Below are 41,373 nucleotides of genomic sequence, written 5' to 3'. Positions count from 1 at the left end.
TTCCATTAATATTTCATTCATTATAACAGGTTAATAAACAAAAAACCCCAGCTAGGGACTTTTTGTTATTTGTCCACTAACTGGGGTATAGTTCATTCAACAGAGGGCAAATCTTTTACTTCCGACTATTGTTTGATTTTTTCTTTCAGATGTCTGCGCAGGATCTTGCCGGTTGTGTTTTTCGGCAATTCTTCCATAAAAGAAATGGAAGAAGGGATTTTATATTTTGCCAGATGCTCTTTGCAATAGGCTATTAATTCCTCTTCTGTTAAGCTTTCATCCTTTGATACAACAAAGGCGGCAACCGCTTCTCCTGTATCGGGATCCGGCACCCCGACAACCGCTGCTTCAGCCACTTTCGGATGACTGTATAGCACTTCTTCTACTTCGCGGGGGTATACGTTATAACCTCCCACCAGTATTAAATCTTTTTTACGGTCAACGATATAAAAATAGCCGTCTTCATCCACCCGTGCCATATCTCCGGTATATAGCCATCCGTCCTTTAAAGTAGCAGCTGTCTCCTCCGGCATTTTATAGTAACCTTTCATCACATTTGGACCCCTGACGATCAGTTCTCCTACTTCTCCGACAGGAACCTCTTCTCCATTTTCATCTACAACTTTATTTTCCACATGGATGATACTGGTACCAATTGAACCGGCTTTCCGTGGCCGATCAAGAGGATTAAAACAAGTAACCGGTGATGATTCTGACAGGCCGTAGCCTTCAGAGATCTGGCAGTTGAACTTCTTTTCAAAGTTTTCCAGAAGGGCTACGGGCATGGATGCTCCACCCGAAACACATAAGCGAATCGATTCAAAATCAGATGATTTCCCCTCTGGATACTGTAACAAATAATTGTACATCGTCGGCACCCCGGCAAAGACTGTTGCCTGTTGTTCCCTTGTTAATTTAAAAATCGTTTCAGGTGAAAATTTCGGTACCACCAGAACCGTCCCGCCGCTCATTAATGGAGCGTTTAACGCAACTGTTAAGCAGAATACGTGGAACATTGGAAGGGTTGCAATTACCCTGTCATCAGGCGTAATACCAAGATATGTACCCACATCTTTCGCGTTTGAATAAAGGTTTTTATGGGTCAGCATAGCTCCCTTCGGTTTTCCAGTTGTGCCAGATGTATACAAAATAACGGCAACATCATCATCATCCAGATAAGGACGTTCAAAATCGAGTTCCCCTTCCTGTACGAGCTGTGTAAACGATTTCAATTTCGGCGAAAGGGATGAATGACCGAATGGTACTTCTGGGTTTGTTTCTGCAATAATATAATGCTCCACTTTCGGTAAATCTTCGGCCATTTTTTCAAACTTTTCCAGCAACATATCCAGGGTGATAATTCCTTTTACATCTCCATTGTTGATAATATACGACAACTCATCGGGTGTGTAAATCGGATTAATCGGTATGACAGTTACTCCCAGACGAAGTGCTCCATATAAGCCAATGACAAAATGAGGGGTATTTCCCACGACTAAGGCGATATGGTCCCCTTTTTGAAATCCCAATTTTTTCAGGCTTGATGCGAATTTCGTTACCGCTCCCTCCAGTTCCTGATAAGACGTTTCTTTCCCCTGAAAATAGAGTGCAGTTTTTGTTAAATTTTTCTTTGCAGTTACGGTTAGCTGATCACTTAAATTCATGTCATGCCCTCCCCCAGTTAAAAAAGTGTTATGAATGAACACTCATTCATATTATGATATTAAAAAATTTTCTAAATTTATTATAAAATACAGAAAACACCAGGACAAGGCTGCTGATCAAAAAGTTTGACGAATGAGAGAAGAAACACGGTTAAATATACCTGTGGTATCTAAGAGAAACAAAATCTTCTCCTTCTTTATTCGCGTATCCCGGCTTTTCGTATTGAAAAGAAAACCCTTTTGCTTCATAAAAAGGAATCCCCTTTTGATTACCCTTTTGAACCGAAACCCACTGTTCGGTGGCACCCCAGTTTTTTTGCTGTTCTGTAATGGCAGCTAACAGTCTGGTGCCAATTCCCTCGTTTCTTCGTTTCGGGTCCATGTATAGAACAAAAATTTCCCCGGATGTGTCTCCAATCATCCCCCCTCCCCCGGCGCCTATGACCTCCTCGTCTTCAAGGGCAACAAAATAACCTCCCCAGTTCCTGTCAGTATGGGTAACTTCCTTTAGAATCCGCTGTTGGTTATAAAACTCCTTTACAATTCTCTCAATATACTCTGCCGGCAATAAACCGCTGTAAGTACTCCAGTAACCCTCTGTACATACTCTGGCGATTCTTTTGACGTGATCTTTACTCGCTTTTATTATATCTACCAACTTGATTCCCTCCTGTTCACAAAGAGTAGTAGCACTGGCAAGAGGTTCGAATAAAAAATAGCAGAACCTGACTGCCGTGCCGGCTCTGCTACCTTTAGTACTTGAATGGTTTCTGGTTTAATAAACCATCCGAATAAACTCATCTCTGGAAACTTTTCCAAAGTAATGCTTCAGATCTACATCTTTTAAAGCTTTTTCAATGGACATGCGGTCATACCGTGTCCCTGTTAATCTGTGTTCGATATCTTTGACATCGCCAACACCAAAGAAATCACCATAAATTTTGCAGTCCTCAATGATCCCTTTTTTGACATTCATGCGGACATCAATGGAACCGACCCCTTCAAAACGCTTGGAGTGTTCAATATCAAAGGATGGAGACTTCCCATAATTCCAGTCCCAGTTCTGATAGCGGTCTTTGGAGATTTGATGAATCTCCGTCCAGTCTTTGTCCGTCAATTGGTAGCGGGGAACTTTTTCAGCCGAATCCACATCAAAAATATAGCGAAGCAAGAGGTCTTTAAATTCTTCCATCGAAATTTTTTCCTCAAGAAATTCTGAAATATTTGCCACACGGCTGCGAATCGATTTAATGCCCTTTGATCGGATTTTGTCGGATTTTACTCTGAGGCTTTTCACGACATTTTCAATCTCTGAATCAAGCATGAGTGTGCCGTGGCTGAACATCCGGCCCCGTGTGGCAAATTGAGCATTTCCGGAAATTTTCCTGCCTTCAACGACAATGTCATTGCGCCCGGAAAGTTCAGCCTTCACCCCTAATTTATGCAAAGCTTCAACTACCGGACGTGTAAACTTTTCAAAATCACTGAAACTATTTCCGTCATCTTTTGTAATAAAGCTGAAATTGAGATTCCCTAGATCATGATAAACTGCTCCGCCGCCGGACAAACGGCGGACGACATGGATATGGTTCTCTTCAACATAATCCGTATTGATTTCTTCAATGGTATTCTGATTTTTCCCGATAATGATAGACGGTTCATTGACATAAAATAATAAATATGTACGATCCTCCTCGATATTTAAATTCTTTAGTGCATATTCTTCAATCGCCAGGTTCATTCTGGGGTCGGTAATTCCCTCATTATCGATAAAATACATCATCGTTTCTTCCTCCTTTTCAATTCTTGCAAATCTAGTTCTACTCTCCGAACCACACGAGCCTTTCTTCTGCCAGTTTCGTTTTCCCTGAAAACACTTCCTGTGCTTCCTGTTTCAATTGACTCACGTTTCCAAAATGGGGCAGATGGGTAAGCCAGAGTTCTTTTACACCTGCCTCTTCAGCCAACCGGCCACATTCAATGCTGTTCATATGACCGGCACCTCTGCCATCCATCCCTTTATAAAAACTGCTCTCAGCGATTAGTAAGTCCGCGTTTGCAGAAAAAGAAGTGAGTTCCGGAAAATAACTCGTATCCGCAGTGTATACAACCGTCTGCTTCCCATCGCTGATCCTCATGGCATAACACGGCGCCGGGTGTCTGGTTTTAATAAAATCAAACTGAAAAGGCCCGAGTTGAAGACCCCGATCCGGATCATATGCCTCTTTCCTTGTATAGTGATGGGTCAACCGGTCAAATGATTCCTGATCATCCTCATGTCCATAGATTGGCAATACCAGATTCGAATGATGAAGTTGATGATGAATGAGAAAGGCATATTGCAGAGGACCGACATCGGCAATATGGTCATGATGATAATGAGATAAAATCACAGCGTCTAAATCGGCAGGTTTAATAACATTTTGCAGTCTGGACAAAACACCACTCCCACAGTCAATGAGACAGAAAAATCCATCTTTTTCCAGTAAATACCCGGAAGTCGCTCCGTTTGCCTCCGGATAGGCTCCCCAGAAACCGATGACCGTTAGCTTCATGACACCACCTCTCAAACAAAAAACAATTGTTATAAAACAGATAGTTGCAATAAATAAATTGTTATAATACAATATATGTGTAAACCATTTTACGGGGGGATTTGAAGTGATAAAGAGTGTGCTGGAATTTTTCCGTAACCTGCCTCAAAAAAAGTGTTCCAAGTGTGGCAAAGACATTCAGGAACAGGCAGATTGCTACGGCAACCTTTGCTATGACTGTGATCATCCAGCCCGCTAGGCTGGAACCATCTTTACCTTGTGATATGTGGTTGGAAAACTCCTTCTATTGATGAGCAGTATAATACTGCTCTATTTTTTTGTACTAATACAGCCTTCAAATCCCCTCAGTTTATACAATAACACAAAAAATGGCATGATAGAACGATTTTATTTTCTCTACCAGTTCAACCTTTTTTCTTCCAGCAAGTGAACCAGGGCATGTTTTTCCCGAAAAATTTGCGAAGTTGTCCGAATCCCAAGTCTTTGAATAAGGGGAAGAGGCGGACACCAGCCCTGAAAGGCATGTTGCATCAGAAATACGGAAGCCGTTCCTGTTAGAATTAGCCACTTTTTATGATGAATAGTTGCGAGTATCGTTGACAGAAGAACCACTGCTGCAAAATTGGCCTCAAGTACTCGCTCTGTATCCCATTCCTTTTCCAGTTCTTTGATTCGGTTTTCGATTTCCAGTTCATTTTTCGAACGGTAGGTTTCCATAACCTGTTCAATTTCTTCAGATACTTTTTCAAGAATTGCGGAGCTGGAATTTCGTTCTACTCTTTGAAAAGTCGGAGGGAACATTTTTTTAAGCATCCTTTCCTTTCACCTCTATTTGTATTCTTTTTCTTATATTGTCCACATCTTTGATTCATAATCTTCATGTGCGCATAAATTTTGATTGGAGAAGATAAAATGCCAGGCATAATTGCAGCTCAAAAACCATTAAAAGCTTAAAGAGCTTACTAAAGAGCTACCCGCCTACTGGTGGCTGATGAGGTCAGAGGGGATAAGTGCTGAAGCCGGATCAGCATAAAGTGATCTATCCATGGAATTCGTTCATTTCCCTTAACCAAATGAAAAACAGACAACTGCCTTTACCAGCAATTGTCTGTTTTTCATTTGGTTATTTCTTGTTCAGAAAATCAAGAACGTACCCAGCCGCTTGCTCTCCCTGGTCGATACAATCAGGCACCCCGAGCCCTTCATAGGAACTGCCCGACAGGAATATTCCAGGTAAATAGGTTTTCATATTTTCCTTTACGGTGTTAACTCGTTGCTTATGTCCCACCGTATACTGGGGCATGGCATCTTTCCAGCGCGTAATCACCCGGAACGCCGGTCTTGCCGTAATATTCATGGTTTTATTTAAATCCTTCAGCACGATGTTTTCCATTTCTTCATCCGGAAGATCCACAACCTCTTCATCGCCTGGTCGCCCTACATAACAGCGTAATAATGCATGTCCATCAGGAGTGGTGTGTGGCCACTTTTTATGGGTCCAGGTGCATGCAGTAATTCGATAATCACTGTTTCTTGAAACCACGAATCCTGTTCCGTCAATATCCTTTTTAATATCTTTATCATCAAAAGCCATGGCCACATTAGCTACGGATGTTGCGGGCTGTTCTTTAAACATGTGCATAAAATCATACTGGCTGAAAATTTTCTGAGCATGATTGTGCGGTACAGCCAGGATAATGCTGTCTGCATAGAGCCTGTCCCCACCTTTCAGGAAGACATGATAGCCATCTGCCCCTTTCTCAATATGGTCAACAGGGGTTTCTTTATGAACAGAGCCTGGGCCCAACTGGCGCTCCAGGGCTTCAACCATGGTTTCCAGTCCACTTTTGAGGGTCAGAAACATCCCCTGTTTTTTACCGCTGCCACTCTTTTGTTTTGAAACCGTCTTTTTTAATCCTTTTACTAAGCTCCGATGTTTTTGTTCCAGGTGGTAAAAATTCGGGAACGTAGCCATCAAACTTAATTGATCAATGTCCCCGGCATAAATTCCTGATAATAAAGGCTCTATTAAATTTTCTACCACCTCATCTCCCAGACGGCGACGAAAAAACGCTCCTAGAGATTGATCCTCTTTTGGCTCTCCTTTAGGCAAAATAAAGTCCAGTCCGGCTCTTAATTTTCCTCTGACAGAAAATAGACTGGACACCAGAAAGGGGGTTACCTCTGTAGGGATGCCCATAAACGCTCCTTTAGGCATTTCATGGAGACGGCTGTTTGCTAGAATATAGGATTTTCCTGTAGCATTCCGAACAAGCTGATCCTCAAGTCCCAGTTCCCGGGCAAGACGGGAAGCACTCTGTTTTCGGGCTAAAAAGGAATCAGGTCCCCGTTCGATCACAAACCCGTCTTTCCGTTCTGTCTGGATTTTGCCCCCCAGTTTAGGACCTGCTTCCAGCAGCTTGATTTGAATGGGGAGGTTTTCCTGCTGAATGGTTTTCTGCAAATAATAGGCTGCTGTTAAGCCGGTAATCCCACCGCCAATTACCACAACCTGTTTTGTTTTACTCATTGCTGATCCCTGCTTTTGCTTCTCTTAGGACTACCCGGGCAAGGGTGTCAATAAACTTCGGATGCACGTTTGGCATCTGCGGACGATAATAACTGGCACCCAGTTCATCACATACGACTTTACACTCATAGTCGTTATCATATAACACCTCGAGATGATCAGACACAAAACCCACCGGTGCATAAACAAAGGTGCGATAGCCTTTTTGTTCGAAGAGATCTCTGGTTAAATCCTGAACATCAGGTCCCAGCCATGGGTCAGGAGTATTGCCTTCACTCTGCCAGGCGATTTCATAGTTTTCAATGCCTGCTCTCGTTGCAATTAAATCAGCAGTTTCCTTCAATTGTTCTGGATAAGGGTCATTATACTGCAAAATTTTTTCGGGTAAACTATGGGCTGAGACGATGAGTACTGCCTGTTTACGTTCGTCCTGAGTCATGGTTTCGTAGACTTTCTTTATTTGATCAGCCCAGTATTCAATAAATCCTGGCTCATCATACCAGCTATCAACAGAATAAATTACCGGTCTTCCATGTTTTTCTGCTTCCTTTTTCGCTCTGCCATTATAAGATTTCACGCTGAACGTAGAATAATGGGGAGCAAGCACCAGACTGACGGCTTCCTCAATCCCGTCCTGTGCCATTTGTTCAACAGCATCTTCAATAAAAGGGTCGATATGTTTTAATCCGAGGTACATGTTAAACTCTACTTCATCCTGAATTTCATTTAACCGTTTTTCCAGGGATTCCGCCTGCTCCTTTGTGATTCGTGCGAGAGGCGAGATTCCGCCGATTGCTTCATATCTGCTCCGGAGGTCTTCCAGCATTTCCTCTGTAGGCTTTCGGCCATGGCGGATATGGGTGTAATACCGCTCTATATCTTCTTCCTTATAAGGAGTTCCATATGCCATGACTAAAAGCCCCATTGTTTTCTTTCCCATACTAAACACCTCTTTTTTTTTTACGATTGTTTCGTATAGTCATGAATAAATGCGGTCAGGCGTTTTAATGTTTCCGGTTTGATTTCTGGAAAAATCCCGTGTCCAAGGTTGAAGACATAGCCCGGCTGTTTCATTCCCTCATCCAGAATCGCTTTTACGCGCTTTTCAATTACAGGCCAGTCAGCTAATAAAACAGCAGGATCTAAATTTCCCTGCAATGTTTTCTGAATTCCCATGTTCCGTGCTTTTGGAATAGACGTTCTCCAGTCAATGCCAATGACATCAACCGGCAGATCATTCCACTCTCCCAGCAGGTGACCGGTGTTGACACCAAACATGATCGTGAAAGCCGGTTCATCTTTTAATGCTGTAAAAATACGGTTCATCACTGGCTTAATGTACATGCGGTAATCTTCTGCACTTACCGCTCCAATCCAGGAATCAAATACCTGAACGGCACTGGCACCTGCTTTGATCTGGGCTTTCAAATAGCGAATGATCATATCACCAAGCCTGTCCATCAGAGCCTGCCACAATTTGGGTTCTCCATACATCATGGCCTTCGTTTTATTATAATTTTTCGATGGACCGCCTTCGACCATATAACTGGCAAGGGTAAACGGTGCACCGCTAAAACCTATCAGAGGAACATTCAGCTGTTCCTTCGTTAACATTTCAATCGTTTTCAATACATAAGGCAAATCATTTTCCGGGTCCAGTTCCCCGAGGCGTTCCACATCTTCCATGGTACGGATCGGATGATCAATAACTGGACCGATTCCAGCTTTAATTTCTACATCTACCCCAATCGGCACCAGGGGGGACATGATATCCTTATACAAAATGGCTGCATCTACCCCATACTGTTCTACAGGGAGTCTGGTGACATACGCACACAGCTCTGGATTATGCGTGATTTCAAAAAGGGAATATTTTTCTTTCAATTTTCGGTATTCAGGCTGAGACCGTCCGGCCTGGCGCATATACCAGACAGGTACATAGGGTGTCTCTTCGCCTTGAAACGCTTTTAACATCGTATCATTAAACGTTGTCATGTAAGTCTCACCTTTCATTCCATCGCACATATTCTTTACCAATAACACTATAAACGAAAACAGACGGTATGTATAGAAAAGAGTCAAGATTTTCACGAAATTGTCTTATTATCTGTGGTCGGAAGAGCCATGGTCCCCCACAGACAAAAAATTTGAATCTCTCATATGAATGTCCGGTAAAATAGATGTAAACATTATATCCTTACTCATTATAGACCATTCAGGTCTGACCGCAAAATCATCTTTTTATCAGGAAAGGAGTCATGCTAATGAATGTGCATATGACATACGGAACTGTTTCGTATTTATCCTCCATCCGTCAAAAACATCCCGAAAAACCAATTCTGATCCTTCAGGATGGAGAGAAGGGTCTTGCCTATTACGAAGGGGATGACAGTTCAGTGTTTACAGAAGGACATGAATATGAAACCGTCGATGATACAGGGGAAATGCAAGAAAGCGGTTTTGTGATCATGAATCATATTCCGGTCACCGATGAAGGACGGCCCATCTTTGAAGATCGTTTTAAAAACCGGGCAGGGAAGATTGAAAGCATGCCGGGGTTTCAGGCTATACGCGTTTTACGGCCAAAACAGGGCAATACATATATTTTGCTCACTCAATGGAAGGATCAAAAAAGCTTTGAGAACTGGAAAACATCCCAGTCATTTCAAAAAGCCCATCAACATTCACGCAACAGCAAGGGACCTTCTTTTAGCGCCGGGCCATCCTATGTTACCTCCTATGTGATGGTTGAACCCACTGATGTTTAATGGGAAGGACAGCCCGACGATGATGAATAGGTAAAGAGGCTGGGAAAAAACCAGCCGTTACAGAAATGAGCTGGGATATATGTGATCAGATCAACAAGCATCAAATTTGAGTCTGTCACAATCCTGCACACAGAGGGATTGATTGTCCCGGCTTCTTCTGCTCCTGTACAAATTCTATTTCCCGATTCAGACTGGCTATGAATCCCGTTTAGCCCAGCACCTCTGTTTCCAAAAACAGACGGAACACGTCTTCTTCATTTTCACCTTCCATCCGTGCCGCTTCTTCTCCGTTTTCAAAATGAATCAATGTCGGTGTACCATTAATCCCATATTCATCCCAGGCCTCTTCAAATTCAAGGACATTCAGTTTTTTCAAATCAATGTCATATTCTTCCGCAAGGGGCACTAATATCGGAGTGACACGCTGACAGTGAGGACAGGTAGGACTGTAAAAATAGACCGTGACATCTTCTCCATTACTCAGCTTTGCTTCCAGTTCATCAGGCAATATCTGATTCTGATATAACGGGTCATCCAGCTGTTCGATCGTTTTAGGATGCAAGGTTTCCTTACCATAAGGGTTGCCTTCTGAAGCTTCTTTATTTTGCATCTGCACAACAACAATTAAAATGGCAAATAAAGCAACAATCACTGCACCAAATATCAATATCTTTTTCAAGGGATTTCAACTCCTTTTACCTTTTAATGAAAGCAAATGAGCGGTGACAATAATAGTAAACGCCATCAATGACAGAAAAGGAATGGTGATAAATCCGAAATAGTTAATATATTCTGTGGTACATGGCACCACTCCGCAAAAGCTGTCTGTGTCTGTTACATCCAATTTCTGTGTCATGTAATGATAGGCTGCAATTGGGATACCGAGCACTGCCAAAATCAAGCCGGGAATCGCAATCTGTGCATTTTTTTTGACGATGGCCGTCCCGTAAATGATCACGAGCGGATACATTAGAATACGCTGGATCCAGCATAATTTGCAGGGAATAAAATGCATAATTTCTGAAAAAAACAAGCTTCCCAGAGTAGCGATCAATGCCTGTCCCCAGGCAATCATGAAAAAGGTTTCCATCCGTTTATTCAACATATGACAGTCTCCTTACTCTCATATAAACACTCACTGAACAAAAAAATCAGTCAACTTTGATTGTACCCATTGACTGATGAGAAGGCAAATGATTTTGCCCTATGTGTTTATCCATTTTATGACTGATCCCGCATGATTCCGTTCCGATGAGCATAAACCGCCGCCTGGGTTCTGTCCTGAACCCCCAGTTTACTTAAAATGTTGCTGACATGGGTTTTGACCGTTTTAATACCTATAAAAAGATGTTCACTGATTTCCTGATTGGTCATGCCATTTCCAATGCAGATCAGTACTTCCAGTTCCCTTTCTGTTAATGATTCATGGGGTTTCTTCTCTTGAAGCCGAAAGCGGTTCATCATTTTGCCGGCCACCTTAGGTTCAATTACATTCTCCCCTCTGGCCGCTTTTTTGATGGCTTCAGCTATTTCTTCTGCGGATGAAGTTTTCAACATATAGCTGAATGCCCCGGCTTCAAGAGCAGGAAATACTTTTTCATCATCGTAGTAGCTGGTTAGAATAATGATTTTACACTCTGGATGGAAGGACAGTATTTTTTTGGTCGCTTCGATCCCATCCCCATCTTCCATCATTAAATCCAGCAATACCACATCCGGCCTTGCCTCGCGAACCACTTCAACCCCTTTTCTGCCGCTTGATGCCTCCCCGGCAATTTCGAGGTGATCTTCTGTTTGCAAATAGGTGATCACACCTTTACGCACCACATCATGGTCATCGATTACAACCACTTTAATTTTATTCCCCATGCTCATCACCTTCTAGTGGAATTTTAATATTAATATATGTACCTTCGCCCACTTTGGAGCGTATGGCAAAGCTTCCTCCCAGTTCCTGCGTCCTTTCCTTCATGGACTTTAATCCATAAGAGGTCTTATTCTCCAGCTGTTCATTTACCTTAAATCCCTTTCCGTCATCATGAATATATAATGACACTTCATTACTTCTGCGTTTCACAGCAATATGCACATGCTCCGCACTGGAATGGCGAAGAATGTTCGAAAGCGCTTCCTGAACAATCCGAAATAAATGTTCTTCCTTTGACCGGGATAATCCAAGTTCTTCCCCGATCTCCAGCTTAAATTGAATCTGACATTTCTGTTTTAATTCATCAACTAATTTTGTCAATCCGGACTGAAGGGTTTCGCCTGATAGATGGACCGGTCTTAAATGCAGTAATAATGCCCGCATTTCGGTCTGGGCCTGGAGAGCAATCTGTGCAATCTCCTCCATCTGCTCCCTGGCTGTTTCAGGATTTTTTTCTAATAGTTTTACCGTCGCCTGGGACATCATGGTTAACGCAAATAGCTGCTGGCTGACTGCATCGTGAAGATCCCTTGCCAGACGTTGCCTCTCTTCCATGGTCGCTGCCTGGCGTGCTTTTTTGGCATAATCCGATTTTTCCTCAGCCATTCGCTGCAGGGAGCGAACTTGATCCTGAAGTTTTTGCGCAAGTTCACCTAACTTGTCACTGATGAGATCGATTTCATCTTCCCGTCTTTCCCCGTAGATTTTGGCATTATATCGTCCCTGGCTCAGCGCCGAAATCAAAATCGATATCCCTGTAAGGCGGTCTTTAATATCGCTTGAATATTTATAACTGATATACACAGAAATCGGGGTCATAATGCCGGCCATAAGCAATATATTGAGATAAATGGCTGGAAGCGTTAACCAATCCGGCTGAAAAACGGAAAAGACAAAAAACAAGGTAAGTGCGATAATCAGCAATGAAAAATAGATCGTATGAAGATGCGCCCGAATAAAATGAAACCGAATGCTATTAATCTTTTTCAACATAAGCAAAACCCCTATAATTGATTCACTTGAATATCGCCTACTTGATAATGCATATAAATGGTCAACTTTCTTGAAGCTTTATCATAATCGGGGGTCTGATAAACCAATTTTCGGTTTAAACCGTCCGCTTTCTGATCGAAAATCTGAATATCTCCCACATTTGTCCTGGCTTCTATGCGAAATGCCAGATCTTCCGGTATCAGCATCCGTACATCGCCCACCCAGCCGCGTAATGAAATAACCGTTTCCTTATCCGGAATATAGGCTTTAGTAAAATCAAAATCAATATCCCCTACACCTGTCCAGAGGTCCATCGGCTCCACAACCCAGTTTGCATCTGTAAAATTGTAATCTCCGATAAATGACTTATATTTCGATGAATCTTTAATGGCTTCTTTTTCTTTTTCAGGATTCACATGCTTTTTGACCTGCTCTTTGATTTCCTCTGGGTCCAGGTCAATGGTAACCTGTCTGCCTTTTTTACTCGTTATGATCCTCTGTTTTTTTCTTTTTTTGTTTTTAAAAAACAGATTGACACCGATATAGATAAACAAAAGGGGCCATAGCCTCCAAACGTCACCGAGACGAAAATCTAGCATATTGAAGTTTCCCATCCAGATCAACGAACCATAGATAAGAAAAAAAGAACCTACTTCCCAGCTGCCGTCCGACCTGGGCTTGAAATCATTAATAAAAATGTTCCATCCTAAAAGCACAATAAATATCGGCCAACTTTTTAAAATAGCATCAGACAGATCTATTTCCAGGGAAATGATATTGAGGTTAGACAGGATTAACAATATCCCAGTACCAACCAGCAGTAATGCAATCAGACCTCTGAATATGCTGTTTATTTTCATTTTGTTCACCCTTTTTATAACCTTCTATTAAAGATTTGACACTTTCCGTCAATTTCCTTCTCCCTGCACATTCTCACTATATCCGAATCGAGGAATTATATTGAATAGCAAAACAGAACCCATCGAAGCAAAAGTTCCTCCTATCAAGATGATGCTCCAAATACTTGTCCTTCCTCCTGTTTGTCTGACAGCATGATTAATTTTATCATAATGGAAACAGCTATTTCCCATAACAAGCCTGAGAAGGTTTTGTCCTCAGTCTCCAGACGGAGATCATGGCATGACATCCAAAAACCTGCATAGATGATCGTTTAATCCGTTGAAGTTAAGGGTAATGTATTAAAGAAAAATATTTGGGAAAGGGTGATCAACATTGGACGAAAGCATGAAAAAACTGGTTGATGGACTAAACGAAGACCTGGCCAATGAATACGCAGCTGTCATTATGTATACGTATAATGCTGCAGTTGTTTCCGGATTGTACCGGCAGGTGTTAAAACCATTTTTTGAAGGTGAAATTGCTGATGAGAACGCACATGCCCTTTATCTAGCTGAAAAAATTAAAACCCTGGGGGGAACTCCTACCACGAGACCAAAAGATGTTCAGCAGTTAAATGACGTGAAAGAAATGCTGGAGGCTGCCCTCCATGCTGAAAAAGATACGATTCGCCGGTATGAGGAACGGAAAAAACAGGCTGAGGAACTTGGGTTAACAGAACTAGTCGTGAAACTGGAAGATATGATTGCAGATGAAACCCACCACAAAGAAGAAATGGAACGTCTCCTGTCTGATCCCAGACTTCAATAACCTCTGTCAGGCTAAAGTGATGAGATCAATCATCCAGAGGGGTTTACCTGAAATCGGGTAAACCCTTTTTTAATGGCTAAAATAACGGCCAAACAACATATACATAGGGATACAGACACGATTCATGTTACCTGTTATAATGATTCCAGACAGGAAGAAGGAGGATGAGAAATGTGGGACAACGTGAACCGGACCATTGATTCTTTATATGACGAAATGGTTGAAAATCGGCGCTATCTTCACCAGCACCCAGAATTGTCTTTTCAGGAAAAGAACACATCTGCATTTATTGCCAAAAAATATGATGAATGGGGGATTCCGTACCAAAAGAATATCGGAGGATACGGAATTGTTGCAACCCTTAAAGGAGGAAAGCCCGGGAAAACCGTTGCATTGCGTGCTGATTTCGATGCCCTTCCCATCCAGGAGGAAAATGATGTACCTTATAAGTCAACGGTCCCGGGGGTCATGCATGCTTGCGGTCATGATGGGCATACAGCTGCCCTTTTAGGTCTCGCAAAAGCCATGCTTCCCTATCAGGAGGAACTTCCGGGCAAGGTCGTATTCCTTCATCAGCCGGCAGAGGAATATGCTCCGGGGGGAGCAAAACCCATGATTGAAAATGGTGCCCTCGATGGAGTGGATGCAGTTTTTGGTACCCATTTATGGATCAATGCACCTGTGGGAGTGTTGCAAACGTCAAAAGGCGCCTTTATGGCTGGTGCCGACCGTTTTGAGATTACCATACAAGGTAAGGGAGGGCATGGTGCCATCCCCCATGAAACAAAAGACGCCATTCTCATCGGTTCTCAGCTGGTAACCATGCTTCAGCAAATCGTCAGCCGCCGCATCGATCCGCTGAAAACAGCTGTTGTCAGCGTAGGCACCTTTGAAGCCGGCCAGGCTTTCAACATTATTGCCGATACGGCAAAGATTACCGGTACAGTACGGGTATTCGAGCCTGAGCTTCAGGATTTGATTATTCAAGAAATGGAAAAAATCATTCAAAGTGTTTGTCTTCCCCATGAAGCTGAATATGATTTCCATTACGCTAAAGGATATCCACCTCTCATCAATCATCCCGGGGAAGCAGATATCATCCTAACCGATTGCAAACAGGTGGAGGGCATCGTAAAAACGGAAGAAATCGAACCTGTCATGGCTGGAGAAGATTTCGCCTATTATTTAATGGAACGTCCCGGCGCTTTTTATTTTACAGGTGCACAAAAAGAAGGGCACGTTTATCCTCATCATCATCCGAAGTTTGACTTTGATGAGCGTGCCCTTCCATTAGCAGCTAAAACGCTGCTTCATGCTTATCGGACTTATCAGGAAAGAAACCGGCATAACTAGGGATCGAATAGGCGGAGGCGGTACATATTCATCGCTGTCTCCGCCAGTTCATTTAACAGTTTCGAGTTGGCCCAGGCCCCAACCACTGCCCCAAAGCCCGGGATCAGCTGCAGCATTTTGATCAAGTCAATCGTGTCTCTGTATTCCAGCTGAAGGGTTTTCCAGTCCACATCTTTCCACACCGTCACTTCCTTTTCCCAGTTTCGCAGGGTCTTGAACACGTGTTTTCTTTTCTCGTCACTGGAAAACGCAAGCATAAACACATGCAGTAGATACATTTTTTCTTCATATTGATCAACGTCGTATCCATATATACGCGCTGTATCAAACAAAAATTTCATTTTGATGCTTAACAGCATGGGAAAATCTGCCATTCCGAGCAAAATCCCCCCTGCTCCGGTTCCGGCGCCTTCAATGGCTGCTGTCCGTCTATATTGAATCTTCCGCCTGGTGATTTCCTCCTCCCGTCGCTTTAAATCCCATTCCGGGTCAACGTGTAAAGGATAAATATACGAAGAACCCGTCAAAGACAATTCAATCATTTTCCTTATACTCTCTGTAATGACATCATGGACTTGATCCGGGATTTTTTGATTGATTTTCGTCTGAATTTTTTTTGATGTTTTTTGGATCAGGGAAGAATTTCTCTGAATCTTCTTTTCCCACCGCAATGCTTCCCGTAAAACTTCCTGTTCATAATTCGGCATGAATGCGCTCCCTCTTTCTCCCATTTCACACTTTATACGTTATATAAAAATGAATGGTTTCAGCGATTATTCAGTGACGAACCCATGTGTCTCTTTTTCCAGTAAGTAAATGAAACCGTAATGGAAAGCCCGCTGAGCACAAGAAAAATCAACAGATGCTGAATCCCTTCCGCAAAATAAAGCACAATGCTCAACATCATTCCTTTTAAGGACTGGAGTTTCAAAATCATTTTAAACAGGGCCTGTTGTCTTATAGATTCATCAATTGGATATAAATCAAGCCAGATCACGGTCCGGTGATGATGCCACAAGGTCAGAAGCTGAAATCCGCTTATATACATGAATAACAGCCCAAAGACATATTTTAGCCAGAGATTTTCCACCCAGAGCATAAAAAAGATGGCCAAAAGCAGCAATCGGATGTACAAGCCAATATAATCACTGCTTCGGATCAATGTCATTCCATATAAATAAGAAAAGGTACTGTCCTGTTTATGGGGGATGTATTTGGTCAGAGCAGAAACGAGAAAAGTACGTTTATTTACTTTTGGTCTGACATGTGGAACATCGGTAAATAGGTTGGCCAGACGGTAAAAACTCTGCATTCTTGCCTGTTCTTTTTCAATGAGCAAATCCCATAAAATGATCTTTTGTCTTCCGGCAAAATAATAATCGAACAGCAATATTCCGAAAAACATAACGGTAGTCATGCTCACATACCAGAAGGCATCCTTCTGAAAAAAGAAAAAGATGGTCATCACTGTAAGAAAAAAACGAATCCCATGATCAATGTAACGGGTCATGGAGTCCCTCAGCTTCAGCATCCACCATGAAGCAATCATATTCCACCCCTTATAGACCAGCAGCAGCAAAAACAAGTAGAACAACGTAGAACTGCCCCGCTCCGTATAAACCGCCAGATACAGTGGACTGAAAGCCGCCAGTACGAATACGAGAACATAGATTTGAATAATGAAACTGTAAATCATACTGTTGCGGAAATATATTCTTAACTTTTGCTCCACTGGCAGTAAAAATACGAGATCGGCTTCTTGTAACAATGTACGGACCGGACTATATGTCGTCACAGCGCCCAGGACAATAGCCATGATCCAGTCTGCTGGAAAATTGGCCGGGATATCCTGAAGCCATTGCTGATAATAATAGGCAAATACGGCAATAAAAAAAAGCATAGCAAAGGCCAGGTGATCGTTAAACATAAATCGCAAATAGCGGCTTGTTTCTTTTATATGAGCATTGAGCCGTTTTTTCCATAATTCGCCTGGATTAAACATGAACATCTTCCTTTGTCAGCTGGATATAAATATCATCTAGAGTCGCCCGTGGCATCGAAAATTGTTCCCGTAATTGTTCCAGAGTCCCCTCTGCTCTTACCCGGCCTTCATGAAGAATGACTAACCGATCACAATACCGTTCAGCTGTAGCCAGGATATGGGTCGACATTAAAACGCCAGCTCCCTGGTGTTTCATGTCCTCCATTCGTTCCAGATACGAACGGATTCCCAGCGGATCAAGCCCTACAAAGGGTTCATCCACAATATAAAGCGGCGGCTGTACCAAAAATGCACACATAATCATGACCTTCTGCCGCATCCCCTTTGAAAAATGAACGGGAAACCACTTCAGTTTTTTCTCCAGACGAAATTCCTTTAATAAAGGCCCAAGCCTTTTTTCAAAAACTTCTTCAGGAACATCATAGGCCATGGCAGTCAACTTTAAATGTTCATAAAGGGTTAGCTCTTCGTACAATACAGGCATCTCCGGTATGTAGGTAAACTGTTTCCGATAGTCATCCGGCTGATCGGCAAATGAGATGCCATTAATGGTAATGGAACCTTTTTTTGGTTGCATTAATCCGATAATATGTTTAAGGGTTGTACTTTTTCCTGCACCGTTTAGCCCAATTAATCCAACAATTTCTTCCGGTTTCACCTGGAAAGATATATCATGAAGAACATTGGTTTTCGTATATCCGCCTGTTACATGGTTCATCTCCAATAACTGGTCCATTTCATTCCCCTCTTTCTCCTTTCATCATCTAAATTTTAACATTTATTTTCTTAAAAACAAACGGAGATTTTGTGTATAAATCGTTCTCTATGGGTACACAATAATTCATGAAGGAAACGGGATGGTACAGGTTGACAAAAAAATAACCGATGCAGGTTAAATGTTTGAAATGGGGTGTCTGTGAAAGACAACTTTTCCCCGCTTGTTCTCTAATGCAATAAGTGGATCGTTAACATTCGCATATGCGTTGGTTCAAACATGAATTCAACGTTTCCCCATCTCAGTGCAATTTGACATTCCCGTTTTCCTTCGGGCAGAGTACGAATGATTTCGTACTCTGCTTTTTTTCCTTTACAATCCAGTTGTTTCCTATATACAATGAAATAAACATCTTTTCAGGGAGGGTATTAGATGAGCGATTGTATCTTCTGTAAGATCATTGAAGGTGAAATTCCATCAGCTAAAGTTTACGAAGATGAAGATGTATTGGCGTTTCTCGACATCAGTCAGGTCACGAAAGGTCATACACTGATCATCCCCAGGAAACATTGTAGAAACATTTATGAAACAGATCCTGAAGTGGCTGAGGCAGTATTTTCAAGGGTTCCTAAAATCGCAAACGCCATCAGAAAAGCATACAGTCCCCGTGGAATAAACATTTTAAATAATAATGAAGAATTTGCCGGTCAAACCGTTTTTCATTTACATATCCATCTGATTCCTCGTTATGATGAACAGGATGGTTTTGGCGCAAAGTGGGTTACCCATAATCACGACTATAATCCTGAAGACCTGCAGCAAATTGCTGCACATATCGCAGCACATGTCAAAAACTAAAGGCATAACGTTTTTGAAAAATTCTTGAACAAATCATTAGATTTGTTATAATAAGTTTATACTTCCGCAATCGGCAATAGAGAGCACGGTTGGGAAGTAAATCCAGTTTGAGTTTAGCTCAGTAGAGGAGAGATGAGTCAATGAATATTCGTATTTTAGCTGTATTGTCGCTGCTTGTCGGGATTGGAGCCGTTCTGCATGCGGTAGTTCCACCAGTATTATTTGGGATGAAACCGGATATGCTTCTGTCTATGATGTTTTTAGGTATCCTGTTATTCCCTAAAGTGCCATATGTTTTGCTCTTATCCCTTGTTACCGGATTGATTTCAGCACTGACAACTGGATTTCCAGGCGGACAAATTGCAAATATGATCGATAAACCGGTTACTGCTTTCATATTTTTGAGTTTATATTTACTATTCAGAAAAGGAATAAAAAGTCAATATCTTGCACCGGTTTTAACAGCTGTTGGCACGATGACTAGCGGCGCCGTGTTTTTGTCTGTAGGGCTTTTTATAATCGGTCTTGCAGAAGGCAGTTTTGCTGCACTGTTTACAGGCATCGTCCTGCCTGCAACAGCAATGAATACCGTCTTAATCGTGATTGTTTATCCGGTCGTTCAGGCGATTGTAAAAAGAAGCCCCATTATGACCCAATCTTAATGGAATGAAATCGGTGTTGAGCATAAATACTATAACAAATACCCTTGCGGCATTCGCAGGGGTTTTTTTGCCTTCACATACTAAACAATTCATGGAATACCCGCTATAATGAAGATAGAAGCAGAAAGGAGAATAAAGATGGCGAAAGGAAAATCACTGGCAATTGGATTTGTATTCGGCAGTCTGATTGGTGCAACTACAGCTCTTCTTACTGCCCCCTCATCAGGGGAGGATCTTCGCCGCAGGGCAAGGGAGCAAAGCGAAAAATTAAAGGAAACCCTTTTTGAGCTCAAAGAGCAGAGCATGGAATTGACAAAACAATTATCGAAAACTTCAAAGGAAGGAGCAGCACTTTTAAAGGATTTAACGGATGACGTCAAACAGTCGGTCGAAAACTGGAAAGAAACCATCGAACCCCATCAGGAAAATATCCAGGAGCATTTACAAAAAATTGAGGAAAGTCTGAAAGAACTGGAAGAAAAAATGAATAATAAAAAATAAAGCAACCAGGTAGATCCGAAGTTTCACTGGATGACCCCTGTGCTGGCGGTTACCTTCCTGTTGAACAGGAGAGAAAGAGCTTCTGTACGTCAAACACTGCATTACAGGGAGACTGTTCAGAAAAATGGACAGGTCTGCTAAAGGCAAACATGAAAAAGCGGCCGATTCGGCCGCTTTTTGTTATTCAACCCCTTCGAGCCATTCCTGTACTTTTTCTTGATTGTTTTCAATCCAGGCTTTGGCTGCATCTTCAGGTGATGTTCCGTTTTGGATTTCAAGCATCACGCTTTCCATGTCTGAAGCTGTCCAGTTAAATTGATCGAGGATCTGATAGGCTTCAGGCATATCTTCTTCCAGCCCTTTGCGCACCATGGTTGCAATGTACTCTTCTCCGCCAAATACGCCCTCTGGATCTTCGAGATATTTCAGGTCATATTTCGCGAACTGCCAGTGTGGTGTCCATCCCGTTACAACAATCGGCTTTTCATCTTCAATTGCTTCTCCTAAAACCGTTGCCATGGCTCCGCTGGAAGAGGTCTGTACTTCCCATCCATCCAGGCCATAAACGTCAACTGCTTCCTGGGACGCCTTTACAACCCCGGAACCCTCTTCAATACCAGTGATTTTTTGATTCATCGCATCAGCATATTCTGAATCTTTCAAGTCGGCGATGGAATCAATGTTCATGTAAGAAGGAACGACAAGGCCAATTTTAGCGCCTTCCAGGTTTTTCCCAAGGTCCACTAAATCATCTTTGTATTCCTCGTACAGGTCACCATGTGTTCCTGGAAGCCAGGCTGCTACCATGGCATCTGCATCACCATTTGCGATGGACTGCCACATAAACGTATTGTCAAGCGGGGTTACCTTCACTTCATATCCTTGCTGGCGAAGAACTTCTGCAATCACATTGGTTGAAGCAATTTCAGAATCCCACTCTACGTAAACCAGCTCAATTTCTTTAGTCTCTTCTGCAGCATTATTTCCATCTGTTCCGTTTTCTTCATTGGTTCCATTATCACCACCAGAACCACAGCCTGCAATAATAAGTGACAGCAATAAAATAACTGCCATTCCTGGATGTTTAAAGGTAAACTTAAACATAACGATCAATCTCTCCCCTTTAAAAATTTTTATAGTGAACTTTTCGCAATGAAAAGTTACAAACACCTTTAAGCATTTTCTCCCTTTTGACGATTTAAATTTTGTGTGAACCTATCAATAATGATTGCCAGAATTACAATTCCCATACCTGCTACAAAACCTGTCCCTACATCAGCACGCTGAAGAGAACGGATGACTTCCCGACCAAGTCCCGGTGCACCAATCATTGATGCAATCACGACCATAGACAGCGATAACATAACGGTCTGGTTGATTCCGGCCATGATCGTTTTCTTGGCCATAGGAAGCTCCACTTTAAACAGGCGCTGATAAAATGTGCTTCCGAAGGCCTCTGATGCTTCCACCAGTTCCACAGACACCTGGCGAATGCCCAGATTGGTTAAACGAATTGTTGGAGGCATTGCAAATATTAAGGAAGCAAATACACCAGGAAGCATTCCGATACTGAAAAAAGCGGCAGTTGGAATCAAATAGACAAAAGCAGGCATCGTCTGCATCAAATCCAGTATAGGAGTAACCATATTTTGAACAATATTGCTTTTTGACATGACAATTCCTACTGGTATACCGATGATGACGGCGAAAAAGCTTGAAACCACAACCAGCGTAAAGGTATCCATTAACTGCGGCCACAGCTCCTGATTATAGATAAAAATGAGTCCAATGACGGAAAAAGTGGCCAGCCCGAACCTTTTGCCGGTCAGGAAAAATGCCAGCACAGCCACTATGATCATCACAATCAGTGGCGGTATTTGCTGTAAAAGACCGCTGACATCCTCTAAAAAAGGACCAAAATGTTCTTTTACTGGTTCAAAGAAAAAGGAAAATGTCTCCTCGATCCAATCCGTAAAATCACTGACCGGATTGGCAATTGGAATTTTGGGTATTCTGTCTAATATATTTAACACCTGGTCAAGCATTTTCCAGATTCACCTCACTGCCGGCCAGTGCTGCAATCACTGACCCTCTAATAATAATGCCACGAAGTTTTCCACCTTCGACTACTGCAACTGGTACAGGAGAATCGTGGATCAAATTGAAAATCTCCTGCATGGACGTATCCAGTGAAACCTGTGGTACATCAGTACTTAAAATCTCAGTTAAATCTTTAATCCCTTTCTTTTTTGCATCAAGGGCCGCATCTGCTGTTATATATCCTTTTAAGTTACGCTGGCGGTCAACCACATAGATGCTGGATAGCCCCTCTTCCCGCATCCGTTCAAGGGCAACACCCGGACCATGTTTTTCTATATTGATTGTCTCCGGACGCTTCATGATGTGTTCAGCCGTTAAAACTTTCGAACGATCCACATCCTCGACAAATTTCTCAACATATTCATTGGCCGGGTTTACCAGAATTTCTTCAGGTGTTCCAATTTGAACAATCGATCCATCTTTCATCAGGGCAATCCGGTCACCAATCCGCAGGGCCTCATCAAGGTCATGGGTAATAAACAGAATGGTTTTTTTCATGCGTTCCTGAAGATCCAGAAGTTCATCCTGCATTTCTTTGCGGATAAGCGGGTCCAGAGCTGAAAATGCCTCGTCCATCAAGAGCACTTCTGGGTCATTGGCCAGTGCACGGGCCAATCCGACCCGTTGCTGCATTCCTCCGGACAATTGGGATGGGTATTGATCGATGTATCCGCCGAGCCCAACAAGTTCAAGGGCATCTTTTGCTTTTTTCTTTCGCTCTTCCTTATCCATCCCTTGAATTTCCAGACCATATTCTGCATTTTCTAATACGGTTCGGAATGGGAATAAGGCAAATCGCTGAAAAACCATACTTAATTTTTCCCTGCGAATCTGTCTTAATTCCTCTTTGCTCATTTTCGACAAATTTTTTCCATCCACAAAGATATTACCCGATGTCGGTTCAATTAACCGGTTAATCAGGCGAATAAGGGTTGATTTACCACTTCCGGACAATCCCATAATGACGAAAATTTCCCCCTCATTGACTTCGAAGGTCGCCCGATTAACCCCAACTGTATTTCCGGTCTTTTTTAAAATTTCATCTTTGGAATAACCTTCTTCGAGAAGCTTTAACGCTTCTTTTGGTCTTTTTCCAAATACTTTGGTTAATTTCTCTACCTTAATAACCGGCACAAAATCCACCTCTCTATTCTTAAAAGCTCCTGCCAGAGCTTTTATAATTTCGTTGTTCCCGCTTATCTTTTGCAATGCCTTTATAACTATATCTGTTTTAAACATAAATCACAAACTGAAAAAACCTTTGAAATAGAATATATTTTTTGTACAGTTAAAACTGTACGAACTTAAGATATGCTATTCTTTAAAATGCTTGGATTTCCTTTTGAATCCTCCCCTTATTCCCGTTTCCATTTCATTCGCTGTTTTAGTAACCTTTAGTTAGCAATTGTTTTGAAGGAGGCCGCTGCCACATGCCAGCTAAAAACCAGAAAACTATCGATCAACTATTAACCCAGGCCATTACTGAATTTTCGAAAACCCTGGAACTGTTTGGTTTAACCCCAACAGAAGCAAGACTATTTGTTACCCTTTATATTCAAAACAGGCCGATGACTCTGGATGAAATGAGTGAAGCACTCGGAAAAAGCAAAACGGCTATGAGCAATGGCATACGCAGTTTGCTCGATTTAAATCTGGTAGAACGAGTGTGGAAAAAAGGGGTCCGGAAAGATTTATATCAGGCTGAGGATCAGCTGTTTCGAAAATTTATGGTCTCCTATACACAGAAGTGGCTCGACTCCGTTGACAGTCAAAAACAGACACTCCAGCAAATTGAAAATGAACTCAATGAATCAATCCCATCAACCGAAAATCAAGATTTTCACCAATTATCTGCCCGCATCCAGAACATCATCCGTTTCCATCAACTGCTGGAAGATTCATTTCACCGTATCAATCCGAATTAGCAACTCCTATGTTACAAAAAAATCCCCGGAAATCCGGGGATTTTTATGAACGTATTTCCTGGCGCATAAAAATCAGGTAAGAGATGGCAAAGCATACAAGAGCAGCTGCCAGAATCCCCATCACCTGGGGCCAGATCATCGTTAAACTCTGGATCAAATCCAGCGGTGACGGTACATACCCCACCATCTGCTCCATTGAAATGGGGCCAAGGGGACGAAAAGACGGTGTTAAAAGAACCATGGTGATCTCTGAAAACAGATAGTTCGGAGATATTCTCATTAATGACGTGAGCAACTCCTGGTTTTGCTGCTGATTTTCAACGGTCTGGAATAACTGATCAGGCATAGATGCATTGACGATCAGGTTAACAATGATGGTGTAAAACACCGTAAAAAATAACCATACAGCAATTCCTGCCAGTGCTGATGTTGCCGCCTGCTTAAACCGTATTGAAAACAAAATGGATAAACTCAGCCAGAAGGATATATAGATCATGATCATAACCAGGTAAGCTGTTACCCTGATAAATTCTCCAAAGCTCGGTGGAATTCCCATAAACATTAATCCCAGACCGATCACCAGAAACCCCAGGAAAAAGATAAAAACGGAAATAATAATCAAAGCAGCCAAAAATTTGGCCAGAATGATCGAATCCCTTGGGATTGGCTGGGACATCATCCGGATGAGGGTATTTTTATTACGCTCACTGTTAATCGCATCAAATCCCATGCCAATTCCCAGCAACGGGCCCAGGAAACTGACAAAGGTGATAAAGGGATACAGGGTTCCTTCCTCATCGGTAATGGTCAGCATCTGTAAATAGAGGAACCACTGATCTGCATCTTCAATGGACGATGCTGCATCCCGGATCGTAGATAATGCGGTATATAAAGAGCCCAGAGTCGTCAGTAAAATAATGCCCATCAATATGTTAAAACGAAAACTTTTCATGTGATCCGTCATTTCTTTTCTTACCAGAGTCCACAGAGGGTGATTGACAGCCTCCACAACTCTTTGTTCCAGCCTATGAAGATCCAAGGGTTTCACCTCCCTGGAAATATCGCTGATAAATCTCATTCAGCCCATAGGAAACCTTTTCTAGTGAAAATAAACGGTATCCTTTTTCTATAATGAACCGTGCCAGTTCTCCGTTGTCCGCCTGTTTAAGATCAATGATATATGTTCCGTCTGACTGGGGTACAACAGACTGAACACCGGGAATTTTATTCAGTTCTTCCTCAGGATTCTGGCTGGTTGTACCTATTTCTACTTTATATTGTACAGAATAATCATCAAACAACTGTTTTTGCAAAGATTCCATGTCACCCTGAGCGAGCAGTTTACCCTTCACAAATAGGCCCACCCGGTCACAGATCTGCTGAACTTGATGAAGCTGGTGGGAAGACAGCAGAACAGTTAATTTCTTTTCCTTGCTCAACGTGCGGATCATTTTTAAAAATTCCTGAATTCCTTTTGGGTCGATTCCGAGGGTAGGCTCATCCAGAATGACTACTTCCGGGTCTTTCATCAGAACATCAGCAAGCCCCAGGCGCTGCCGCATTCCACGGGAATATTCCCCCGCCTTTTTATTGGCGGCATCCTCAAGACCCACCTGTTTTAACAGGGACAGAGCCCTCTCCTTAGCCATATCCTCTTTTAATCCGTTTAGTCTCGCTGTTAATAAAAGATTTTCTAATCCTGTCATATCTTCGTAAAATCCAACATCATCCGGCAAAAAACCGACCCGTTTTTTTACCTCAATCGGCCTTGTGGTTGCATGAATTCCACCTACATACACTTCTCCTTCAGTTGGTTCAGTCAGACCCAGGAGCATATGAATGGTAGTGGACTTCCCTGCACCGTTCGGTCCCAGGAGGCCAAAAATCTCCCCTTTTTTGATTTTAAGATTTAATCGGTCGACTGCTTTCACTTCTTTATACTGTTTGGATACATTTTTGAGTTCAATCATCGTTGTCACCGTTATCTCCTCCCATACTTGCGGACGAGGAAGATCATCCCGGCTATGACCACACCGATCATCAATACTCCAACCCATCCCCAGAGCATTGAAGTTTTTACACTGATTCTAAAGCTGGCGTCCGAAGATATTTCAGGAGATCCTGCTGACATTTCTACTACATAGTCTCCGGCAATAGCATTGTCGCTGGCCGTTACCCTGGCTTTTACAGTTGCTGATTCCCCGGGTTCAAGACTAGTGATATTGGCGGGTTCAAATTCTACATTCCACTCGGGAGGGGTATTGCTGCTCAATGAAATATCCGTTAAACTGCTTGTTCCTGTATTTTTTACTTCAAGTTCGATCACTTTGTCTCCGCCAGGGGTTATATCACTGCTTAAACGGCCGTCCGGCGTGGTCAACTCCATTTCATACGTTCCGGTCACCACTGCCTCAAGGTTGACTTCTGCTTCAGTGCTTCCGGATGAAGCCATTATTGGGATTTCATACTCTCCCTGTTTAACTTCCTCAGAAGGCGTAATTTCAACAGCCATTTGTTCCCTTTGATTGGAATCAACGGTTATACTCGTGACCTTTTTTCCGTCTGTTTCAAATTCTACATTCCATCCCCTTGGTGCATTTGCACGGAGCGAGTAGTGCTGTTCCTCCGCTGTACGATTATAGATCTCCAGGTCATAGCGAAATGTTGAATCAGCATCCCCTTCCATATTCGGCTGATCTGTCGTTAATTCTGTTTTGAACACCCCCTGCTCATTCACATCGATCGTCACTGGAAGGGAAGTCACAACACCTGCCTGGTCTTCCGTTACGATGTCAAACGTATATGAACCCTTTTCTACCTGCAGTGGAACTTCGACATCGATGGTTATACTCTCTGAACTACCTGGTTCAACCGCTAAACGATTAATGGCATATCCATCTTTTGTCACACTATACGACCAGTTTTCAGGCATGTCTTCCAGACGAATCTCAAGATTCTTGATTTCGGTTGATTGATTGTTGATGGTTACGTTGTAGTTCATTGTTTCTCCCGGGGTCAAGGAAATTCCCGTATGGGGTGTAAAAATGGAGATCCCCGCTGCCGCATTCATCGGCTGCGGCGAAAGTATGATGAACAATAATAGGAAAGAAAATAAATAAGGAAGACGTTTTTTAGTATACATGTTGATTCCTCCTCATTTCACCTTTTTCTTTTAAATACGAAAGAAGGGGCAAGCTGGATTTAAAAAAATCTTTTTCTAACACAGATCAGGCATATGCACTTGTCAAAACTCTTTCATGCTGGTATATCAATAAATAGGGCATTGTTAAAATTACGGCAGGATTGCAACTCCATAGCCAAAGGAGTGAAAAGCATGTCATATCAATCAGATGAGCAGCTGATTGAGGGGATGAAGAAAGGATCAATAGAGGATTTTCACCTTTTTTATGAAAGGCATATGGTATTTACATACAAAATCGTCTATTCCCTTCTTAAGAACCGAGAAGAGGCTCAGGATATCTGCCATGACCTGTTTATTGAATTTTTCACAAAAGCCCATACCTATAACCCTGAAAAGGGAAGTGTAAAGGCGTGGATAGCTGTCAAAGCTAAAACCAGGACGATCGATTATATTCGCAGGAACAAAAAAATACTGCTCAAACAGAATATGATTTACAGCAATGATGTTGCACCTGAATCTGTTGAGGATGTAGCGGTCACCCGCATGGAAAGCATGAAGATGAAAAACCTGTTAAAACAGTTGCCCGAAAAGCAGCAGGAAGCCATCATTTATAACTATTTTCAATCGATGACGCATCAGGAGATTGCCGATAAGCTCGGCAGGCCCCTTGGGACGGTCAAATCTCTGATTCGGTATGGATTGCAGAACTTAAAGAAAAGTTATTTTCGTGAATCCTCTAACAGGCGGAGGGGACGATATGACTAAACATCTTTCAGAGGAAACCATTATTGATTTCATTGAAAAAGAATTAAACGAACAAAAAGCCAATCAAGTTTATGCTCATCTTCAGTCCTGTGAATCCTGTAAAGAGGCATTTGATTACTGGAAGGATCTGTTGAATGCTGATCTTGTTGTGCCTGACTCGCATAAAGATCAATTATGGAGAAAAATACATTCTACATTGTTGAAAAAACATACCCGTTCCTATACCTGGATTCATCGAGGCTTAACAGCGGCAGTCGTCAGCGTGCTATTTTTCGTAATCGGGTATTCCATTGGACACCAGAATCTCCAGAAGACGCCTTCTAATTCTGCCAGAACCGAACAGGGTACCTTTGTGATTGATCAGGAAACTGAAATTTACGATTTGATCAAAACAAACACAGGAAGCAATCATGGTTATGCCTGGTATAATCCGGTCAATAAAGAAATGATTGTTTACATCCAGGACTCAACCCGCCATTCAAATCAACCTTATTACCTGGAAATCCACACCAACCATGCGACAATTAATTCGAAGCCTGTATTGCCTGAAAACGGAAAGGTTCAATTATATATTAAAGATCGTCAACTGGAGCAATTTTACCGGATAATTTTAAAACGAATGACCGAGGAACATCAGGAATCCTATGATTTCCGTTTTATTCCTGCAACAAATCACACTTTGTCCCCATAAAAGTTTCATAAAAGCTTTATTCCTGAATAGTTTACTGGCATAATAATAAAAAAGAGTTATTGATGAGGAGTCGATCTATGTGAAGAAAAGCAGTGAAGAATTTTCTATGAAAGAAGCGATTCTCTACAGCCATAAAATGGCCCAGCTCAGTAAAGCTTTGTGGAAGGCCATCGAAAAAGACTGGCAGAACTGGATTAAGCCCTTTGACCTTAACATTAACGAACATAGCATTTTATGGATTGCCTATCATCTCAAAGGATCAAGCATTTCTGAAATTTCCAAATTTGGTATGATGCATGTTTCTACAGCATTTAACTTTTCAAAAAAACTTGAAGAACGCGGACTCCTGACATTTTCTAAAAAAGAAACGGACAAACGGAATACGTATGTGGAATTGACCGAATCAGGCAAGGAACTGCTCCTGGAAACCATGAAATCCTTTAATCTTGATAATAACCGAATTGTAAACGGTTCCATTCCTCTTTTAAATTTGTATGGAAAATTTCCAGAATTTTTAGACTTGCGAGCGGTCGTCAGGGAAATATACGGAGATGAATATATGGAAATATTTCATCGCTCCATAGAAGGGATTGAACAGGCTTATGAGGACTAATTTTCTTCCCTTTCTAAAATAGCCAGAAATTCCCCCATTAATTCCGGGAAAACTTGTTCTGTTTTCATCGCCTGAATGGTTTCGTTGGGGTCTAATTTTTCATGAAGCATCCCCGCAAACTGTACAAGCAGTGACGTAAAGTCCAGCATCCCTTCTTTTTTTTGCGAGCGGTATTTTTCATTTAGGTCCCGTACCATGTCAATAAGCTCCCTGTATTCAGAAGGCGATAGCCCCCTTTGAATAATAAGTCTGGTAAAGGGATAATGACCCCAGTCCATTACATTCATTAGTAATTCCATTTGAAATTTTACCGTTTCAAAGGATTTACATTTCTTCTCCATCCCGCAACCCTCTTTAAAATAAAATAAATTTTACAAATACCTATTGATTTATTTTTTAAAACAGCGTATCATTCCAGAGTAGTTTTATATAAAAACCTGTTATTGCTACAAAGACTATCGGACAGATTTGCTGGAAAAACTTCTTCTCTATATCAATAGATTGTACTATATTTCTGCTAAAAAAGATAAATATGAAGAAAAGCTCGTTGCACTCGTTTACCCTGCTCTGGACCTGCGGCTACTGCCTGTTCATAAGGTGTTCCAAAGCAGCCAGAAGGATGGGTGCCGGCAGCTGGTCGGAAAAAGAGGAACCGAACGTTTGACAATTCGACGAGCACTTAAGTCTGACAACACAAAAGGGGGAGCTCCGGATGAACTGCTGGAAAACTGTGAACATTCAAAGGGATGTTGGGCAGGGAAGAGTATATTTGTTATCTTTGATTTCTGGTATGCTTGCATTTATTTTTTTATTTCTGCCATATTCGATTCTTCATCTCGAAGCAGCGATTAAAGATCCTGGCATATGGCTTATTGCATTAATTATGCTAACACTGCCATTCCTGCATAAAATTGCACATATCGCTTCGCTTGGACTTTTAAATAAACGGATAAAAATCAAATGGGAACGAAAATACTGGCTGATTCCTTTTTTTTCTTATCAGATGTTGACGTCGCTATCTAAAAAGACATCGATTATAATCTGGCTTGCACCTACGATATTCATTACTGTTCCGTGCCTGATTCTGGCCGTTGTTTTTCCGGCTTATTACCCGTATCTGCTCATTTTTGCAGCAGTGAATATCGGCTTATCCTTTTCAGATTTTATTTATATCAAACAATTTTTGCAGGCGCCCAAAAAATGTATAATTGAAAATGCCAGGGACGGTTATGATATACTAATCAAAGACTAGCACCCTCTCAATTGGGTGCTATTTCCCTATTTTTTGAATACAAATGATACTGTTCAATTTTCAGTTTTTTTGGTACAGTAAATGGTACAGGTACATAAGGAGGTTTCTGTTGTGGCAGTACTTTTTGTCCCATTTGCCCTATTCATTTTATTCATATTTAATGCCATGACTTACCGTTTTTGCACGAAAGCAGAGATGTCCAATGAAAGACAAATCAAAGTGTTCCGGACTATCAATGTATCGATCACTATCCTTTTGATTTCCTCATATCTCGAAGTGTTGTACACATAATCCGGGTGTCATGTTCCTAATCAAGAGCAGGACACCTGTTACTTCTTTATATGTTCCAGAAAGGAAATCGATTTATTTTTTCGTCATGTTCCATATTGGGTAGACCATAATGAATGGTGTTGAAAGCAGAAATGTCAGGAACCATTGTTTTATGTTATATTAGAGAAGTCCTTTCCTTAAAACGTAAAAACCAATTAGGAGTGATAAAAGATATGAAAAAATTCATCTTAGCAGTGACTGTTGTGATGGGTGCAGCGGTACTTTCTGCCTGTAATGATAACAGTGACAGTACGAAGGATGGGGAAATTGTGGCAGAAACAGAAGCCGGGGCTATTACAAAGGAAGAGTTTTATGAAGAAATGAAAAAACGGGTTGGTGAAGACTTGCTCCGGGAAATGATTGTAAAAAAAGTACTGGAAGACAAATATGACATTCCTGATGAGGAAATTGATCAGGAAGTCGAACAGATTAAAGAACAATATGGCGAACAATTTGAAGTCGCACTTTCCCAGAGTGGCTTTAAAGATGAAGAGGATTTCCGAAATGCCATCTACTTCAATAAATTACAGGAGCGGGCAGCCATTGAAGATATTGAAATTCCAGAGGAAGATATGCAACAATATTATGAACGTATGAAACGAGAAATCCAGGCAAGCCATATTCTGGTCGAGGATGAAGAAACTGCTCTTGAAGTCATTGAAAAATTAAACAACGGCGAAGATTTTGCAGCTCTCGCAGAAGAATATTCCCAGGATGGATCAGCCTCTAAAGGAGGGGATCTTGGATTTTTTGGCCCCGGGGATATGACAAAACCATTTGAAGACGCCGCCTATCAACTGGAAATTGGTGAAATCAGTGAACCTGTTCAATCTGATTATGGCTGGCATGTCATTAAGGTGACGGATGAACGTGAAGCTGAAGATGTGGGCACATATGAAGAAGAAAAGGAACAAATCCGGGTACTGCTCGCCAGGGAACAGGTCGACCCCCAGGCCGCACAGGAAAATATGGATGAAATGATGAAAGAAGCAAACATTGAGATTAAAATTGAAGAATTTAAAGATATGTTTTAAAGGTGCCAGAGAATGAACCCCCCTGCTGCAGATCATTCAGCAAGGGGGGTTTCATTCAGAGATTCGCACTAAGAAGATTCATAATCTTGATAAGACGGTTTGTAAAAACTGCGGTTATCCAGTGCAAAAATGCGTTCGGTGAAGTCGCCCGGCCTGGTCTGGGCAAGCGCACGATTCATCATATTCATTTTTGCATCCATTAAATCGATGAGATGCAATATTTCTGCTTCCCGAATCTGCGGAGTTTTGGGACTCCCCCATTCATGTTTTCCATGATGGCTCAGCACCAGATGCTTCAACACCATTACTTCTTCTCCTTCAATACCTAATTCCTCAGCAGCTTTGCCGATCTCCTCTGAGATTATGGATATATGTCCAAGTAATTTTCCTTCAACCGTATAGTTCGGGGTGGCCGCTCCTGATAACTCTTTCAACTTTCCGAGGTCATGTAGAATGATCCCGGCAATTAACAGATCGAGATTTAAGTTCTGGTATATTGATTGGATTTTTTTTGCAAGCTCCAGCATCGTTACGATGTGATGAGCCAGTCCAGATACATACTCATGATGATTTTTCGTAGCTGCCGGATAAATAAACAGATCTTTCTCATATTTTTTTACCAGATACCTTACTATTCGCTGAAGATTGGGGTTTTTCATCTGAAAGATAGCTTCTGTGATATGTTCTTTCAGCTCTTCCACAGGAACAGGGGACTTTTCCAGGAAATCTTCAATTTTCACCCCATCCGCAGCATGGGCCGGGCGGATCTGATGAATTTTCAGCTGGTTTTTCCCCCGAAACTGTCTCACTTCACCAGACACTTTCACAATTGTTTCCTGAACAAATTCTTCTTCATCTTCTTTTGTAATTTCCCATAATTTTGCTTCTATTTCACCGCTGTGATCTTTTAAGATGAGAGTCAAAAATGGTTTTCCATTGCTGGCTATCCCTCTGGTAACTGATTTAATCAGCAGAAAGTCATCAAAGGGCTGTCCGACAGTGACATTTGCTATACCTTTTGACAACGAATTCTCCTCCCCTTTTCAGGCTATGCGAACTCTAGCATTTTTGATGATTAAGAAAACCAATGCGAATACTTTTCAAACGGGAAAATGAAACCCTTGCCAGTAAATCATTCAGCAAGGGTTGTTCATTCATCAGGTGAGAGGGGGTGATTTTATTCTTGTTTGTCGTGATCTCCCCGGGGAATATAATCAAAAATTTTTCCCGATTCTACCACGCGTATAAATTTCATTAACCACTGGTAATAGTTTTTGGCATATTCCAGCCGATCGATATCTTTTTGTATTTTCTCCTTCAGGTTTTCATCATCGGTAATCCGGGCAAGTTTTCCCAGTTCCTCTATGGCCTCATCCGCTTCTTCGATATTGGTTTCTGTATGGTGTCTCCAGCGGTTTCCAAATAAAGAAGTGAAGGATTTATACCAGTCTTCTTCAGATTTGTATAAATCTTTGCGGACTCCTTTTTTATAGGCAGGCTCCACCATCTTCATCTCAGATAAAGCCCTTACTCCTGTAGACATGCTCGTTTTGCTCATTTCCAGTGCATCACGCATATCATCCAGGGTCATCGGTTCATCAGAAAAATATAAGACCCCATACAATCGGCCAACTGAAGCCGTAATCCCATATAGACTCATATTTTTCGCAATGACCTGGATAAATTTTTCGATCGTTTCTTCATATTTATTCCAATCCTGATTCTTCTGTTGATTTGCCACTGGAAACCCTCCATGTGAAAAACACGTACAATTTCTGAATGTTATTGTATCACTATTCCAGCATTTGTGCGAGGTTATTTATAAGGAAAATGTTTGTTTTTCCAGATTTATAATGCTTTTTTCCTCGAATGATGTCAGTTTTGGATCATGGCAGGTAAAATATAAAAGTTGCTGCCTGGATGTAAGCTTATTTAGAATCGCATACATCTCTTCTTCTCTGTACCGGTCAAAATGGACAAAGGCATCATCAATGAGAAAAGGCAAGTTAAAATCTTCATTCAAAACCACACTGAGTGCCAGGCGAAGGGAGACATACAGTTGAGCCGCTGTACCTTCAGACAGCTCCATTACATGAAAACGGACATGATTTCGGTCTTCTACCTCAATGGTTCCAGCTGGTTCGGGCTGATGGACTCTTATATAATTTCCCCTGGTTAACTGTTCAAAAAACAGGGATGTACGCTCTATTACTTCAGGCAAATATTCTTTCTGATAAACCCGTTTTGTTCTGTCTATTAAGGATGATGCCGTTTTCAGCACCGCCCACTGGCGGGCATATTTTTTTAATTCGTTTTTTAGCAGCGAAAGTTCATGGCGCTTTTCCGATAAGGTTTCACTTTCCTCTAACTGTTTTTTTCTGGCGCGAAAATCCGCGATTTCCTGTGAAATCTCCTGGATCTCTTTCGCTAATCTGTCGTGTTCGTCCTGAATGTTTTGACGCCTGTATTCCAGTTCATCCCAATCAATCGTTGCCTTTATCATCTCTGGAGCCTGTCCCTCAAAAACAGCTTGAATCTGGCGGTACCAGTAATCCTGTTTTTCTTTCAGCTTTTGTTTTTCATCATATTTCCTGCCCATTCGCTGAAAATCTTGTTCGTCTTCTACCCCGGCCATATGAAGCAATTGCTGCACTTCCTGTTCATATGGCTTCAGTTTTTGTTTGATTTCTTCTGCCTTTTTTGTCATGGTATTCAAACGCTGCTCTTCTCTGTATATGCTTTCTCTCAAGTTCAATTCATTCCGATATAATGTTAATAGCTGTTTCAGGCATGTCTCCGAATCAGTGGTTACCAGGTTCAGTTGACTTCCCAATTGTGAAATTTTTGTTTGTATCTGATTCAGTTCTTCTTCCAGACGGATGATCTCAGCTTTTTTTTCATCCAGATTTCCTGTGTACCGCTGGATTTTTTCCAGCTCCTGATAAACCGAAGGCCAGTGGCTGACATCGATTCCCTTTAAAAATGGGTACTTTCCCATTTCTTCTTTTATTTGCTGTTTGAAGCGATACCTACGCCGATTTAACGTGTGTTGTTTCCCCTCTAACTGGTTTAGTTCAGCCGTCAGGTTCATCAATCTGGCCTCATGCTGTTCGATTTTCACGGTTATATGTTGATGTTGTTTTCTTTTTTCCTTCAGCACTGTCAGCTCGGTTTCACTGAGGACATCCTTCTCCGAATGTTTCGGGATAACTGTTTTGCCCTGATTTCCTAATTGTTTGACAATCAATCCGAGTACAAAGGAAACGAGCAAGCTAATGAAAAAGAGAGAACTTGTCATAAAAACTCCTGTCTGGGACTCTAATGAAAAAAACAGGAAAACAGAAAGCAGCAAAAATCCCGGTGAAATGGTAATCGCAATTTTCCGGCTCTTATTTAGTTTATCCTGCAACAATTGTACATGTTTAATTTGTTGTTCCTGTTCGTTCATCAATTGTTTTTTTACTTCTTCGGCCCGGTGCATCTCTAATTTTTTTTCGATTTCATTCAATTCCCAGGAAGGGATCATATTTTGTCTAAGAGATGCCAGAGACTCTTCTATATTGGTTTTCTCTCTTTCTAATTGTTCTATATCCTGATCAATCTGTTCAGATTCCTGGAAAAGCTGTTCCCGGGCCCGGCAGATGTCTTTCCATTGATGTTTGGTATATACAGACAGATTCAAAGAATGGATTTCTTCGATGGTAAGGGGTAAACCTGTTAATTCAAGTTCTTTCTCGAGGCTTTTGCGACCGGATTCCCATTCCTTCTTTTTTGTCTCCCATTCCCTTTTCAGTTGCTCATAATCTGATACCATTTGTTCGATATCGGAAAGCTGTTTGAATATGTCATCAGATAATTTCTTTCTCTTATAATCATGGATTTCTTGTTCAGTCTCTTTGATATTTTGTAAAAGACCTCTTAATTCACTGATGAGGGGAAAGGATTGATTCTTAAGGTCACTCAGTCTGCTCAGACCGTTGTGGGGGAAGTTGCTGACATCCTGATAATTAGTTAATTCAGCTGATAAAAGTTTATATTGCTGTATCGCTTCCTTAACTTGCCTGTATGCATTTAAGGTTAGCTGTTCATGCTCCAATTCATCCTTTTTCCGCTGCATTTCATTTGCCCGTTTCACCAGTTCGGAGATGTTCTGGATGATTTCTTGATAGTCCTGCTCCTGCTGTTCGTATTGATTAATCCGGTTTTGCATTTCTTTCATCCTGCGAAGGTGTTCATTAATAATCGGGTTCTTGCCCCTCTTTTTGAACCACTCGCCGCATTTCTTTTCCAGTGACCGCTCCAGCATAAAAATTCGTTCTGAACCGGTCAGTCCTATACCGAATAAAACTTTGCCCAGATCCTCTCCTTTTATTTCACGTATTTTTGCGAGATCCCGGTCACCAAAAGCAAAAATATCTTCATAGGTCTGACGATCCATTCCCTTTAACAGCAGATTTAAATAGGATTCGCCTTCAATCGTTCCATTATCCAGAAAACAACGGACCTCTTTCTGCTCTGCTGTCCGTTCCACGATGACTGTTTTTCCCTGACCCGTCCGGATAAACAGGCGGCCACCCAGGATTTTTCCATGTTTCGGGGCATAAATCTTTTTTTTAGCGGCCGGAAGATCAAATAAAACATAAAGAATAAACTGTTTGATGGACGTCTTCCCTGATTCATTCGGTCCAGTAATTATTTGAAGACTCGATGGAACCTCAAACCATTCATCATTCCATTTCCCAAAGCCATAAATATGTATTTTCTCGATTTTCATGATAATCCCTCATTCTTTCAACAAATCTTCAAGAAGCAATTGTTCCGCATCTTTGAGAATATCCTGTAATTCTTCATCCGTAAATGGGTCCATAAATTTTTTTATGGCTCGATGCTCAGTCAATTCTTCAAGGAATACGGCTGGATCTTCCACCTGATCCATTTGTCTGATTAATTCACCGGTAAAATGTTTTCCCTGTTTTAATTCTTCTCTGTTCCAGGATACCTTTACATCTGGCTCGATCCGTTCCAGCCAGATCCAGTTTCGTTCATCTTCCTCTCCTTCATTGACAAATTCCAGCAATTCATCGACGTCTTTTTCAGTTAAGACCCCGATTTTTTCTGCATCTAGTCTTGCATGAAGTCGAATAATACATTTCCCGTAGGATTGTCTCCAGCGTTCCTTCTCCCGTTCGATCATCTGCTCGAGTCCATCGACAGATTCACATCCTTTAGCATCTAAATGAACGATTTCAAAACGGATTGATTGAACGGGTATGAAGGATAAATCAGCCTTCCTGTCGGTTAATTCGACGAGGTAACCCCCTTTTTCACCCGTCTCTTTCATATGTCGCCCCTGTATATTCCCTGGATAAACTACCGGCGGGTCCTGTCTGAGTACTTCCCGTTTATGGATATGCCCCAGAGCCCAGTAGTCCATTTTTTTATCATCAAAATCCGAAAGGCGGAACGGCGCGTATACATCGTGATCTTCGTTTGATGACAGACTTCCATGAAGGATGCCAATATGAAAAATATCTTTCGTCTGATTAATCCTATACTCCGCAACCTTCGAATCATGAATAGTCCTGTTTTCATAACTGAATCCATATATGTCTGCGAGATGATGTTTTCCATCTTTGATGAATGGAATTTTTCGAACCGTTTCATCGGGAAAGACATGGACGTTGTCCGGCCATTCCACAGTAAAATAGTCTCCTTGAACTGGATCGTGGTTGCCGTGGACAATGAATGCCTGAATGTTATGCTTATGTAACCGTTCCATTTCCTTTTTAAGCTTCATTTGAGCTTTTAAACTCCTGGATTCTGCATCAAACAGATCCCCCGCAATTAGCATGAAATCTACCTGATGTCTAATAGCAGCGTCGATGATTTTGCTGAAAGCCTGAAAGGTGCTATTCTTGACATCCTGAAAAATCGTTTCCGGTAGGCTGGAGAGTCCTTTAAAAGGGCTGTCCAGATGCAAATCAGCCGTATGGATAAATCGAAGAGAATTCCGCATGCGAGAACCCCTTTCCGTAATCAGGAGATATAATCTTATTTTACCAGAACCGAAACACGAATGCACGTTCGTATTACGTTACCTTATCAAATAAAGTGAGAATGGGACAAATTTTTCCTTTTGTCCCAGCTTTCGACCGTTTCCCTGTGTAATGGAAGAAGGTACGTTCCTTCAGAAAATCTGTTTTCACCGGGGAAGCTACATATTTGGGAAAACTTGAATCCTGATGGTCCTTTTTTATAGTTCCATCCGTTTCATAACATTTTACTTGATATACAACTGATTCCTGGATTTCGGCTCGTCCCATCCTGTCATTAGTTATCACATCTCTCAGTTTTCCGATTAAAACATTGAAAAAAACAAAAAGCTGCAGATCTACTCTGCAGCTGGTCAGGTGAAAGGGGATTTAAACATCCTTTTTGGACATCTGTAACGCTTTTTTCAAATCTTTTAAAGAAGTAGAGCGTCCATACATCAAGACGCCGCCTTTGTATACTCTTGCCCCAATCCAGGCGAAAAAGAAAATGGTGGCCATGAGCAACCCGATAGACAGCGCAACTTCCCACAGCGGAATATCAAGCATCCCAACCCTGACAAACATAATAATCGGGGTAAAAAATGGAATAAATGAAGTTGCCACAACGAATGAGGAATCGGGTTCATTCAATCCGAATACGGCAATCATGAAAGCAGCGACGATTAACATAATCATCGGTGTGATTACTTGCTGTGCATCCTCTATACGGGTAACCAGGGACCCGAGCATCGCCGCCAGCATGGCATACAATAAGTATCCAAGTATAAAAAAGACAACGCCGTATATAATGGTTGCAACAGGAATATCACCAAAACCAAAATATTCAAAAAATCCTCCCACCATCTCCGATTGATTCATCTTTAAAGACAGATAGCCTGTAATGATAATTAATCCAAACTGGGTCAGCCCGAGAAGAGCAACACCGGTTATTTTAGCAAACATCTGGGTAATCGGTGACACGCTTGATACAATGATTTCCATAACCCGTGACGATTTTTCAATGGCTACCTGATTGGCTATCATACTGCCATACATGATTACAGCAAAATAGATCAGAAAAATCATAAAATAGACAAGTCCCCGTGCCTGATTTAATTCTTCTTCCGTTTTTGCATTTTCTTTCAGCGCAATTCTTTCAATCGGCACAGGGGTAAACATTTTATTGATAACTTCCTGATCCAGTCCTTCCTGCTCGGTAATGATCCCTGTTTTAATCTGGCTTAATGCCTGTTCAAGCTGGTTGGTAATGCGGTTGTTCGATAAATCCAGAGCATAATAAGAGGCTTTCGGCAGCATTTCCTCATCCGTCTCAATGGTGATGAGGGCCAGATAATCACCGGATTGCACAAGCTCTTTTCCTTCATCAAGACTTCCTTCAAACAGTTTCAATTCCAGATCCTCGTCCAGAGACTCCATCGTATTTATAAGAGGTGCAGCAATCTCTCCAGTTTCATCAATAACAGCGAGCTGTTCTGTCCTGTCATCACCGGTGAACAGTTCAACGATATTTTGAATATTCGCCAGCCCTACAATAAATATCAAGCTGATCACGGTCATAATGATAAATGACTTGCTTTTTAACTGGCTGAAATAAGTATGTTTTAAAATGATAAAAAACTTATTCATAGGATGCACCAACTTTCTCGATAAAGATGTCGTTTAGCGATGGTTCTTCCAGATCAAAAGTACGGACAAATCCTTTTCCACTTATCTCCTTGAAAATCGTCTGGGAAACACCTTCGTTTTCCACCTGAAGTTCGCAGCCCTCAGGCACTTTGCGAAAACGGGTGACACCAGGTATGTCCTGCAAAAATGCAACATCAAAATCAGCGTGAACAATCACATTTTTCTTTCCAAAATCCCTTTTGATCTGTTTTAATGACCCATGCACAACCGGCTTCCCCTGTTGAAGAATGCATAAATGCTCACATAATTCCTCTACATGTTCCATTCGGTGAGAGGAGAATACAATTGTCGTGCCCCGTTCCTTCATTTCAAGTACAGCATTTTTCAGCATCTCTACATTGACCGGATCAAGCCCAGAAAAGGGTTCATCAAGAATCAACAGTTTCGGCTTATGAATAACAGCAGAAATAAATTGGATTTTTTGCTGATTTCCCTTTGATAATTCTTCTACTTTTTTGTCTATATATTCGGGAATTTTGAACCGTTCCAGCCATTGATCAAGTTGACTGAGAACTTCATTCTTTTTCATTCCCCGTAACTGACCGAGATAAATCAACTGGTCTTTGACTGTCAGTTTCGGATATAATCCTCTTTCCTCGGGCAAATAGCCGATGAGATGGCTATGATCGTATCCCGGTGCATTTCCATTCCAGGTAATCTTTCCTTCTGTCGGTCTGAGGAGTCCCAGAATCATGCGAAATGTTGTGGTCTTTCCTGCACCATTTGCTCCTAAAAATCCAAAAATGTCTTTTTCGGGAATCTCAAGGGATAATTGATCCACTGCTGTAAATGTCCCGAAACGTTTCGTTATATGATCAAGAACTAAAGTCATATCTCGCACTCCTTTGAGTTACTTTTAACATCCTATACGTTTTCGTTTTCATAAATGTTTCAAAATCATATTAAAATCTAAAAGATTATTTTATAATAAAAGATAGAAAAGTGAATAGTGGTTCAATTCGGGAGGGATAAAAATGAAAACGTATTATTTGACTGTATTTGAAAAAGACGGAAGCAAGCTGCTTGATGAAACATTTCAGGCCCGTGACGACAACGAAGCCAAACAAAGGGGCATGGAAAAATTAAAAGAAAAAGGTTTCGAAGAACATACCCATAGATGTGCAGCTCCAGAGGGACACATGGTTCTATTTCATCGATAAAATGGCAGCTCGCAGTTATAGACTGTTTTTTCTTTCTTTTAGATTGTAGGCTTCTTCGTTGCCCGCGTTTGGGCCATTACACACTTATCATTAGCAGTCAACCAGGGGCTTTACGAACAGGCTTATAAATGGTTTAACGGCAAAAAGGTGCCCGAAGTCAGCGGGCACCTTTTTTGATCATCTAGGCTTCCATTTTCAAATCCCATTCCCGTTCCTTTCTCAGTTCTTTTTCCAGTTCACGGGCCGTATACGGATGATAAAGCTTTTTGGCTGCAATCATCGCTTCAATAGAGCCCCATTTGTTCAACCGGATATGATCATAGACCTCGTCAATGACAGGGCGGCTCGTTACATCATCAATCAGACTTACCCGAAATGCTTCATCCCCCGATATCTCCCTTTCCTTCCAAATCCATTGACGTGACA

General features: G+C 41.6%; 45 protein-coding genes (1 of these 45 cut by a window edge). 15 read left to right on the top strand and 30 right to left on the bottom strand.

Annotation, left to right across the window (positions count from 1 at the left end):
- Window positions 1–125: 125 nt before the first annotated feature.
- From EDD68_RS06715 to EDD68_RS06700, 4 genes are all read right to left on the bottom strand, one after another.
- Entirely contained in the window at window positions 126–1,664 is a 1,539-nt protein-coding gene (locus EDD68_RS06715; protein WP_132371481.1) for a fatty acid--CoA ligase family protein, read from the bottom strand.
- A 151-nt stretch (window positions 1,665–1,815) separates the two neighbouring features.
- Entirely contained in the window at window positions 1,816–2,322 is a 507-nt protein-coding gene (locus EDD68_RS06710) for a GNAT family N-acetyltransferase (RefSeq protein WP_132371480.1), read from the bottom strand.
- A gap of 117 nt (window positions 2,323–2,439) precedes the next feature.
- On the bottom strand, window positions 2,440–3,444 hold the full coding sequence (gene lplA / locus EDD68_RS06705; RefSeq protein ID WP_132371491.1) for a lipoate--protein ligase: 1,005 nt from the start codon (window positions 3,442–3,444) through the stop codon (window positions 2,440–2,442).
- Window positions 3,445–3,484: 40 nt separating this feature from the next.
- Window positions 3,485–4,219, bottom strand: a complete 735-nt coding sequence (locus EDD68_RS06700; protein ID WP_132371479.1) for an MBL fold metallo-hydrolase — start codon at window positions 4,217–4,219, stop codon at window positions 3,485–3,487.
- A gap of 106 nt (window positions 4,220–4,325) precedes the next feature.
- Between EDD68_RS06700 and yhfH the strand changes: the two genes are divergently transcribed.
- Window positions 4,326–4,457: a protein YhfH gene (gene yhfH, locus EDD68_RS06695; RefSeq protein ID WP_243646778.1), complete on the top strand. Its 132-nt coding sequence runs from the start codon at window positions 4,326–4,328 to the stop codon at window positions 4,455–4,457.
- 158 nt (window positions 4,458–4,615) lie between these two features.
- On the opposite strand, the gene EDD68_RS06690 is transcribed toward yhfH, so the two are convergent.
- The 4 genes from EDD68_RS06690 to hemE all read right to left on the bottom strand — a co-directional run bounded on the left by EDD68_RS06690 (window position 4,616) and on the right by hemE (window position 8,744).
- Window positions 4,616–5,032: a YgaP-like transmembrane domain gene (locus tag EDD68_RS06690; protein WP_132371478.1), complete on the bottom strand. Its 417-nt coding sequence runs from the start codon at window positions 5,030–5,032 to the stop codon at window positions 4,616–4,618.
- 310 nt (window positions 5,033–5,342) lie between these two features.
- Window positions 5,343–6,749, bottom strand: a complete 1,407-nt coding sequence (gene hemY, locus EDD68_RS06685) for a protoporphyrinogen oxidase (RefSeq protein ID WP_132371477.1) — start codon at window positions 6,747–6,749, stop codon at window positions 5,343–5,345.
- Complete coding sequence (gene hemH, locus EDD68_RS06680; RefSeq protein WP_132371476.1) at window positions 6,742–7,689, bottom strand: ferrochelatase; 948 nt, start codon at window positions 7,687–7,689, stop codon at window positions 6,742–6,744. The genes hemY and hemH overlap by 8 nt, the downstream gene beginning before the upstream one ends.
- Window positions 7,690–7,709: 20 nt before the next feature.
- Window positions 7,710–8,744 (bottom strand): uroporphyrinogen decarboxylase, encoded by a 1,035-nt coding sequence (gene hemE / locus EDD68_RS06675; protein ID WP_132371475.1) that lies wholly within the window; start codon window positions 8,742–8,744, stop codon window positions 7,710–7,712.
- Window positions 8,745–9,013: 269 nt separating this feature from the next.
- On the opposite strand from hemE, the gene EDD68_RS06670 reads away from it, so the two are divergent.
- Complete coding sequence (locus EDD68_RS06670; RefSeq protein ID WP_132371474.1) at window positions 9,014–9,517, top strand: antibiotic biosynthesis monooxygenase family protein; 504 nt, start codon at window positions 9,014–9,016, stop codon at window positions 9,515–9,517.
- Between the two features lie 208 nt (window positions 9,518–9,725).
- Here the strand turns inward: EDD68_RS06670 and EDD68_RS06665 are convergent, their stop codons facing one another.
- From EDD68_RS06665 to liaF, 5 genes are all read right to left on the bottom strand, one after another.
- Window positions 9,726–10,196 carry a thioredoxin family protein gene (locus tag EDD68_RS06665; RefSeq protein WP_132371473.1) on the bottom strand — a complete coding sequence of 157 codons (471 nt, stop codon included), beginning with the start codon at window positions 10,194–10,196 and terminating at the stop codon, window positions 9,726–9,728.
- A 6-nt stretch (window positions 10,197–10,202) separates the two neighbouring features.
- Window positions 10,203–10,622, bottom strand: coding sequence for a disulfide oxidoreductase (locus EDD68_RS06660; protein ID WP_132371472.1), 420 nt, complete (start codon window positions 10,620–10,622; stop codon window positions 10,203–10,205).
- 116 nt (window positions 10,623–10,738) lie between these two features.
- Complete coding sequence (locus EDD68_RS06655) at window positions 10,739–11,386, bottom strand: response regulator (RefSeq protein WP_132371471.1); 648 nt, start codon at window positions 11,384–11,386, stop codon at window positions 10,739–10,741.
- Window positions 11,376–12,437: a sensor histidine kinase gene (locus tag EDD68_RS06650; RefSeq protein ID WP_132371470.1), complete on the bottom strand. Its 1,062-nt coding sequence runs from the start codon at window positions 12,435–12,437 to the stop codon at window positions 11,376–11,378. The genes EDD68_RS06655 and EDD68_RS06650 overlap by 11 nt, the downstream gene beginning before the upstream one ends.
- A gap of 11 nt (window positions 12,438–12,448) precedes the next feature.
- Complete coding sequence (gene liaF / locus EDD68_RS06645; protein ID WP_132371469.1) at window positions 12,449–13,297, bottom strand: cell wall-active antibiotics response protein LiaF; 849 nt, start codon at window positions 13,295–13,297, stop codon at window positions 12,449–12,451.
- A gap of 385 nt (window positions 13,298–13,682) precedes the next feature.
- On the opposite strand from liaF, the gene EDD68_RS06640 reads away from it, so the two are divergent.
- Window positions 13,683–14,105, top strand: coding sequence for a ferritin-like domain-containing protein (locus EDD68_RS06640; protein WP_424399156.1), 423 nt, complete (start codon window positions 13,683–13,685; stop codon window positions 14,103–14,105).
- Between the two features lie 171 nt (window positions 14,106–14,276).
- The gene (locus EDD68_RS06635) at window positions 14,277–15,458 is read left to right on the top strand and encodes a M20 metallopeptidase family protein (protein ID WP_132371467.1); all 1,182 of its coding nucleotides are present in this window, start codon (window positions 14,277–14,279) and stop codon (window positions 15,456–15,458) included.
- Here the strand turns inward: EDD68_RS06635 and EDD68_RS06630 are convergent.
- The 3 genes from EDD68_RS06630 to EDD68_RS06620 are packed head-to-tail and all read right to left on the bottom strand — an operon-like array spanning window position 15,455 to window position 18,196.
- A complete protein-coding gene (locus EDD68_RS06630; protein ID WP_132371466.1) occupies window positions 15,455–16,165 on the bottom strand; it encodes an EcsC family protein in 711 nt (236 codons plus the stop codon). The two genes, EDD68_RS06635 and EDD68_RS06630, sit on opposite strands and share 4 nt — an antisense overlap.
- A gap of 59 nt (window positions 16,166–16,224) precedes the next feature.
- Window positions 16,225–17,460 (bottom strand): ABC transporter permease, encoded by a 1,236-nt coding sequence (locus EDD68_RS06625; RefSeq protein WP_165902085.1) that lies wholly within the window; start codon window positions 17,458–17,460, stop codon window positions 16,225–16,227.
- Complete coding sequence (locus EDD68_RS06620; protein ID WP_132371464.1) at window positions 17,453–18,196, bottom strand: ABC transporter ATP-binding protein; 744 nt, start codon at window positions 18,194–18,196, stop codon at window positions 17,453–17,455. The genes EDD68_RS06625 and EDD68_RS06620 overlap by 8 nt, the downstream gene beginning before the upstream one ends.
- A 411-nt stretch (window positions 18,197–18,607) precedes the next feature.
- On the opposite strand from EDD68_RS06620, the gene EDD68_RS06615 reads away from it, so the two are divergent.
- From EDD68_RS06615 to EDD68_RS06605, 3 genes are all read left to right on the top strand, one after another.
- On the top strand, window positions 18,608–19,033 hold the full coding sequence (locus tag EDD68_RS06615; RefSeq protein ID WP_132371463.1) for an HIT family protein: 426 nt from the start codon (window positions 18,608–18,610) through the stop codon (window positions 19,031–19,033).
- 140 nt (window positions 19,034–19,173) lie between these two features.
- The gene (locus tag EDD68_RS06610; RefSeq protein WP_132371462.1) at window positions 19,174–19,695 is read left to right on the top strand and encodes a tryptophan transporter; all 522 of its coding nucleotides are present in this window, start codon (window positions 19,174–19,176) and stop codon (window positions 19,693–19,695) included.
- A 138-nt stretch (window positions 19,696–19,833) separates the two neighbouring features.
- On the top strand, window positions 19,834–20,196 hold the full coding sequence (locus tag EDD68_RS06605) for a YtxH domain-containing protein (protein WP_132371461.1): 363 nt from the start codon (window positions 19,834–19,836) through the stop codon (window positions 20,194–20,196).
- A 180-nt stretch (window positions 20,197–20,376) separates the two neighbouring features.
- Here EDD68_RS06605 and EDD68_RS06600 read toward each other — a convergent pair whose 3' ends face one another.
- The 3 genes from EDD68_RS06600 to EDD68_RS06590 all read right to left on the bottom strand — a co-directional run bounded on the left by EDD68_RS06600 (window position 20,377) and on the right by EDD68_RS06590 (window position 23,430).
- Window positions 20,377–21,300: a glycine betaine ABC transporter substrate-binding protein gene (locus EDD68_RS06600; protein ID WP_132371460.1), complete on the bottom strand. Its 924-nt coding sequence runs from the start codon at window positions 21,298–21,300 to the stop codon at window positions 20,377–20,379.
- Window positions 21,301–21,368: 68 nt separating this feature from the next.
- Window positions 21,369–22,241 (bottom strand): ABC transporter permease, encoded by an 873-nt coding sequence (locus tag EDD68_RS06595; protein ID WP_132371459.1) that lies wholly within the window; start codon window positions 22,239–22,241, stop codon window positions 21,369–21,371.
- Window positions 22,234–23,430: a quaternary amine ABC transporter ATP-binding protein gene (locus tag EDD68_RS06590; protein ID WP_243646780.1), complete on the bottom strand. Its 1,197-nt coding sequence runs from the start codon at window positions 23,428–23,430 to the stop codon at window positions 22,234–22,236. The genes EDD68_RS06595 and EDD68_RS06590 overlap by 8 nt, the downstream gene beginning before the upstream one ends.
- A gap of 296 nt (window positions 23,431–23,726) precedes the next feature.
- Between EDD68_RS06590 and EDD68_RS06585 the strand changes: the two genes are divergently transcribed.
- A complete protein-coding gene (locus tag EDD68_RS06585; RefSeq protein WP_132371458.1) occupies window positions 23,727–24,221 on the top strand; it encodes a GbsR/MarR family transcriptional regulator in 495 nt (164 codons plus the stop codon).
- A 43-nt stretch (window positions 24,222–24,264) separates the two neighbouring features.
- Here the strand turns inward: EDD68_RS06585 and EDD68_RS06580 are convergent, their stop codons facing one another.
- Genes EDD68_RS06580 through EDD68_RS06570 form a run of 3 tightly spaced genes read right to left on the bottom strand, consistent with a single transcriptional unit; the run spans window position 24,265 to window position 27,363 of the window.
- Complete coding sequence (locus tag EDD68_RS06580; RefSeq protein ID WP_243646777.1) at window positions 24,265–25,260, bottom strand: ABC transporter permease; 996 nt, start codon at window positions 25,258–25,260, stop codon at window positions 24,265–24,267.
- Window positions 25,247–26,191: an ABC transporter ATP-binding protein gene (locus EDD68_RS06575; protein WP_207902551.1), complete on the bottom strand. Its 945-nt coding sequence runs from the start codon at window positions 26,189–26,191 to the stop codon at window positions 25,247–25,249. Before EDD68_RS06575 ends, EDD68_RS06580 begins: the two co-directional genes overlap by 14 nt.
- Before the next feature lie 11 nt (window positions 26,192–26,202).
- On the bottom strand, window positions 26,203–27,363 hold the full coding sequence (locus EDD68_RS06570; protein WP_132371456.1) for an NEW3 domain-containing protein: 1,161 nt from the start codon (window positions 27,361–27,363) through the stop codon (window positions 26,203–26,205).
- A gap of 192 nt (window positions 27,364–27,555) precedes the next feature.
- Between EDD68_RS06570 and EDD68_RS06565 the strand changes: the two genes are divergently transcribed.
- From EDD68_RS06565 to EDD68_RS06555, 3 genes are all read left to right on the top strand, one after another.
- Complete coding sequence (locus EDD68_RS06565; protein WP_165902084.1) at window positions 27,556–28,128, top strand: RNA polymerase sigma factor; 573 nt, start codon at window positions 27,556–27,558, stop codon at window positions 28,126–28,128.
- Window positions 28,121–28,819 (top strand): anti-sigma factor family protein, encoded by a 699-nt coding sequence (locus tag EDD68_RS06560; RefSeq protein ID WP_132371454.1) that lies wholly within the window; start codon window positions 28,121–28,123, stop codon window positions 28,817–28,819. The genes EDD68_RS06565 and EDD68_RS06560 overlap by 8 nt, the downstream gene beginning before the upstream one ends.
- A 79-nt stretch (window positions 28,820–28,898) precedes the next feature.
- Window positions 28,899–29,432, top strand: coding sequence for an HTH-type transcriptional regulator Hpr (locus EDD68_RS06555; protein ID WP_132371453.1), 534 nt, complete (start codon window positions 28,899–28,901; stop codon window positions 29,430–29,432).
- Here EDD68_RS06555 and EDD68_RS06550 read toward each other — a convergent pair.
- Window positions 29,429–29,773 (bottom strand): DUF1878 family protein, encoded by a 345-nt coding sequence (locus EDD68_RS06550; protein WP_132371452.1) that lies wholly within the window; start codon window positions 29,771–29,773, stop codon window positions 29,429–29,431. The two genes, EDD68_RS06555 and EDD68_RS06550, sit on opposite strands and share 4 nt — an antisense overlap.
- 389 nt (window positions 29,774–30,162) lie before the next feature.
- Between EDD68_RS06550 and EDD68_RS06545 the strand changes: the two genes are divergently transcribed.
- The 3 genes from EDD68_RS06545 (at window position 30,163) to EDD68_RS06535 (ending at window position 32,048) form a co-directional block, all read left to right on the top strand.
- Complete coding sequence (locus tag EDD68_RS06545; RefSeq protein WP_243646776.1) at window positions 30,163–30,684, top strand: DUF3267 domain-containing protein; 522 nt, start codon at window positions 30,163–30,165, stop codon at window positions 30,682–30,684.
- A gap of 111 nt (window positions 30,685–30,795) precedes the next feature.
- A complete protein-coding gene (locus EDD68_RS06540) occupies window positions 30,796–30,975 on the top strand; it encodes a hypothetical protein (protein WP_132371450.1) in 180 nt (59 codons plus the stop codon).
- Window positions 30,976–31,187: 212 nt separating this feature from the next.
- Window positions 31,188–32,048, top strand: coding sequence for a peptidylprolyl isomerase (locus tag EDD68_RS06535; protein ID WP_132371449.1), 861 nt, complete (start codon window positions 31,188–31,190; stop codon window positions 32,046–32,048).
- A gap of 68 nt (window positions 32,049–32,116) precedes the next feature.
- On the opposite strand, the gene yhaM is transcribed toward EDD68_RS06535, so the two are convergent.
- The 6 genes from yhaM to EDD68_RS06505 all read right to left on the bottom strand — a co-directional run bounded on the left by yhaM (window position 32,117) and on the right by EDD68_RS06505 (window position 40,619).
- The gene (yhaM, locus tag EDD68_RS06530; protein WP_132371448.1) at window positions 32,117–33,073 is read right to left on the bottom strand and encodes a 3'-5' exoribonuclease YhaM; all 957 of its coding nucleotides are present in this window, start codon (window positions 33,071–33,073) and stop codon (window positions 32,117–32,119) included.
- 152 nt (window positions 33,074–33,225) lie between these two features.
- Window positions 33,226–33,789 carry a GbsR/MarR family transcriptional regulator gene (locus tag EDD68_RS06525; protein ID WP_132371447.1) on the bottom strand — a complete coding sequence of 188 codons (564 nt, stop codon included), beginning with the start codon at window positions 33,787–33,789 and terminating at the stop codon, window positions 33,226–33,228.
- Between the two features lie 78 nt (window positions 33,790–33,867).
- Entirely contained in the window at window positions 33,868–36,822 is a 2,955-nt protein-coding gene (locus EDD68_RS06520) for an ATP-binding protein (RefSeq protein WP_132371446.1), read from the bottom strand.
- A gap of 9 nt (window positions 36,823–36,831) precedes the next feature.
- A complete protein-coding gene (locus tag EDD68_RS06515) occupies window positions 36,832–38,064 on the bottom strand; it encodes a metallophosphoesterase family protein (RefSeq protein ID WP_132371445.1) in 1,233 nt (410 codons plus the stop codon).
- A gap of 406 nt (window positions 38,065–38,470) precedes the next feature.
- Window positions 38,471–39,727 carry an ABC transporter permease gene (locus EDD68_RS06510; RefSeq protein WP_132371444.1) on the bottom strand — a complete coding sequence of 419 codons (1,257 nt, stop codon included), beginning with the start codon at window positions 39,725–39,727 and terminating at the stop codon, window positions 38,471–38,473.
- The gene (locus tag EDD68_RS06505) at window positions 39,720–40,619 is read right to left on the bottom strand and encodes an ABC transporter ATP-binding protein (protein ID WP_132371443.1); all 900 of its coding nucleotides are present in this window, start codon (window positions 40,617–40,619) and stop codon (window positions 39,720–39,722) included. Before EDD68_RS06505 ends, EDD68_RS06510 begins: the two co-directional genes overlap by 8 nt.
- Window positions 40,620–40,761: 142 nt before the next feature.
- Here EDD68_RS06505 and EDD68_RS06500 point away from each other — a divergent pair, with 142 nt between their 5' ends.
- A complete protein-coding gene (locus EDD68_RS06500) occupies window positions 40,762–40,947 on the top strand; it encodes a YhzD family protein (protein ID WP_132371442.1) in 186 nt (61 codons plus the stop codon).
- A 181-nt stretch (window positions 40,948–41,128) separates the two neighbouring features.
- Here EDD68_RS06500 and EDD68_RS06495 read toward each other — a convergent pair whose 3' ends face one another.
- A protein-coding gene (locus EDD68_RS06495) for an enoyl-CoA hydratase-related protein (RefSeq protein WP_165902083.1) crosses the window boundary here: on the bottom strand, window positions 41,129–41,373 show its final stretch. 454 nt of this gene lie beyond the right edge of the window; 245 of the gene's 699 nt are visible here — the last part of the coding sequence; its start codon lies off the right edge, out of view; its stop codon occupies window positions 41,129–41,131.

This window comes from Melghiribacillus thermohalophilus (genome assembly GCF_004342905.1).
Taxonomy (GTDB): domain Bacteria; phylum Bacillota; class Bacilli; order Bacillales; family Alkalibacillaceae; genus Melghiribacillus; species Melghiribacillus thermohalophilus.
This window is presented reverse-complemented; position numbering and strand designations above follow the sequence as displayed.

Bases quoted from the DNA above. Each gene is read 5' to 3' on its own strand.
- EDD68_RS06715 (WP_132371481.1), bottom strand. From the start codon at position 1,664: ATGAATTTAAGTGATCAGCTAACCGTAACTGCAAAGAAAAATTTAACA.
- lplA (WP_132371491.1), bottom strand. From the start codon at position 3,444: ATGTATTTTATCGATAATGAGGGAATTACCGACCCCAGAATGAACCTG.
- EDD68_RS06700 (WP_132371479.1), bottom strand. From the start codon at position 4,219: ATGAAGCTAACGGTCATCGGTTTCTGGGGAGCCTATCCGGAGGCAAAC.
- EDD68_RS06690 (WP_132371478.1), bottom strand. From the start codon at position 5,032: ATGCTTAAAAAAATGTTCCCTCCGACTTTTCAAAGAGTAGAACGAAAT.
- hemY (WP_132371477.1), bottom strand. From the start codon at position 6,749: ATGAGTAAAACAAAACAGGTTGTGGTAATTGGCGGTGGGATTACCGGC.
- hemH (WP_132371476.1), bottom strand. From the start codon at position 7,689: ATGGGAAAGAAAACAATGGGGCTTTTAGTCATGGCATATGGAACTCCT.
- hemE (WP_132371475.1), bottom strand. From the start codon at position 8,744: ATGACAACGTTTAATGATACGATGTTAAAAGCGTTTCAAGGCGAAGAG.
- EDD68_RS06670 (WP_132371474.1), top strand. From the start codon at position 9,014: ATGAATGTGCATATGACATACGGAACTGTTTCGTATTTATCCTCCATC.
- EDD68_RS06660 (WP_132371472.1), bottom strand. From the start codon at position 10,622: ATGTTGAATAAACGGATGGAAACCTTTTTCATGATTGCCTGGGGACAG.
- EDD68_RS06655 (WP_132371471.1), bottom strand. From the start codon at position 11,386: ATGGGGAATAAAATTAAAGTGGTTGTAATCGATGACCATGATGTGGTG.
- EDD68_RS06650 (WP_132371470.1), bottom strand. From the start codon at position 12,437: ATGTTGAAAAAGATTAATAGCATTCGGTTTCATTTTATTCGGGCGCAT.
- liaF (WP_132371469.1), bottom strand. From the start codon at position 13,297: ATGAAAATAAACAGCATATTCAGAGGTCTGATTGCATTACTGCTGGTT.
- EDD68_RS06640 (WP_424399156.1), top strand. From the start codon at position 13,683: ATGAAAAAACTGGTTGATGGACTAAACGAAGACCTGGCCAATGAATAC.
- EDD68_RS06635 (WP_132371467.1), top strand. From the start codon at position 14,277: ATGTGGGACAACGTGAACCGGACCATTGATTCTTTATATGACGAAATG.
- EDD68_RS06630 (WP_132371466.1), bottom strand. From the start codon at position 16,165: ATGCCGAATTATGAACAGGAAGTTTTACGGGAAGCATTGCGGTGGGAA.
- EDD68_RS06625 (WP_165902085.1), bottom strand. From the start codon at position 17,460: ATGTTTAATCCAGGCGAATTATGGAAAAAACGGCTCAATGCTCATATA.
- EDD68_RS06620 (WP_132371464.1), bottom strand. From the start codon at position 18,196: ATGGACCAGTTATTGGAGATGAACCATGTAACAGGCGGATATACGAAA.
- EDD68_RS06615 (WP_132371463.1), top strand. From the start codon at position 18,608: ATGAGCGATTGTATCTTCTGTAAGATCATTGAAGGTGAAATTCCATCA.
- EDD68_RS06610 (WP_132371462.1), top strand. From the start codon at position 19,174: ATGAATATTCGTATTTTAGCTGTATTGTCGCTGCTTGTCGGGATTGGA.
- EDD68_RS06605 (WP_132371461.1), top strand. From the start codon at position 19,834: ATGGCGAAAGGAAAATCACTGGCAATTGGATTTGTATTCGGCAGTCTG.
- EDD68_RS06600 (WP_132371460.1), bottom strand. From the start codon at position 21,300: ATGTTTAAGTTTACCTTTAAACATCCAGGAATGGCAGTTATTTTATTG.
- EDD68_RS06595 (WP_132371459.1), bottom strand. From the start codon at position 22,241: ATGCTTGACCAGGTGTTAAATATATTAGACAGAATACCCAAAATTCCA.
- EDD68_RS06585 (WP_132371458.1), top strand. From the start codon at position 23,727: ATGCCAGCTAAAAACCAGAAAACTATCGATCAACTATTAACCCAGGCC.
- EDD68_RS06575 (WP_207902551.1), bottom strand. From the start codon at position 26,191: ATGATTGAACTCAAAAATGTATCCAAACAGTATAAAGAAGTGAAAGCA.
- EDD68_RS06570 (WP_132371456.1), bottom strand. From the start codon at position 27,363: ATGTATACTAAAAAACGTCTTCCTTATTTATTTTCTTTCCTATTATTG.
- EDD68_RS06565 (WP_165902084.1), top strand. From the start codon at position 27,556: ATGTCATATCAATCAGATGAGCAGCTGATTGAGGGGATGAAGAAAGGA.
- EDD68_RS06560 (WP_132371454.1), top strand. From the start codon at position 28,121: ATGACTAAACATCTTTCAGAGGAAACCATTATTGATTTCATTGAAAAA.
- EDD68_RS06550 (WP_132371452.1), bottom strand. From the start codon at position 29,773: ATGGAGAAGAAATGTAAATCCTTTGAAACGGTAAAATTTCAAATGGAA.
- EDD68_RS06535 (WP_132371449.1), top strand. From the start codon at position 31,188: ATGAAAAAATTCATCTTAGCAGTGACTGTTGTGATGGGTGCAGCGGTA.
- EDD68_RS06520 (WP_132371446.1), bottom strand. From the start codon at position 36,822: ATGAAAATCGAGAAAATACATATTTATGGCTTTGGGAAATGGAATGAT.
- EDD68_RS06515 (WP_132371445.1), bottom strand. From the start codon at position 38,064: ATGCGGAATTCTCTTCGATTTATCCATACGGCTGATTTGCATCTGGAC.
- EDD68_RS06510 (WP_132371444.1), bottom strand. From the start codon at position 39,727: ATGAATAAGTTTTTTATCATTTTAAAACATACTTATTTCAGCCAGTTA.
- EDD68_RS06505 (WP_132371443.1), bottom strand. From the start codon at position 40,619: ATGACTTTAGTTCTTGATCATATAACGAAACGTTTCGGGACATTTACA.
- EDD68_RS06500 (WP_132371442.1), top strand. From the start codon at position 40,762: ATGAAAACGTATTATTTGACTGTATTTGAAAAAGACGGAAGCAAGCTG.